Source organism: Kitasatospora sp. NPDC018619, assembly GCF_044391605.1.
In the GTDB taxonomy this organism is placed as follows: domain Bacteria; phylum Actinomycetota; class Actinomycetes; order Streptomycetales; family Streptomycetaceae; genus Kitasatospora.
The window spans coordinates 1-51,928 of sequence record NZ_JBISAI010000035.1 but is presented as its reverse complement, the minus strand read 5'-3'; the positions used below and the strand labels follow the sequence as shown (position 1 = coordinate 51,928).

Here is a 51,928-nt window from a genome sequence, read left to right as displayed (position 1 = left end):
AGCCCGAGACCGAGGCCATCGAGGATGTCGAGCCCGCGCGCACGGGCGTCGACCGGGTGAGGATGCTGGCACCCGAGGACGTGCCGACACCCACCCCCGCGCTGCCCGCGACGGCACCCACCGAGCAGCACGAGCAGGACGAGTCCGAGGAGCAGGACGGTCAGGGCCGCGAGCGGCTGCGCCAGGCCCCGGCCGGCGGAACCGGCGGCACGACGTACAGCACGACGACCGGGACGACGACCGGCACGACGACCGGGACGACGACCGGCGACGCCTGGGCGCACAACGGCTGGCAGCTGTTCCTGGACGCCAACGGGGCGCCGGGCACGCCGCTCCGCCCCGACCGTACGCCCCGCCCCGGGCCGGGCCCGCAGACCGACCACAACGGGGTCGTGCGGGACCACGACGGCTGGCGGCTGAAGCCGACGGCGATCCCGGGGGCGCCGATCACGGCGTTCCCGGGGGCCTGGCAGCGGCCGGTGGAGGCACCGGAGCGGGTGTACTACCCGGAGCGCTGGAGCGCCGCGACGATCGAGCGGCACGTCCGGACGGCGATGCGGAACAACCCGACCGTCGTGCCGGGGCAGGACGGTCCGGACCGGGCGATCGGCTGGTCCGGGGGCGTGTGGATCGAGGCGGTCCTGGACCCGCAGGGCCAACTGCTGTACCACCGCCCGCTGCCCGACGTTCCCGCCCCTTACACGGCGTGGCAGGAGACGGCCGTGGTCGGCGGGGGGGACCAAGTCGACCTGTTCGGGTACCCCGGCGTACTGCTCCAGCGGGTGCGGTTCGACAGCGGGCAGGACGGCTTCGAGTTCACCGTCCCCTTGCACCTGGAGCCGTCCGCGGGGATGACGCCCGCGGAGCTGGAGGCGGTGCGGCAGCGGGTGCGGGACCTCATGGTCCGGTTCACGGTCGGGCAGCAGGCCGGCGCCGACGACCAACTGGTGAACGTGCGCGTGGAGTTCACCGACGAGGCGGGGGACGCCTGGAGCACGCTCCCGGTCACGCCGGGCATGGCGCCGACCCTGCAGCAGGTGTTGCCGCAGGAGTTCAGGGAGGCGGTGCGGGACCGCGACCTCGAATTCGTGATGGGGACGTACATGCGCCGGGCCCCGGCCGTGCGCGAGGTCCACGTCGGCGGGGACTGGACGGCCGGGCTCAGGTGGGCGTTCACGGCTCGGGCCTGGGACGCCCCCCCGCGCGGTCTGCCCCCGGAGTGGGGCACGGCCGAGGCCCGGTACGCCGCCTACCACGTGTTGCTGACCGGGACGGCCGACGTCGTGGGGGAGGCGACCTCGGACCGTGCGGCTCCCAGGGTCTACCGCGGCGAGTTCGCCGGAGTGCGGCTCAACGTCCGGTACGAGGACGGTGCCATCACCGACGTCTGGGGCGAGCCGCAGCAGAAGCTGCGGCCGCAGCTGACCGCCCCGGTGCCCGAACCCGAGGTGGTCCTGGTCCCCACGAAGGAGATCAGGCCTCCCGAGGACGCGTTCACCCGGTCCGTCACCGCCCGGGACCTGGAATCCTTCGACGCCCGCCGCGTCCGGCTGTCGGACGGGGACACCGAGACGGTGCTGACCGTCCGGGTGTACCTGGCCCTCGAAGCGAATCTGGATCCCGCGGATCCGGCGACCGCCGAGGCCCTGGAAGCCCTCCGGCAGCGGGCCGCGATGGGTATCGACAAGGTCTACAACACCGGGCAGCGGCTGCCCAGCGGCGATCTGCTGCGGGTCGAGGTCGAGTTCGTCTCCACCGCGGCCGCGGCCCACCACTCGGTCACCGTCAGGCAGGTGCAGGACCGGGCGAACCACCGGAACTGGGGCCTGGACGTCGACGCGCGGACGATCGCCCACGAGGTCGGCCACCTGCTCGGCCTGGACGACGAGTACCGGGAGACGGGCTCCTCGCCCCGGCCACTCCACCCGGACGACAACGGGATCATGGGCGGCCTCCAGTTCGACCGGTTCGGGCGCCCCTGGCTGGACATGGACCACCGCCACGGAGGCCCGCTGGCAGTCCCCAGCTCCTACCGGCCGCCGGCCGCCCGCAACCTGCGGCAGCTCGGCGCGGTGGTGGACGAGGCCTTCGGCGAGGAGCGTGGCCCGACGCCCACCGGCGACGAGCCGGCCCGGGCCCGGTTCCGCGAGGAGGTGCGGCGCCGGGCCCTGTACGGCGGTCCGGGCGGGCGCGGGGCCCACCTGGTGCCGCCGCTGGGCGCGGACCGTCCCCGGCCGGAGCGGGTGCCGGGTTCGGAACAGCGCAACGGGACGTTCAAGGTGGTCGGTGGGCCCGCCGACGCGGTGGCCACCCACGTCGGCGACCGGGCCGGCGAACTGCACCGGCCGGTGCGGAGCCGGACGGTGTTCCCCGAGTACTGGACGGCGGACGACGCGGTGTACGCCGCCGAGCAGGCGTACCAGCACGCCCGGCGCACCGGCAAGGTCACCCCGACCGGCCTGTACTCCTACCACTGGGTCGGTGAGTACGGCGGCGTCCGGATCGAGGGCGAGATCCGGGCGGGGGAGTTCATTTCCTTCCGTCCCTCCGACGACCAGAGCGGGCTGGACACCCCGGCGTCCATGCCGTGGCGCCCGACCCGAGGGGCCTTCGGCACCGGGGTCGAGAACCTGGCCCGGTACGGCGACCGGCAGACCCTCACCGGCGTCCACCACGCGCCGACCGAGGCGGCCGCCAAGGCGCACGGCGTCAAGGTGGGCACGGTGCTCGCGGAGAACGACAACGGCACCTACCGGGCCGACGTCTGGTTCCTCGACGCGGCCGTGACCCCCGGCGCCCTGATGGAGAGGTTCCCGTCGCGGTGGTACCAGCACGCGGACGGGGAAACCCACACCTTCTACCCGAGGACGTGGACGCCGAGCGACGTCCTGGCGGCAGTGGCGAAGGCGTACGCGGCGCGGCACACCTCCGAACCGCTGGAGTCCGGCGCCGTGCGCTGGGTGGGCGAGGCGGACGGCGTGCGGATCGAGGGGATCACCCGGGACGGCCGGCACCTGGTGCACCGCCCGACCGCCCAGCAGCCGCTCACCGACTGGTACCGGCCGCCGGCGGCCGTGCCTGCCGGGCCCGCCCTGCGCGGGCGCCGCATCCGGTTCGCGGACGGGCAGGTGGGCATCGAGGTCACGGCGCCGGTACAGCTCCGGGCCGAGGCCGGGGCCACGCCCGAGCAGATCGCGGATCTCCGGTCGAAGGTCCAGCGGGCCGCCGACGCGTTCGTACGGCAGCACCGTTCCGCCGGTGACCCACCGGTCCTGCTGACCCTCGAGTTCGTCGACACGGCGGCGGACGCCCTTCCGGGCGCGGTGGTCCAGGCGGCCTCCGTCACCGACGGCGCCGGGCTGGACGTGCTCCTGCCCGGCGTGGCGGGGGCGCTGACGCCGGGGTTCTCCCAGGCGGTCGCCGCCGCCGCGGGCCCCGCCACGGTCAAGGCCCGACCGCAGCGCCCGTACGGCGGGCGGGCGCTGGTGGAACCGGGGCTGACGGAGCCCGGGGGCCCCGGCACGGGGACCCGCCCGGCCGCCGTCACGGAGCTGACGGGGCAGCAGTGGATGATCGACGCGGCCTTCGCCCCGACGCTCGCGGCGAACGCCGGGCGGGGGCTGCCGTCCGGATGGACGGCGAGCGAGGCCCAGTACGCGGCGGTCCAAGTGGTCACGCGCTGGCGCGGCCCGAAGCGGGAGTACCGCAGGGGCCGGTTCAACGGCGTCCGGATCGAGGTCCGGGTCGTGAACGGGGTGATCGTGGACTTCCGGGGCCTGCCGGCCCGGAACGTTCCGGCACAGTTCAACCGGCCCGTCCCCGAGCCGGACGGCCCGGTCCAGGGCTTCCCGGCCGGGCTGTACCACTCCGCCGAGTCCTTCTCCGAGTCGTCCTCGTCCTCGTCCGCCGTTCAGCCCGGGGTGGTGCCGGACCCGGTGCAGGACCCGGCGACGGGGCTGCTGCCGGGCCACGAATCGGCCGAGGTCACTCTGCGGGACCCGGCACCGCGACGGTTCGAGATCCGGCGCGGCACCGTCGAGGAGGACGGCGAGGAGATCACCGTCCTGGTCCTGCGCGTCCACCTGGACGGCTCCGGCCTGATCGGGCAGTACGCCCCGGCCGGGGTCGCCGCGCTGCGGTCGCGGATCAGGGCCGCCGCCGCGTTGTTCGGCAACGGCAGCAGGCTCCCGGACGGCAGCCTGCTGCGGGTGCGGGTGGAGTTCGTGGACGGCGCGGGCGCCCCGCACCAGACGGTGCGTCTGCACACGGGCAGTGTCGCCCAGGACGACGAGAACTGGCACCTGGAGATCTCCCAGGACGCGCTGGTCCACCAGCTCGGCCGGGCCTTCGGGATCTCCGCCACTGAGTACGCCGACGGCAGCACGACCAGGGTCGTCCCGGCGCCGTCGGTGGACGCCCTACGGGCCCTCGCCGACCTCGCCGACGACGCGCTGGGCCCCCTCGGCTACGACCCCGGAGAGGGCCCGCGGCCCCTGCCCGAGTTCGCCGCCGGCGTCCTGGAAGCCGAACTCGGCCCCGTCGCCGGATCGCGGGGCGGTCACCTGCTGCAGGCCTTCGACGAGGAGGAGGCCGAGCAGTTCGTCCTGGTGCATCGCCATGCCAACGGCACCCTGGTGGTGGACACGCGCGAGGGCCGACGGCGGACCCTCTTCCCCGGCCACTGGACGGTGCACGACGCGCAGTACGCCGTCGAGCAGGCGCTCCACGACGCTTTGGGCAGCAGGACGTTCGAGGAGACCGGGGACGGCTTCCACTGGGTGGGCGAGTACGAGGGCGTCCGGATCGAGGGCAGGGCGAACGCGGACGGGCAGATCACGTCCTTCCGGCCGGCCGGCAACCAGCACGGCCTGGTGGCGCCCGTCCACGCACCCGGGGCCGGCGCGGGCCGGGTTCCGTCGCTCGACGGGGCCGCTCAGCTCCCCGGTGGCCTGCTGAACGCGTTCGAAGAGGAGGCCAGGAGGGACGGCGGCACCGGGATGCCCCGGGAATGGACCCGGGACCAGACCCGCTTCGCCGCCCGGCAGGTCTACGACGCGCTGAACGGGAACACCAGGGGCCGTGTCCGGCACGAGATCGTCACCGGCGAGTACGCCGGTGTCCGGATCAGGCTGCTGATCCGCAACGGCAGGATCGTGGACTACTGGGCCGAGCCCGGGCAGCGCTTCGACGGGATCGGACCGGCCGGCGCGGTGCAGGTGCTGGCCACGGCGGAGGTGCGTCCGCCCTCCCACCGGTTCCTGCGGGGCCTGCAGGCCCAGTTCATCCAGTCGTACGAGGCCCGGCGGGTGGTGTATTCCGACGGGGACACCAGGACCGTCCTGACGGTGCGCCTCCACCTGGAGGCCGACGGGCTGACGGGCAGTCGAGCCGAGGTCGAGCGGGACCTCGACCGCGTGCGGCTCAACGCGGAGGCGGGCGTCCGCGACGTCTTCGGCCGGGGGCTGCGGCTGCCCAACGGCGATCTGCTGGAGGTCGAGGTCCGGTTCGTCGACTGGGAGAGCGCCCACCACGTCATCGACGTACGGTCCTACACCTCCCAGGAGCACGCCCAACACTGGGGCGTGGACACCCACCCGAGGGTGATCGGCCACGAGGTCGGCCACCTGCTGGGCCTGGCCGACGAGTACCGGCGTGGGGGCGAGCCGCGGCCCGTCTACCCGGAGTTCGGTCTGATGACCGCTCCCGGGCGCGACCTCCACGGCCGGGTCTGGTACGACGCCCAACACCCCGTGGACCTGGAGGCCCACAACCCGGACGTGTCGCTCAGGCCGCACAACCTGAACGAGCTCGGTGCGGTCCTCGACCGGGTGTTCGGAACGGTTCCCCGGCCGGTTCCGGCGGGTGAGTTCCCGCTGCGGGCGTCCTTCGGCGAGGACGTGCTGCGGACCGCGCTCTTCGACGGGCCGGACGGCTCAGGCGGACGGCTGACCCCGCCGGTGGAGTCGGGGAGGCGCCGCCTGCCGCGGGTGGGCGGGCAGCACGACAACGGCACCTACCGGGTCGACGCCGGCGAGGCGGCATTGCACCGGTACCGGACGATGTTCCCTGCGCACTGGACGGTCGAGGACGCGGTGTACGCGGCACAGCAGGCCTACCTGCACGCCCGCCGGAACGGCCGGATCAGCGGACGCGGAGCGCTTTCGCAGCACTGGGTCGGCGAGTACGCCGGCGTGCGCATCGAGGGCTCGATCCGGTCCGGGGAGTTCGTCTCCTTCCGCCCTTCCGACAACCAGTCCGAACTCACCGCGACGGTCCCGGAGCCCCCACACCCGACGTCCTTCGGCCACCGGGTCGAGGACCTCAACCGGTACGGGGACCGGCACACCCTCACCGGTTTCCACCAGCGCACCCGGCTCGGCGGGGTGCGCTCCGTGGACCCGGCGGACCACGGTCTGCACCTCGAGCCGGGGCGGCGGGAGCACCCCAACGGCACCTACCGGGCAGCCGTGTACTTCCTGGACCCGACGATCGCGCCGAACTCGCCGCTGAGCGAGTTCCCCTCCCGGTGGCACCGCCCCGCGGACCAGGAGGACCGGACCTTCTACCCCGAGTCCTGGGCGTCCGAGGACATCCTGGAGAGGGTCGACCAGGCCTACCAGGACAGGGTGTTCGAGGAGGTGCTGCCGGACGGCAGCGTGCGGTGGATCGGGACGGCCCGCGGGGTGCGGATCGAGGGCGTCACCCGGGACGACCGGCACCTCGTCCACCGGCCCACCGACTGGCAGCCCTCCCGTCAGGGGGACGGGGCCGCAGGCGCGCTCCCGCTGTGGGAGCGGCCCCTGGCGCAGGGCGACATCGACTACTCCATCGGCTACCGCCGCGTGCGGCCGAGCGGTGACGGCCAACCGGACACCGAGCTGATCGTCCAGGTGCGGAACCACGACGACCTGACCGAAGACGAGCGGAACGACCTCCGGCAACGCGCCGACACCCTGGCCGGGGAGCTGTTCCCGCCCGCGGCGCAGCCCGGGGGCCGGCGTGTCCGGATCAGGCTCCTCTTCGTCCCCCGAGCGATCGATCCGGAGGCGATGCCGCCGGTGGCGTCCTCGTCCCCGGACGGGTTCGAACGGCAGCTGCGGTCGCGACTGCAAGACACCGCGGCGCTGATCGCGGGGCTGCACGGCGCGCCCGTGCCGGAGCCGCCCCTGGTCGCCCCGGTGACCCCGGGCACCGGCGACCGCCCGCGGACGCGCACCCGTCAGGAGGACCTGGAAGCGGCGGGCATCGACGCGCCGGCCCTCGCTCCCGGTCTTGCCGGCCGCCGGGGCGCGGGACTGCCCCCCGAGTGGACGGTCGCCGAGGGCGGGTACGCGGCGCGCATGGTCGCGCGGCAGCACCTGACCGAGCTGGGGACCACCGGAACGGGGACGGTCACCGGGCGGTTCGCCGGTGTCGAACTCCAGGTGAGGCTGGTGAACGGGCAGATCACCGGTTTCGAGGGCACTCCGGGCCAGACCTTCGCGGACCAGCGCCGACGGCGCCCCGCCGGTCAGCCGCGGCCGACCCTCATGGCGCTGCACCCGGCCACGGGGCAGCAGCCCGTGGAGACCGGGGACGGAGAGCCGTACACGCCCGTCGACCAGTCGCAGTCGCAGTCGCAGTCGCAGTCGCAGCCGCCTGCCGCGCGTCCCGTCGCCGAGCCGGTTCGGACCGCCCCCGCCCCCGCGACCGTCCCTGCGGCCCGGCCGGCCACCGAGGCCGACCAGGCGCCGGCGGTCGACGTGCGGTCGGCGCTGCCCCCGGCGGCGTTCGGCGCGGTGCCGCCCACCCCGGTCGCACCGACCGGCGGCACCACCGACGGCGACCCGGCCCGCACCTCCGCCTCGGCGGCGGCGCCCGCCGTGCCGGTGGTTCCCGGCGGGCCGTCTCCGTGGCCCGCGCTGGGAGGCCTCCAGTTCGACGGGACCAGCCTCGTCGGCCGCCCCTCGTACGCGGCTTCGGTCGTCCGGGCCGAGGTGTCGCGGGACGCGCCGGTGCCCAGGATCCCCTGGGACACCGTCCGCGAACTGCTCAACCGTGCCTACCGTCAGAAGCGCGGTCAACTGCTGCCGATGCTGCGGGACTGGCTGGCCTCCGAGCATGTGGCGGAGGATCTGCTGGCCGAGGCGGACGCGTTGCTGGCGGCCGTGCCGCAGGAGCGGTTCGCCGACCTCCCGCACGAGGAGGACGCCCGTCTGCTGCTCCGGGCCGGGTACCTCCTCTACAACTCCTCGCTGAACCCGCCGGAGGACGCCACCGCGGAGGAGCTGGCTTCGGCCGACCTGGCCGCCGCCCTGGTCGACCTGCTGGCCCCGCTCCGCTCGCCCGCGCCGGACCTGGCCGCGATCGAGCAGGCTCTGGACGGTCTGCGGGACTCCGTGTCCGCCCTGCCGAACCCGACCGGGGCCACCGCGGAGGCGGTGCGGGACATCCTGGTCAGGATCACGGACACGCGGACGCGGATCACCGCGGCCACCCCGCTGCCCGAGGCCAACTCCCTGGTGAACGAGATGGTCGACCGGCTGATCGGTCAGGACGTTCGCCGTCTGCTGGGCGTGCCCACGGGCGAGGGTGACCGCGAGTTCCTGGCCGGCCAGATCTTCCACGCCGCCCATGTCGCCCGCGACGAGTGCTTCGAGGTGGGGACCGTGCGAAATGCCCTGCGCGGCCTGTAGGAAGGCCCGCACCGCGGACGGTGCGGGCCCGGTCGGGACGGGCGGGTGCCACGCGGGCGCCCGCCCCCGAGCGGGGCCGCCCGACGGTGGCCCGAGGGCCGGCGCCGTCAGCCGGCGGCGGCCGTCCGGAGGTCCTCCAGGAAGCCTGCGGCCGCGCGGGCGTTGGGCACCGGGAAGGTGAGCGGGAGGCCGGCCGAGTGCGTCCGGATCTCCAGCTCACCGAGGCCGGACGCCCGGGCCGAGTGCAGCTCCGTCCAGCGGTAGGCCTCCGTCGCGGCGAGCGGGTGCGGCGGCCGGTGCACCAGCCCGCCGGACGTCACCGTCAGCCGGCCCCGCCCGAACCGAACGCTCCCCTCGGTGCGCAGCGTCTCGTGCAGGGCGGCCCGGAGCCCGGGGGAGAGGCGCTCCTCCAGCTCCCGGAAGAGGGCGCCCAGCCCGCGCAGGTGTGCCAGCACCAGCGGCTCGTCGGCGCCCGCCGGCCATATTCGCCCGTGCTCGTGCGGCCCGCGCGGCCCGCCCGGGGCGTACTCGGTGGCCTCCATCGCGTGCCAGGGCAGCGGCTCCTCACCGCCCTCCGCCGAGACCAGCACGAGGCCGCCCCGGTGGACCCGCACCGAGCGCGGCCCGGGCGCGGGCCGGAGCCGCTCGTACCCGCTCACCGCCACCACTGCCGCGGCGGCCAGCACCGGCGCGGGCCACCACTCGCCGAGGACCAGGCAGACCGTCAGGGAGACGGCCACCCCGCAGGAGTGCAGCCACACCCTGGCCGGCCGGGACAGCTGCCGGAACCGCCGGTGCACCCGCACCACCGGGCCCAGCGGCCCGGGAGGACCGGCCGGGCCGGTCTGACCGGCGGACCGCACCCGCGTCGGAGACCACGTCACCGCCATGTCGGCCCCCCTTTCACTCGGCGGACTCCCCGATCGGAACCGCTCCTGTCGAATCCCCAGCATCGACTGCTCGCCGCCTGTGGCAACAGTGCCAATCGGCACCTTTTGGCCTGAATCGACCCCACCATCATCGCGCCCCGGCCGAGGCCCGCCGCCGCGGGGGTGGGTACGAAGCAGGCAGCCGCCTGCCGGGCCGGGCGCCGGCGCGACCGCCCCACCGAACTCCTTCCGCTCCACCGGCCCCGGCGAGGACCGCACACCCGGGATCGACCACGCCTCACGCCCGACGACAGTGCCGATCGGCAGAGCGGCCGGCCCTCACCCCGCGGCCGCCGCGCACCCGTTCTGCAGCCCGCGCAGCAGCGCCGTGCCCGCCGGATCCACCGACCGCCGCGTGTTGCCCAGCACCACCGCGCCCACCTGTTTCTCCGGGTCGAAGGCCACGAACGAACGGAAGCCGCCCGTCCCCCCGTTGTGCCAGATCTGGAGGTGCCCGCCCTGCTGGGCGTGCAGCCGGTGCCCGAGCCAGCCCAGGTGCGCCCAGGCGGAGGGGTTGACCCGGTGGCGGGTCTCCCGGGTGAGGGCGATCGCGGGTGACAGCGGCGCCCGGGGCTCCCGCTCGGCGGCCAGTTGGGCCCGCAGGAACGCCACCAGGTCGGCGGCGGTCGACCGCAGCCCGCCCATGCCGGGCAGGTCCCCGAACGTCCAGTGCGGGACCGGCCGGCCGCCCGCCGTGTGGCCGTGCGCCAGCCGTGCGGACCTCTCCCCGCCCGGCCGCACGCAGGTGTCCACCAGGCCCAGCGGCGCGCACACCTCGCGGGCCACCAGCTCCTCGTACCCGGTGCCGGACCGCTGTGCGAGGGCCAGGCCGAGCAGCCCGGCGCCGAGGTTGGAGTAGCGGAAGCCGTGCCCGGGCGCCGCCCGCAGCCGGGTCCGCGCGAGCCCGTCGAGCACCCGCTCGGCGGTGCAGTCCGCGTACGGGTCCGGCGGGTTGGGCGACAGCAGCGACTTCGCCGCCATCCCCCGCGGCAGCCGCGGGAGCCCCGAGGTGTGGGTGGCGAGGTGTCGCAGGGTGATCGGCTGCGGGCCCCTGGCCGGCACGGCGGCACGGGCGCCGGAGGCCCGGGTGAGCACGGCGGCGAGCGGTTCGTCCAGCCGGACGGTGCCGTCGAGCGCCAGCCGCGCGAGCACGAGCGAGGTGAACACCTTGGTGACGGAGCCCACGTCGAACAGCGTGTGCGGCCCCGGTGTCCCGCCGCCCGGGCCGGTCCGCCCGACGCCGCGGATCTCCGCGTCGCCGCCGGCCAGTCCGGCGACCACCGCCCCGACGTGCCGGCCCGCGAGCCGGTCGGCGGTCTGCTGCACGAGCCTGGCGAGTTCGTTCATGTCCGTGAGCCTAGGGCGTGTCTGACAATTCTCGCCGGGTGCGCGGCGAATTGTCAGACACGCCCTCGGCGCCCCCCAGAAGCCGGATCGTCCACCCGGAAAAGGATTTCGCCCCCCGCCGGTGCTCCTCCGGGTGTACGGCCCCCTCAGCCCTCCGGCGGTTCCAGCGCCGCCCGCAGCCGGGCCGCGACCTCCGCCGCCCCCGCCTCGTCCGGGTACCGCCGGCGCGGCCAGAAGAACCCGCGCAGCCCGTCCTTCGGGTTGCGCGGCACCACGTGGACGTGCAGGTGCGGCACCGACTGGCTGATCCGGTTGTTCGCGGCCACGAAGCTGCCCGCCGCGCCCAACCCGCGCTCGACGGCCGCCGCCACCCGCTGCACCCGCAGGAAGAACGGGCCGACCTCGGCCGGCGGCAGGTCGGCGAGCGTCGGGTGGTGGGCGCGCGGCACGACCAGCACGTGCCCGGGGAACAGCGGCCGGCGGTCCAGGAAGGCCACGGCCGCTTCGTCGTCCAGCACCCGGTGCGCCGGTTCCGCGCCCGACACCACCGCGCAGAAGACGCAGTCCATCCCTCCATTCAAGCGACCGGCCGTCGTCCCGGCACCTTCGCGACCCCCCTGCGGGCCCGGCTTCACCCGTCCGGCCGTCGCCCGGATACACGGCGGGCCGGGCACCGGGCGCACGGCCCGCCCGTCGGCCGCCGGGCCCCGCACCGGAGCCCCGTACCCGGGCCGACGCCGCCCGCCCGCCTCACTCGTACCGGTACAGCAGCGCCTCCCGCTCGTACTGCTCGATCATCTCGACGGTCAGCGACTCGTCCCGCAGGTGCGACAGCGTGATCTCCGCCGAGCTCGGCTGGGCGTCCTTCGCGAGCCAGTTCTCCGGCTTCCAGGCCGAGGCGCGCAGGAGGGACTTCGGGCAGTGCCCGTACACCTCCTCGACGGCGACGACGATCGCGCTGCGCGGCGGCTTGCCGACGGCGGTGAGCCGGCGCAGCAGCTCCGGGTCGGTGGAGACGCAGGCCCGCCCGTTGACCCGCAGGGTGGTGTCCCGGCCGGGGACGACGAAGAGCAGCCCGACCCGGCCGGTCTCCAGGATGTTGTGCAGGGTGTCCAGGCGCTTGTTGCCGGTGGCGTCCGGTATGGCCAGGGTGTGCTCGTCGAGCACCGAGGCCAGGCCGGCCGGTCCGCCGCGCGGGGAGACGTCGCAGCGCCCGGCGGCGTCCGCGCTGGCCACGAAGACCAGCGGGGAGCAGGCGATCAGGCGGCGGGCGACCTCGTGCAGGTGGTCGACCTGCTTGCGGCGCGCCTGGTCGCCGGGCTGCTCGTAGACCTCGCGCAGCTGGGCGGGGTCGCTGAGCGCGCCCGCGCGGAGGGCGTCGAACAGGCTGCCCGGCCGGGCCCGTCCGGTGGTTGACGGGACAACAGATTCCGGTGTGGTCGTCATACCGGGAATGTAGCCCAGGCCGCTCGGCGGGCCCGTGGCCCGCGCCCCTCCCGGCTCGCCGGGAAATCCTCGCTGCACCCCTCCCCACCAGCACTCTTCCGCTCATAATGGGGCCAGGGAGCAGTGCGGGGGCGCGGGCCAGCCAGAGCCGGAGGTGGTGGTCGTGATCGTCAGAATCTGGGCCGGACAGGTCCTGGCAGGTCGCGTCGAGGAGTTCTGCGCCCATCTGGTCGCCCAGGTGATCCCGCAGCTCGGGCGGACCGAGGGCTGCCTCGGCGGTGAGCTGCTGCGCTCGGTGTCCGAGGACGGGCACCGGGTGCTGGTGCTGAGCCGCTGGCGCGACGAGGAGGCCCTGCGCGGGTACGCGGGGCCGATGTGGCGGATCCGGCCGGTGTGGTCGGAGGGCGAGCTGAGGTACCTCGCCCACCCGCCGGAGGTCACCCACTTCACGTCGGTCAGCGCCCCGGCGGCCCGCTGAGGGGCGCGCGGCCCCGGGAACGCGCGGGTAGCACCCGGCCGCGCATTCCCCGCAAGGCCGTGAAACAGGCCACAGCCGGAGGCACTCCCTGGCCTTGCGCCGACCGTGGCACAATGACGGCATCAAGCAGTGACGTTCAGCGCACTCCGGGGTCGGTGAAAATCCGAACCGGCGGTTACAGTCCGCGACCCGTCCGCAGCCAGCGGGCGGTTGACCAGGTGAAATTCCTGGACCGACGGTTAAAGTCCGGATGGGAGGCGTGCGCGGGCGGACGAAGAGCAGTACCCGTGGGTCCCGTGGCAGGGCAGACGCCTCCCGGGCCCCGGTCAGGTGAACGACGGGAGCGGTGTCTCCCGTGCCGGGCGGGCGACCTCCCGGCGGCCCCGGCATCCCCGGCGACGGGTGTGCTCCCGGTCCGTGCACCGGTGCCCGTCCGTGTCATCTCCCATGCCGCCCCGGAGTCCGCGCCCCAAGCGCGAGGAGAACCCGGGTGTTCACCGGCATCATCGAAGAGCTCGGCGAGGTCGTGTCGATCGAGGAGATCGGCGACTCCTCGCGGATCCGCCTGCGCGGCCCGGTGGTCTGTACGGGTGCCCGGCACGGCGACTCCATCGCGGTCAACGGCGTGTGCCTGACCGTCGTCGACAGTACGGCGGAACTGGCCGCCGGCACCGGTGAGTTCAGTGCCGACGTGATGGCCGAGACGCTGCACCGCTCCAGCCTCGGCGAGCTGGTGCCCGGCTCCCGGGTCAACCTGGAACGCGCCATGGCGCTCGGTGCCCGGCTGGGCGGCCACCTCGTCCAGGGCCACGTCGACGCCACCGGGCGGCTGTTGGGCCGGGAGCCCGGCGAGCGCGACGCGGCGGGCGACCTGCGCTGGGAGGTGCTGCGGTTCTCGCTGCCCGACACCATCTCCCGCTACCTGGTGGAGAAGGGCTCGATCACGGTCGACGGCGTCAGCCTCACCGTGGTGGAGGCCGCCCGGGACAGCTTCACCGTCAGCCTCATCCCGGCCACCCTGGCGCTGACCACGCTCGGTGCCAAGGCCGTCGGGGAGAGCGTCAACCTGGAGGTGGACGTGCTCGCGAAGTACGTCGAGCGCCTCCTGGAGTCCCGCACCCTGCCGAACCTCCCGAACCTCCCGACCCCGGCCGACCCGTCCACCCCGACCGCCGTGCCGGTCGACGGCACCCCGGGGGAGTCCGCATGAGCTGGCTCAGCGGCGAGGCGTTCACCGTCCTCGGCGAACACGTGAAGTGGGCCGACATGATCGGCAACGTCCTCGGCCTCGGCGGCCTCGCCCTCGGCTGGCGCCGCTCGGTGTGGAGCTGGCCGGTCCAGCTGCTGTCCGGCGCGGTGCTGATCGCCGCCTACCTCGGCGGCCACGTCCCCGGCCTGATCGGCAAGCAGCTGATCGTCATCGCCACCGCCTCCTGGGGCTGGGCGCAGTGGCGGCGGGGCCGCCGGGACGGCGGCACGATCGCCGTGCGGTTCGCGCGTCTGCGCGAGCGGGCCGCGCTGGTCGCGGGCACCGCGGTCGGCACGGTCGGCCTGGCGCTGCTCTTCACGTCCTTCCCCAGCCTGTCCTGGAGCCCCTGGTCGGACGCCTACATCTTCGTCGGCACGCTCGCCGCGATGGTCGCCCAGGCCCGCGGCTGGGTGGAGTTCTGGTTCGCCTGGATCGCGGTGGACGCGGTCGGCGTGCCGTTCGCCTTCAACAGCGGCTACACCTTCTCCGGCCTCACCTACTCCGTCTACTTCGTCCTGGTGCTGCTCGGGCTGCGTTCCTGGTGGCTGAGCACCCGTGAGTCGCGCGCCAAGTCCGCCACCGTCCCGCAGGGAGCCACGGTATGACCGAGAACCAGACCCGCCTCGGCGCGAGCGAGGACCCGGAGCCCGTCCTCGACCCGGTCGAGCGGGCGATCGCCGACATCGCCCAGGGCCGTGCCGTGGTCGTCGTCGACGACGAGGACCGCGAGAACGAGGGCGACATCGTCTTCGCCGCGTCCGCCGCGACCCCCGAGCTGATGGCCTTCACCATCCGCTACAGCTCCGGCGTGATCTGCGCCCCGATGACCGGCGAGGAGCTCGACCGCCTCAAGCTCCCGCCGATGACCCAGGTCAACGAGGACCGCAAGGGCACCGCGTACACCGTCTCGGTGGACGCCCGGGAGGGGGTCGACACCGGCATCTCCGCCGCCGACCGCGCCCGCACCGTACGGCTGCTCTCCTCGCCCGGCACCGAGCCGGGCGACCTCACCCGCCCCGGGCACGTCTTCCCGCTGCGCGCCGTCGAGGGCGGCGTGCTGGTCCGCCCCGGCCACACCGAGGCCGCCGTCGACCTGGCCCGGCTCGCCGGGCTGCCGCCGGCCGGCGCGATCGCCGAGGTGGTCAACGACGACGGCACCATGGCCCGGCTGCCCGAGCTGCTGGCCTTCGCCCGCGAGCACGGCCTGGCGATCATCTCCATTGAGGACCTGATCGCCTACCGCCGCCGCACCGAGCTGCACGTCGACCGCGCGGCCGTCACCGCCCTGCCCACGGCGCACGGGGAGTTCACCGCCGTCGGCTACCGGGGCACCATCGACGGCGTCGAGCACCTCGCGCTGGTGGCCGGCGGCCTGGACGCGCAGGGCCGGCTGCCGGAGGGCGAGGACGTCCTGGTGCGGGTCCACTCCGAGTGCCTGACCGGTGACGTCTTCGGCTCGCTGCGCTGCGACTGCGGCCCGCAGCTGGAGGCCTCGCTGCGGAGGGTCGTCGAGGCCGGGCGCGGCGTGGTGCTGTACCTGCGCGGCCACGAGGGGCGCGGCATCGGCCTGGCCCACAAGCTGCGCGCGTACGAGCTCCAGGAGCGGGGACGGGACACCGTCGACGCCAACCTGGACCTCGGCCTGCCCGCCGACGCCCGCGACTACAGCATCGCGGCCCAGATGCTGGCGGACCTCGGCGTCCGCTCGCTCACCCTGCTCACCAACAACCCGCGCAAGCTGACCGCGCTCACCGAGTACGGGCTCAAGGTCAAGGGGCGCGAAGCGGTCGAGGTCGCGCCGAGTGAGCACAACCTGCGCTACCTGCGCACCAAGCGCGACCGGATGGGCCACGACCTGCCCGGTCTCGGCTCCTGAACCCCGTGCGCCCCACCCCGGGAACGCACCCCCGACACCAGCGGAGGAAGACGACATGAGCGGCCACGGAGCCCCCGAGCTGACCATCGACGGCGCCGCCGACCTCAGGGTCGCCGTCGTCGCCGCCCAGTGGCACGACACGGTGATGAACGGCCTGCTGGACGGCGCCGACCGCGCCCTCAAGGAGCTGGGCGTCGCCGAACCGACGGTGCTGCGGGTGCCCGGCACCTTCGAACTGCCGGTCGCCGCCAAGCGGCTCGCCGAGCGCGGCTACGACGCCGTGGTGGCCCTCGGCGTGGTGATCCGGGGCGGCACCCCGCACTTCGACTACGTCTGCCAGGCGGCCGCCGCCGGCCTGACCCAGGTCAGCGTGGACACCGGAGTCCCGGTCGGCTTCGGCGTCCTGACCTGCGACAACGAGGAGCAGGCGATCGACCGGGCGGGCCTGCCGGGCTCCGCCGAGGACAAGGGCCACGAGGCCGTCACCGCCGCCGTCGCCACCGCCGCGGTGCTGCGCGCCGCACTCTGACGGCGCCCGCCCGCCCCGGAGCGTGGCGGTCCACCGCACTGTCCACGCTCCGGGACCGTTTACCGTCCGTGCGCCCGCACGCCGTAAGGTGGCCCCATCATGGCTTCGAAGACATTCGAGGAGCTCTTCGCCGAGCTCCAGCAGAAGGCCGCCACCGGCGACCCCTCGTCCTCCCGTACCGCGCAGCTCGTCCAGCAGGGCGTCCATGCGATCGGCAAGAAGGTCGTCGAGGAGGCCGCCGAGGTCTGGATGGCCGCCGAGTTCCAGTCGGACGAGCAGACGGCGGAGGAGGTCTCCCAGCTCCTCTACCACCTCCAGGTGATGATGATCGCCCGGGGGCTGACCCTCGACGACGTCTACAAGTACCTCTAGACACCCCGCCGAGTACGTCCGGATCTGCCCGGCCGAGTACCGCCGGGCACCCCGCTCCACCGAGCACCCCGTCCTCCCAACAGGTAAGGAAGCAACCTCCCATGCTGCGCATCGCCGTCCCCAACAAGGGTTCGCTCTCGGGTCCCGCGGCGGAGATGCTCCATGAGGCCGGCTACCGCCAGCGGAAGGACCCCAAGGAGCTCGTCCTCGTCGACCCGAACAACGAGGTGGAGTTCTTCTTCCTCCGCCCGCGCGACATCGCGGTGTACGTCGGCTCCGGGCGCCTGGACGTCGGCATCACCGGCCGCGACCTGCTGCTGGACTCGCACTCCAACGCCGAGGAGGTGCTCGCCCTCGGCTTCGCCGGGTCGACCTTCCGCTTCGCGCGCCCCGAGGGCGTGCAGGTCGAGGACGTCAAGGGCCTGGAGGGCCTGCGGATCGCCACCTCGTACACCGGCCTGGTCGAGCAGCACCTGGCCGACCACGGTGTGAAGGCGACGGTCACCAAGCTGGACGGCGCGGTCGAGACCGCGGTGCAGCTGGGCGTCGCCGACGTGATCGCCGACGTGGTGGAGACCGGCACCAGCCTGCGCAACGCCGGCCTGGAGGTGTTCGGCGAGCCGATCCTGGTCTCCGACGCCGTGGTGATCCGGCCCAAGGGCGCCGGCGAGGACGCACGGGTGGAGCAGTTCCTGCGCCGCCTCCAGGGCGTCCTGGTGGCCCGCCGCTACGTGCTGATGGACTACGACATCCGGGCCGAGAAGGTCGGCGCGGCCGTCGCGCTCACCCCGGGCCTGGAGTCGCCGACCGTCTCGCCGCTGCACACCGAGGGATGGGTCGCGGTGCGGTCGATGGTGCTCCGCAAGGAGGCCCAGCAGATCATGGACGACCTCTGGGGCATCGGCGCCCGGGCGATCCTGGTCACCAACATCCACGCCTGCCGCCTCTGACCCGCCCGGCCGCCCGGAGGTTCGCCCGCCCGGGTGACCTGCCGCTCCGCGCGCGAGTAAAGAACGGTTCAATGGGGCGGGGACGACCGTGTCCCCGCCCCTCGTGCTGCCGCAACAGAGCCACCCCCGGAGACCCCACGTGTCCACGCCACCCGTCCAGTTCCCCGTCACCTGGGCGCCGCGCCGCACCCGCGCCGTGCTGCTGCCGGTCTGCGTGCTGCTGGTGGTGCTGTTCTCCACGATGGCCGTGCTGCTCCCGGAGAACTGGCAGCTCAACGACCGGATCATGATGACGGCCAGCGGCGTCCTGTTCGCCGGTGTCGGGCTGATGCTGGCCCGCCCCAAGGTGAGCGCCGACGAGCAGGGCGTGACGGTGGTCAACTTCGTCCGCCGCCGCCGGCTGGCCTGGGCCGAGATCGTCCGGGTCAACTTCCGCCAGGGCGATCCGTGGGCCACCCTCGACCTCGCCGACGGCACTTCGCTCGCCGCGGTCGGCATCCAGTCCGGCGTCGGCAGGGACCAGGCGATCGCGGACGCCCGCGCGCTGCGCGACCTCGTCGAGCAGCACGCCGCGGCCTGAGCCCGGACCGGCTCCCGCCTGCGGGTTCCCGGCCCCGGGGGGTCGACGGGACCACTCACCTCCGGCCGGGTATGGTCTACGCTGGTAAAAGCAGGGCAAAGTTCGCCCTGCCCGAAATCGAGTGCCCGTACCCCGACCTGAGGAGTGACACTCCCCCTCGATGGACGATCCGTCCGGTAGTACCTGCGCCGCCTCGCTTCCCGTCCCCGGAAGGCAGGCGGCACTGTGATCACCGCCTGGCTGCTGCTGCTCGCGGCCGTTCTCCTGATCCTCGCCAACGGCCTCTTCGTGGCCGCGGAGTTCGCCTTCGTGACCGTCGAGCGCGGTGAGGTGGAACGCTCCGCCGGGGCGGGCGACGCCAAGTCCCGCCGCGTCGCCGGGGCGTTGCGGCACCTCTCCTTCGAGCTCTCCGGCGCCCAGCTCGGCATCACCGTCACCTCGCTGGTGGTCGGCATGCTCGCCGAGCCGGCCCTGTCCACCCTGCTCTCGCCCGTGATGTCGGGCGTCGGCGTGCCCGACTCGGCCGCCCGCGGCGTCGCCGTGGTCGTCGGCATGGTGCTGGCCACCGTCGTCCAGATGGTGATCGGCGAGCTGGTGCCGAAGAACTGGGCGATCTCCCGCCCGCTCCAGGTGGCCCGCGCGGTGGCCGCCCCGCACATGGCCTTCTCCCTGGTCTGCCGCCCGCTGATCAGCTTCCTCAACGGCTCCGCCGACCGGACCGTCCGGGCCTTCGGCATCGAGCCGCAGGAGGAGCTCGGGCACGCCCGCACCCCGGACGAGCTGGTCTCGCTGGCCCGCCACTCGGCCAAGGCCGGGGCGATAGACGAGGAGTCGGCGACGCTGTTCGTCCGCACCCTGGCCCTGAGCGAGCTGACCGCCGAGTCCGTGATGACCCCGCGGGTCGACGTCGCCGCGCTCCAGCGCGACGCCACCGCCTCCGACGTCATCAACCTCACCCGGGCCACCGGCCTGTCCCGTTTCCCGGTCTACACCGACAGCCTGGACGAGGTCACCGGCATCGTCACGCTCAAGGACGCCCTGGCCGTCCCGGCCGACCGGCGCGGCCGGGTGCGGGTCGGCGAGCTGTCCTCGGCGCCGCTGCTGGTGCCCGAGACGCTGCCCGCCGAGCGGCTGCTCGACCGGCTGCGCCGCCTCCAGCCGATGGCCATCGTGGTCGACGAGTACGGCGGCACCGCCGGCGTCGTCACCGTCGAGGACATCGTCGAGGAGATCGTCGGCGAGGTGCAGGACGAGCACGACCCCGAGGACCACCCGGAACTGCTCCCGCTGCCCCCGGTGGACGGCCTGCCGGTCTGGGAGGCCGACGGCCGCACCCGGATCGACCAGCTGGAGCGGATCGGCCTGAACGCCCCGGACGGCCCGTACGAGACCCTGGCCGGGCTGGTCGCCGACCTGCTCGGCAAGCTCCCCGAGGTGGGCGAGCAGACCGGGCTGCCCGGCTGGCGGTTCACCGTGACGGGTGTCGACCGCCACCGCACCACCGAGGTCAGGCTGGAGCGCACCAGCGCGCCCGCGCACTTCGACGAGGACCGGGAGGAAGGCCGATGACCGCCCTGCAACTGGCCGTCGCGCTGCTGCTCCTGCTCGGCAACGCCTTCTTCGTCGGCGCCGAGTTCGCCGTGGTGTCGGTGCGGCGCAGCCAGATCGAGCCGCTCGCCGAGGCCGGGCACAAGCGCGCCCGCACCGTGCTGCACGCGCTGTCCAACGTCTCCGCGATGCTGGCCGCCGCCCAGCTCGGCATCACCGTCTGCTCGCTGGGCCTCGGTGCCCTCGCCGAGCCCACCATCGCCTCCCTGCTGGAGGGCCCGTTCCACGCGGTCGGCGTCCCGTCCGGCCTGATGCACCCGCTCTCGTACGGCATCTCGCTCGCCGTCGTGGTCTTCCTGCACATGGTGATGGGCGAGATGGTGCCGAAGAACATGGCCATGGCCGGCCCGGAGCGGGCCGCGCTCTGGCTCGGCCCGCCGCTGGACCGGCTGGCCCGCTGGCTCGCCCCGGTGATCCGGGTGCTGAACGCCTTCGCCAACGGCGTCCTGCGGCTGTTCCGGGTGGAGGCCAAGGACGAGGTCGAGTCGGTGTTCACCACCGAGCAGCTGATGTACCTGCTGGCGGACTCCCGGGACGCCGGGCTGCTCGACGAGAGCCGCCAGGAGCGCCTGGAGGACGCCCTGGAGCTGGGCCGCCGCCCGGTCACCGAGGTGCTGCTCAAGCCCGAGCAGCTGGTCACCGTGGACACCAAGGCGACCGCCGCCGAGGTCGAGGCGCTCGCGCTGCGCACCGGCTTCTCGCGCTTCCCGGTCACCGACGGCGACCCGGCCGGCCACGGCTACCTCGGCTACGTCCACCTCAAGGACATCCTCGACGTGGAGGACGCCTCGGCGCCCGTCCCGGCCCGCCTGTGGCGGCCGATCACGGTGCTGCGCGGCAGCCTCCCGCTGGACGACGCGCTCGGCGCGATGCGCAGGGCGGCGTGCCACCTGGCCGCGGTGCTGGACCAGAACGGGCGCACGCTCGGCGTGGTCATGCTGGAGGACGTGCTGGAGGAGCTGGTCGGCGAGATGCACGACCCGGACCACCGCGCCGCCGCCTGAGCGCCCCGATGGGCCCGGCCGTCCTGACGGCCCGGATCCGCCCACGGCGGTTCTGCTGAGAGCAGCGGGCCGTTCCCATCCGACCGCCCCCGGGGGAGGGTGGTCGGCATGAGACTTCTGCTGCTGGGTGGAACCGGGTTCGTCGGACGGGTGGTCGCCGAGGAGGCGCTGGCCAGGGGCTGGGAGGTGACGGCCCTCAACCGCGGCACCCGGCCCGGGCCCCCGGGCGTCCGGGTGCTGCGGGGCGACCGCACGGCCGGGGGCGGCCTCGCGGCGCTGGCCACGGGGGAGTGGGACTCGGTGGTGGACACCTGGTCCTGGGCCCCGGCGGCGGTGCGCGACAGCGCCCGGCTGCTCGACGGCCGGGTCGGCCACTACGCCTACGTCTCCAGCGCCTCGGTGTACGCGTGGCCGAAGGCACCCGGCGCCGACGAGTCCGCCGAGGTCGTCGACGGCGATCCGGACGAGGCCGGCGAGGTCGGCTACGCCGAGACCAAGCGCGGCGCCGAGCTGGCCCTGGAGGCGGTGTTCGGCGGCAGCGCGCTCCTCGCCCGCGCCGGGCTGGTCCTCGGCCCGCACGAGAACATCGGCCGGCTGCCCTGGTGGCTGAACCGGATCGCCCGGGGCGGCCCGGTGCTCGCCCCGGGCCCGGAGGGCACGCCGCTGCAGTACATCGACGCCCGCGACCTCGCGAGCTGGATGCTGGACGCCACCGCCGCCCGGCTCTCCGGCGCGTACAACGTGGTCAGCCCGGTCGGCCACGCCACCACCGGGAGCCTGCTGCGGGCCTGCGTACGGGCCACCGGCTCGGACGCCGAGCTCCGCTGGACGGATCCGGAGCGGATCGCCGCGGCCGGGATCGCGTCGTGGACCGAGCTGCCGGTCTGGGCCGCGCCCGGCGAACTGTACGACTACCTGCACACCGCCTCGGTCGCCCGCGCGGTGGCCGACGGGCTGCGCTGCCGCCCGGTCGAGGAGACGGTGGCGGACACCTGGGCCTGGCTGCGGGGGATCGGCGGCCGGGCCCCGCGGCGCGAGGACCGGCCGGCCCCGGGGCTCGACCCCGAGCGCGAGGCCGAGGTGCTGCGGGGCTGAGGCGCTGCGGGGCGGGCGGCCGCGGCGGCTCAGCCGCGGCCGTCGATCAGCTCCCCGTACGCCTGGACCAGGTCCGGCAGCCGCAGGGTGGCCAGGTCCTCCCGGCCCGGCGGCTCGCGCAGCAGCGACAGCCGCAGGTCCCGGTAGGCGCAGGACTTCTCGTACAGGGTGCGGATGAACCGGCCGTTGCCCAGCTCGTCGATCCAGCCCTCGCGGACGACGTGGGTGCAGATGCTCGCCAGCTCCTCGGCGGCGTCCTCGTCCCAGCCGTCGCCGTCCCGGCCGGCCAGCGCGGCGCCGATCGCGGTCAGCTCGCCGGGGCGGTAGCTGGGGAAGTCGACCCGGGTGGTGAAGCGGGAGTTGAGGCCGGGGTTGGTGGCGAGCAGCCGGTTCATCCCCTCGGGGTAGCCGGCCAGGATCACCACCAGGCGGTCCCGGTTGTCCTCGGCGCGCTTGAGCAGCACCTGGAGCGCCTCGTCGCCGTACGCGTCGCCCTTGGTGTAGCCGGAGTTGGAGAGGCTGTACGCCTCGTCGATGAACAGCACGCCGTCCAGCGCGGAGTCGATCAGCTCGTTCGCCTTCACGGCGGTCTGGCCGAGGAACTCGCCGACCAGGTCCGCCCGTTGGGCCTCCACCAGGTGGTCGCCGGAGAGCAGGCCGAGGGCGTGGAAGACCCGGCCGAGGATCCGGGCCACGGTGGTCTTGCCGGTGCCCGAGGGGCCGGAGAAGACGAAGTGGCGCTTCGGCGGCTGGACGGGCAGGCCCTGCTCGGCCCGCAGCCGCGACATTCTCAACTGGGCGGACAGCGCCCGCACCTGGCGCTTGACCGGCTCCAGGCCGACCATCAGCGAGAGCTCGGCCAGGGCCGCGTCCAGCTCCCGCTCGTCGCCGTCGCAGCGGGGCCCCGGCGCGGTGGCCGCCCGGGGCTTCGCCCGGCCGGCGGCGGCCGGCGGGGGTACGGCGGGGCCGGTCGGCGCGCCGGAGCCGGAGCGCTCCCCGGCGGCCTGCGGCGCGCCGTCCAGCAGCGCGCCGCCGACCGGGGGGCCGTCCGCCAGCCCGGCGTCCACCAGGTCGGCGTCCACCAGGTCGGCGTCCACGAGCCCGGCGTCCGCCGGGGCCCCGCCGGTCGAGGGCAGCCCGCCGTCCGCGCCGGTCCCCACCGCACTGTTGGCCATTCCGTCACCGGAGACGGTCGCGCCGCTCGGCCCGCCCGCGTCGCCGAACTCCCCGCCGTACCCGGGCAGTCCGGCGAACCCGGCCTCGTCCGGGTAGCCCGGGTCCAGGCCGGGCCCGCCCGGTGCGGCGGGATCGGCCGCCCCGGGGCGCCCGCCGGCCGACAGCCCGTCCGGGAGGCCGTCGGTGAGCCCGTCCGCGAGGCCGTCCTCGGCCGAGATCGCCGCCAGCCGCGCCGCGGTGTCCATGAAGGCCGGGTCCGCCCGGTGCACCGCCCGGTAGAGCGGCAGCGCCGCGGCACTGCGCCCGGCCCCCTCGTAGGCCCGGGCCAGCCAGTACCGCAGCTCCTTGCGCTGCGGCTGCTCGGAGCGGCAGCGGGCCAGCGCGGCGGCCAGCGGGGCCTGGGCCTGGGCGCACATGTCGAGGCGCACCCGGGCCATGCCGGCGAACAGGCCGGCCTCGATGCCGAGCAGCGGGTCGTCCAGCAGCCGGTCGGTGTCCCGGATCAGCTGCTCCCAGTCCTTGAGCAGGTAGGACCGGCAGGCGTACAGGAAGCGGGCGGACGGGTCCTCGCCGGGGGCCGGGCACTGCTCCAACGCCCGGTCCAGCTCGGCCAGGTGGCGGCCGTCCAGCCAGTGCGAGGCGTGCGCCAGTGCGAGGTCGCGGGCGTCCTCCAGCACCGGCTGCACCCACCAGCCCAGCCAGTACCAGGAACTGAGCGGGCGTCGGTGCAGCCGCCGCTGCTCGCCGAACCGCTTCTGGTGGCGGTACATGGCCAGCAGTGCGGCCGAGGTGTCGCTGCGCAGCGCGTGCAGTCCGAGCCAGGCGTCGGCCATGCCCGGGTCCAGCCGGACGGCGGCCCGGAACTCCTCCTCGGCGCGGGTGTACGCACCGGCCGTGTAGGCGTCCATGGCACGCTGCCAGGCGCGGTCGGCGAGCCGGTCCGGCCCGCCCGCCGTGCTGTCGGAACTGTCCACCGTCGTCACTCACGCCCCCCGCGGTGCGGCCCGGGGCTCGGCCGGCGAGTAGCCGGCGCCCAGCCTGGCCGGTGGTCGTCGACCCCCTGCGGCGCATGTGCGCCTGCCAGGAATCGTACCGGCGCGGGGCTGATCCGGAAGGGTGCCGTACAGGGTCAAATGTCACTGCGCGAGCGGCCGTTGAGCGGCCGGGCGGGGAAACGGACGCCGGAGGAGCGAGTTTCGGAAACGGACCGGACGGCGTCCCCGGCTCACGGGGGAACAAGCCGGGGGCGCCGGGTCCGATGCGGCCGGAAGGAGTGGTTCCGGCGGCTGAGGAGAACCTAGGTCCTGGCGATGTCGCAGGTCAAGGCGGTGGTTGAAGATTCACCGACGGTGGTCGGGAGGATCCGGCCGGTCACTCCGTCGACCCGCGTCGCGGCGTGGGGGCGGCTCGGATCGGCGGCGAAATGCGCCGATTCGGCCCGGGCCCAGCCCTCCCAGAACTCGGCCAGTTCCGGCCCGTCCCGCTCCTGTCCGCGCCGCCGGGCCGAGACGGCGTCCAGCTCCATCCAGACCACCCGGGCCAGCCACGGCCGCACCGCCCGCCGCCCGGCGCCGACCCCCTCCACCAGCACCACCGGCGCGCTCGGCACCCGGGCGGTGCCCGCGAAGCGGCGCAGCGTCCAGTCGTACACCCGGTACTCGGCATCCCGCCCGGCCGCCAGCGGCTCCAGCACCTGCTCGCGCAGCCGTTCCGTCCACCCGAAGGGCTCCCGGTGGGTGGCCAGGTCGTCGAGGTGGACCACCGGGGCGCCGCCGAGCGCCGCCGCCAGCCGCCCGGCGAAGGTGGTCTTGCCGGAGCCGGCGTGCCCGTCCACCGCGACCAGCCGCACCGGCCCGCAGGAGGGTGCCAGGGTGCGCAACTCCGCGGCGAGCGCGGTCAGCCGGCCGTCCGCGGCGGGCCGGGAACGGGGCGGAGAAGGTTCGGATGCAGCCACAACGTCAACCCTACGGTGCCGTAGCCCGCCACTGCGTCCAGTTCATCTGTGCAGGTCGTGACGGCAGCGCGGGATTGGGGCATACTCGCCTTCGCCACGACTGTGAACGGCCGTTCACCGCAACCCGGTGCCGGTCGGTCCGACCAGCCGCACCACGCCGGACCGCCCGACACCTCGGCCCGGCGTCCGATCGAGGAGGCGACCGCCGCCATGACCCCCTCCCCCGCGAAAGCCGTGGAGCGCCAGCTGCCCAGCGAGGAGGCCCGCGAGCTGCTGAGCCTCACCAGGGACCTGGTCCAGCGCGAGCTCCGGCCGCGCGCGGCGGAGGACGAGGCCGCCGGCCGCTTCCCGCGGGAGGTCTTCCGCACCCTCGGCGAGGCCGGCCTGCTCTCCCTCCCGTACGACGAGGAGTACGGCGGCGGCGCACAGCCCTACGAGGTGTACCTCCAGGTGCTGGAGGAGCTCGCGGCCGGCTGGCTGGCGGTCGGCCTCGGTGTCAGCGTGCACACCCTGTCCTGCCACGCCCTGGCCACCTTCGGCACCGACGAGCAGCGCGGCACGTGGCTGCCCGCGATGCTCTCCGGCGAGCAGCTCGGCGCCTACTGCCTCTCCGAGCCGCAGTCCGGCTCCGACGCGGCCGCGCTGCGCACCCGCGCCGACCTCGACGGCGAGGCGTACGTGGTGAACGGCACCAAGGCCTGGATCACCCACGGCGGCCAGGCCGACTTCTACAGCGCCCTGGTGCGCACCGGCGTCGACGGCCCCAAGGGCATCAGCTGCCTGCTGGTACCCGGCACCCAGCAGGGCCTGTCCGCCGCCCCGCCGGAGCACAAGATGGGCATGTGGTCCTCGCCGACCGCGCAGCTGCACTTCGACGGCGCCCGGGTGCCCCGCGAGCGGTTGATCGGCGAGGAGGGGCAGGGGTTCCAGATCGCGCTCGCCGCGCTGGACTCCGGCCGCCTCGGCATCGCCGCCTGCGCCGTCGGCGTCGCCCAGGCCGCGCTCGACCTCGCGGTCGACTACGCCCGCACCCGGCGCCAGTTCGGCCGCCCGATCGCCGACTTCCAGGGCCTGTCCTTCATGCTCGCCGACATGGCCACCCAGATCGAGGCCGGCCGCTCGCTCTACCTGGCGGCGGCCCGGCTGCGGGACGCCGGCCGGCCGTTCTCCAAGGAGGCGGCGATGGCCAAGCTGTTCTGCACCGACACGGTGATGCGGGTGACCACCGACGCCGTCCAGGTGCTCGGCGGCTACGGCTACACCCAGGACTTCCCGGCCGAGCGCTACATGCGCGAGGCCAAGGTGCTGCAGATCGTCGAGGGCACCAACCAGATCCAGCGCCTGGTGATCGGCCGCCACCTCACGAAGGCCTGACGACCGGCCCCGCCCGGGCAGGGTCCGCCGGACGGACCCGGCCCCCCACACGGCCTCCGGCCGTCACTCCAGGGTGCGGAGTGACGGCCGGAGGCGTTCCGTTCGGTCCGTCAACTGGCCTTGGCGGTACGGGAGGTGAGCCCCGAGCGGCGGCGCAGCTGCTCCGGGATGGCGGACCGCAGCCGGGCGACGGCCGGCACGGCGGGCACGACCGGCTCGGCCGGGGCGACGGCGGCCAGCCGCACCGGGCGGTGCGCGACGGCGTGTGAGAACGGCTGGGTGCGCCAGTCCAGCCCGGTGGGAAGCTTGAACAGCGCGTCGATCCCGGCCGGCTCGGCGTGCTCCGGGGCCTCGACCTCGGCCAGGTCCTCCGTCGGCGTGCCCGAGCCCGGGCAGATCGCGGGGGAGAAGGGGTTCCAGGCGGTCGGCAGCAGTGCGTGCTGCGGCAGCCGCTCCTCGTCCGCCACCAGGGCGATCGGGCGGCGGCACTCGGGGCAGTCGACCCGGAAGGCGTCCCAGTTCTCCGCCTCGCCGGGGTCGGCGCCCGGCAGGCCTTCGACCGCGAGGTCCTCGCGGCCGGTCGTATCGTCGGTCTCGTCGGCGCCCAGCACGCGCTGGTCAGTAGCAGGCATGAGGATCCCCCTAGGATCGGGCCCGGCGTGGTCGTCCAGGGCCACAACCAGCACTTCCCTGTGATCCGGACTCATAACCCTGCGGTCCCGCGCACCGTGATGCACCGGGTGTGTCCTTGGCCACACCGGATGCCACATTCATCCGGCATGTGCCCGCCCGACACCTGGGATCCCTCGCCGTGCCACCGCGTGCGCCCCCCGTGCTCCCGACCGGGTAGGTTTGCGCACTGTGGAGGATCTCGACCAACGCATCGTCCAGCTGCTCCTCGAGGACGGGCGGATGAGCTACACGGACCTGGGCAAGGCCACCGGCCTGTCCACCTCGGCGGTGCACCAGCGGGTGCGCCGCCTCGAACAGCGCGGGGTGATCCGCGGCTACACCGCGATCATCGACCCCGACGCGGTCGACCTGGCGCTGACCGCCTTCATCTCGGTCAAACCCTTCGACCCGAGCGCCCCGGACGACACCCCCGAGCGGCTGGCCGGCCTGCCCGAGATCGAGGCCTGCCACAGCGTCGCGGGCGACGAGAACTACATCCTCAAGGTCCGCGTCGGCGCGCCCGGCGACCTGGAGGACCTGCTGGCCCGCATCCGCAGCGCCGCCGGCGTCTCCACCCGCACCACCGTCGTCCTGTCCACCCCCTACGAGGCACGACCCCCGAAGCTCTGACCGGTGCCGGGCGGGGTGCAGACTTGGTCGCATGACCGAAAGCACCCTCCCTCCTGGCCCGTCCGCGGGCAGGAGGGGCCCACGAACCGTCCTGCTGCGCGGCGGCGCCGTCTACAGCCCCGCCGACCCCTTCGCCACCGCGATGCTCGTGGAGGGCGGGCACGTTGCCTGGGTCGGCAGCGACGGCGCCGCCGAGGCCTACGCCGCGACCGCCGACGAGGTCGTCGAGCTGGACGGCGCCCTGGTCACCCCCGCCTTCGTGGACGCCCACGTGCACGCCACCGCCACCGGCCTGGCGCTCACCGGCCTCGACCTCACCGGCTGCCCCTCACTGGCCGCGGCGCTGGCCGCCGTCACCGCCTTCGCACAGGCCCGGACCGAGCCCGGCGGGGTGCTGATCGGCCACGGCTGGGACGAGACCGGCTGGCCCGAGGGCCGCCCGCCGACGCTCGCCGAGCTGGACGCCGCCGCCGGCGGCGCCGCGCTCTACCTCTCCCGCACCGACGTGCACTCCGCGCTCGCCACCACCGCGCTGCGCGAGCTCACCGAGGGCCTGGCCGACAGGCCCGGCTTCGACCCGCAGGGCCCGCTCACCAGGGACGCCCACCACGCCGTGCGGCGGACCGCGCTGGCCCGGCTCACCCCCGAGCAGCGCCGCCGCGCCCAGCGCGCCACCCTGGCCCGGGCCGCCGAGCTCGGCATCGGCGCCCTGCACGAGTGCGCCGGCCCGGAGATCTCCTCGGAGGCCGACCTGGCCGCCCTGCTGGCCCTGGCCGCCGACGGCGAGGGCCCGGAAGTCTTCGGCTACTGGGGCGAGTTGGGCGGGATCGAGACCGCCCGCCGGCTGGCGGCGACGGGCGTCGGCGGCGACCTCTTCGTGGACGGCGCGCTCGGCTCGCGCACCGCCTGCCTGCACGCCCCGTACGCCGACGCCGCGCACACCGGCACCGCCTACCTGAGCGCCGAGCAGGTCGCCGACCACGTCGCCGCCTGCACCGAGGCCGGGCTCCAGGCCGGCTTCCACGCCATCGGCGACGCGGCCGTCAGCGCCGTGGTCGAGGGCGTCCGGGCGGCCGGCGCCCGGGTCGGCGCCGACCGGGTCAAGGCCCTGCGCCACCGCGTCGAGCACGCCGAGGCCCTCGACGACAAGGCCATCGCCGCCTTCGCCGAGCTCGGGCTGACCGCCTCCGTCCAGCCCGCCTTCGACGCCGCCTGGGGCGGCCCCGAGGGCATGTACGTCCAGCGCCTGGGCGCCGAGCGGGCCGCCGGGCTCAACCCGTACGCCGCGCTGCTGCGGGCCGGCGTCCCGCTGGCCTTCGGCTCCGACGCGCCCGTCACCCCGCTCGACCCCTGGGGGACCGTCCGCGCGGCGGCCTTCCACCGGACCCTGGAGCACCGGATCTCGGTGCGGGCCGCCTTCACCGCCCACACCCGGGGCGGCTGGCGCGCCGTCGGCCGGGACCAGGACGGCGTGCTCGTCCCCGGCGCGGTCGCCAGCTTCGCGATCTGGGCGGCGGGCGACCTGGTCGTCCAGGCCCCGGACTCCCGGGTGGCCGGCTGGTCCACCGACCCGCGCTCCGGCACCCCCGGCCTGCCCGACCTCACCCCCGGCCACCCGCTGCCGACCTGCCTGCGCACCGTGGTCCGCGGCCGTACGGTGTACCAGCGGTAAACCCCGTGCGACGGCCGGCGGGCCGGCCCTAGATTGATCACCATGGCCGACCTGGTACCCGCCGACTTCACCGTCCCGCGCGAGCTGCTCGCCCCGGAGTTCCGCCTGGAACCCCTGGGCGAGCAGCACAACGCCTCCGACCACGCCGCCTGGACGGGCTCCGTCGCCCACATCCGCGCCACCCCCGGCTGGGCCGGCCGCGGCTGGCCGCCCGCCGACGGGATGCCCCTGGAGCGGAACCTCGACGACCTGCGCCGGCACGCCGCCGACTTCCAGGCCCGCACCGGCTTCACCTACACCGTCCTGGAACCGGACGGCGACGAGGTCATCGGCTGCGTCTACATCCACCCGGACCGCGAGGACCCGTCGGTGGTCTCGGTCAGCTCCTGGGTCCGGGCCGACCGCGCCCACCTGGACGCCCCGCTGTACCGCGCCGTCTCCGCGTGGCTCACCGGGCACTGGCCGCTGCGGGAGTTCCGCTACGCCCCGCGGTGATCCCGCCCGGGCGGGCTCAACCACCCTGACCTCACGGGCCGCCGACGTTCCGGGGTACCTTCTTCGCACAGCGTCCGAACAGCAAGCCCCAGGAAGATGGTGCGCCGGTGGCCACTCCCGTCACCCAGGAACGGTCCGAGGCCTCACCCGGGCCGCAGGACCGGGCGCCCCGTCCGAGCCGCGCGGCCCGCGCGCTCGCCAAGGTCCGCGCCGGGCTCCCGCGCACCGGCCTCGCCGCCCTGGCCGGCCTGCTGCTGGCGTTCGCCTTCCCGCCGTACGACCTGTGGCCGCTGTCGCTGCTCGGTGTCGCCGCGCTGTCGCTGCTCACCCGCGGCCGCACCTTCCGCCAGGGCCTGTGGACCGGCTTCGCCTTCGGCCTGCCGTTCTTCCTGATGCTGCTCAGCTGGCTGCGGGTGGTCGGCTGGGACGCCACGGTCGGCCTGTCGGTCGTGGAGGCGCTGTTCCTGGCCCTGCTCGGCGGCGCCCTGGCCGTCACCTCCCGGCTGCCCGGGTGGCCGCTCTGGGCGGCCTGCCTGTGGATCACCCAGGAGTGGGCCCGCGACCGGCTGCCGCTGGGCGGCTTCCCCTGGGGCCGGCTCGCCTTCGCCAACACCGCGACCCCGTACACCCCGCTGGCCGCGCTCGGCGGCGCGCCGCTGGTGACCTTCGCGGTCGCGCTGTCCGGCGCGCTGCTGGCCGGCGCCGTGCTGCGGCTGCGCGGGCCCGCGAGGGCGCCGAGGGCGGCCGCCCTGGCGGCGCTCGGCGCGGTGGCCGCGCTGCTGGCCGGCTACCTCGTCCCGGTGCCCACGGCCGCCGCCGACACCGTCAGGGTCGCCATCGTCCAGGGCAACGTGCCCAACCCGGGCATGGACTTCCTGGGCCGCCCGATGATGGTCCTCAACAACCACGCCTCGGCCACCGAGCGGCTCGCCGCCGACGTCCGGGCCGGCCGGGTGGAGCGCCCCGACCTCGTGATCTGGCCGGAGAACTCCTCCGACCTCGACCCCTTCAGCGATCCGCTGGCCCGCCTGCGGATCGACGAGGCCGTCCGGGCGATCGGCGTGCCCACCCTGGTCGGCACCCTGGTGGACGGCCCGGACGCCCAGCACGTCCAGAACGAGGGCATCGTCTGGGACCCGGTTACCGGGCCCGGCGCCTCCTACACCAAGCAGCACCCCGTCCCGTTCGGCGAGTACGTGCCCTTCCGGGCCCAGCTGATGAAGGTGATCACCCGCCTCCAGCGGGTCGCCCGGGACTTCTACCCCGGCGACCACAACGGCGTGATGCAGCTCGGCCCGGCCCGGATCGGCGACGTGATCTGCTTCGAGGTCGCCTACGACGAGATCGTCCGCGACACCGTGGACAGCGGCGCCCGGGTGCTGGTCGTCCAGACCAACAACGCGACGTACGCCAGGACCGGCCAGCCCGAGCAGCAGCTGGCGATGAGCCGGCTGCGGGCCGTCGAGCACGGCCGGGCGGTGCTGATCGCCGCCACCAGCGGCATCAGCGCGGTGATCGGCCCGGACGGCAGTGTCCGGCAGCGCACCGAGGAGCTGACGGCGGCCGAGCTGTCCGCCACCGTCCCGCTGCGCGACGGCACCACCGTGGCCGACCGGGTCGGCGCGGCCCCGGAGTGGACGCTGGCCGTCGGCGGCCTGCTGGCCTGCGGCGCGGCGGTGCTGATCGGCCGCCGCGGGAGGGGGGCCGCCGGAACACCCGCCGGAAGGGAATCGTTGGACCAGGTGGTGCCGTAGCCGGCCCGGACCTCCCGAGCGGCGCGCAGAGCACCGCTTGGAGTGGATTCGTACCGTGACCCAGCAAGCTACCCCCACCCGTCCGGCCCCGCGCAGCAGGCTCCGCCGGGTGCTGCCGCTGCTGATCACCGCCTGGCTGGTGCTGGAGATCTGGCTGCTGGTCCAGGTCGGCTCGTGGCTGGGCGGCTTCACCGTCGTGCTGCTGCTGCTCGCGGGCGCCCTGATCGGCGGCTCGCTGATCAAGCGCGCCGGGCTGAAGGCGCTGTCGGCGGCGATCGACCAGAGCCGGAACCCGCAGTCCCAGCAGCCGCAGACTGGCACCAGCATGACCGTGCTGGCCGGGCTGCTGCTGATCGTCCCCGGCTTCCTGTCGGACCTGCTGGCCCTGACGCTGCTGCTGCCGCCCACCCGGGCGCTGTGGCGGGCGGTGGGGCGCCGGGCCGCGGACAAGGCGCTGCGCAGCGCCTCCGCCGTGGGCACCGACCCGTTCGCGGACGCGGTGCGCCTCCAAGAGCAGCTGCGCATCCACCGCCCGGACGGCAAGGTGATCCAGGGCGAGGTCGTGGACCCGGAGCCCGGCCCGCGCGGTCCGCAGGGCCCGGACACCGGCTACCGGCCGCCGATCGCCGGCTGACCGGCACCGTCCCCCCGGACGCTCCCGGGTGCGCGGCCGTGCCGCCCCCGGGCCTCCGGCTGCCCGGACGGGCGGGCGGGCGGGCGGCGGACGGCGAGAACGGCGGCGGCCGGGGCGGGACGCGCAGGCCGCGCGGCAGGCGGCGCCGCACCGGCAACGCGAAAGGGACCCTGGTGACCAGGGTCCCTTTTCGCGTCCTCCCGCCCGCGGCGGGAGCGAGGTGTGTCAGGCGCTCTTGCGGGTGTCCCGCGGGTGCACCGCGAGGTTCATCCCACCGGAGCGGAGCACGGCCAGCCGCTCGGCCAGCACCTCCTCCAGCTCCTCGCGCGTACGGCGCTCCATCAGCATGTCCCAATGGGTGCGCGTCGGCTTGATCTTCTTCTCCTCCGGCTCGTCGCCGTCGAGAAGCGCCGCCTCCTGGCCACAGAAGCGGCATTCCCAGGTCGCGGGGATCTCCGCCTCGACCGAGAAAGGAACCTCGAAACGGTGTCCGTTCTGACATGCGTACTCGACGGTCTGGCGGGGAGCCAGATCGATACCACGGTCGGTCTCGTAGCTAGTGGCCCCGAGTCGCGTGCCGCGGAGAGCTCGCTCGCTCATGAATCGTGCCTCCCGGGCTTATGGCCCACAGGACTAGTGGTCGCTGTTCTTCGTCGTTCGGTCAACGCTCGGCTTCCGACGAAGATTCCCGTCCCGGGACATGCGTCGTCTGTAGTGCCGCCCCTGTTTGTACCCACCAGCGCCCGATTTGTCACATCTGACTGGTGATATCGCCCCAGGTGTCACCTATTTCACATCCGGTGATGGTGCGGACTTTCCGTGACGAGCGTACCGGGACGGGATCCGGTGGCGGGCGGCGCCCCCGGCGGACGCCGCCGGCGCCGGGCCCGGCCGGCGCTCAGGAGATCGGGCGTGAACGGACCATCGGCTCGCCCTTGACCAGGTCGACCGGACGGGCCGGCGCGGCAGGATCGGCCGCGGGGACCGCCGGCGGTCGCTCCGGGCGGGGCGGTACGGCGGCGGGCGGCTCGGTGCGGCCGTCCCGGTGCGGCAGCAGGGCGATCACCGCGTCCCGCAGCGCGGCCGGGGCCTCCTCGTCCAGCGGGTCGACGGTGGCGGGCACCTGGAGCCGCACCGGGGCGCCGCTGCCGATCCGGGCGTAGCCGCGGCCGACCGGCGCGTGCGAGGCCGGGGCGATGTCCAGCGGGGCGCCGAGCGCCTCGCGCCCCGCGTCGGGGCCGGCCGGGCCGAGCACCACGCGGGCCCGGGTGGTGGCGCGCACGGTGGGGGTGAGCCGGTCCCGGGCGTCGAGGTCGTCGGCGACGACCACGGTGACCCGGGCGGCCCGGCCGTGCCGCAGCGGGAGCTCCAGCAGGTCCTGCGGGTCGGGGCGGCCCTCGGCCTGGGCGAGCTCGCTCAGCTCGGTCGGGTGGTCCAGCAGCAGCCACAGCGGCCGGGTGACGTCCTCGGGCGGGGCGCTGCCGGCGTGCCGGGCGGCGTTCAGCGCGGCGAGCCGCCGCTCGGTCTCGCCGACGGCCCAGTCCAGGGCGGCCAGCGCGCCGTGCAGGCTGGTCTCCACGGTGTGCACGCCGGGCCGGTTCACCAGGCAGGCGTGCTCGCCGGTGCCCGCGCCGTCGACCACCACCAGGTCCGCGTACGGGAGGGCCTGGAGGGCGACCGAGCGCAGCAGGCTGGAGGTGCCGTAGCCGGTGACGCCGAGCACCAGCAGGTGGGGCTCGGAGGAGCGCGGGCCGGTGCGCCAGACCACCGGCGGCTGCTGGACGGTCGTACCGCCCCGGGAGACCGGGATGGTGCGGGCGGTGCCGTCCTCGTCGGTGAAGCCGAGCACGATCTCGCCGGGGGCGGCCACGAAGCGCTGGGCGGTGATGTCGGCGGGCAGCGGGGCGAGCGCGGTGACCCGCAGCCGGTTGGACTCCTCCTCCCAGTCGAAGCGGTACTCGCGGGCCCGGCCGGCCTTGCCCTGGACCACCTGCTCGATCCGGGCCCGGGCGGCCGGCTCGGTGTCGGTGAAGTAGGCGGGGTAGGTCATCTCCAGCCGGGTGAGCCGGCCCTCGGCGTCGAACTCCCAGGCGCTGAAGGCGCTGCGGTAGCTGCCCTCGAAGCGGTACAGCGGGTTGGCGTCCTCGGGGCCGCACAGGTACGGGGTGAGGGCCGAGTAGAGGGCGGAGAGCTTGACGTCGGCGACGTCGGGGGCGGGCGGCGCGGGCGCGGCCCTGGGCGCCCGGCCGGCCCAGGCGGCGCTGGCCATCAGGGCGATCAGGGCGAACAGCAGGCCGTGCGGCAGCAGGTAGACGCCGATCGCCAGGGCGGCGGTCAGGAACAGCGTGGGGCCGCGGCGCTCCTTCGGGGTCTCCTGCCAGCGGGACCTGGCCCACTCGGCGTGGTGGCGCAGCCCGCGGCCGATGACGGAGAGCGGGGCGAACATGTCGGAGGCGTGGTCCCCGGCGGTCCGGGCGATCGCGCGGCCCTTGCTGAGGTGGCGGTGGAGCGGCATTCCTTGACTCCCCGGGCGGTGGGACGGGTGGGGTGGGGGCGCGGTGGGGAACGACGGGGCCCGGGGCGGTGGGATCCGCGCCCGGGCCGGTCGGGGAGGGTGGGGCGGTCAGAACCTGATGCCGCTGAGCAGGCTGGCGAGGCTCGCGCCGCCCGCGGTGATGCTGGGCGCGATCGAGGATCCGGCGATGTAGAAGCCCAGGAGGGCGCAGACGATGGCGTGGGAGACCTTCAGTCCGTCGCGGCGGAAGAAGAGAAAGGCGATGGTGCCGAACAGGACGATGCCGGAAATCGAGAGGATCACGTTCCGCTCCTCAGGAAGGGGGGACAAGCGGGGGTGCTACGGAAAGTTCACTAATCGTGACAAAAAGTAATAGATGATGGAACGGTGCAAATGGGTGGTTCTGCCGTCCGATGCCGTTCCGGTGGCCGGGAATCGGTCGGGAGGCGGTCGGGCAGCCGGCCGGGGTGGGGCCGGGGCTCGGGGGATTCGGTGCCCCAGGCATTCCCGGGCGGCGGCCGGGAAGCTTCCGGGGGGTCCGGGAAGTTCGCTCGAATGGCTGCGCGACGCGCGTGGCCGGGCGTCGTGGCGGACACGGGCCGTCATCCGGTTCCGGGCGCCCGCTGGTCCGTCGCGGCTCCGGCCGCTACCGTGCCCTGGGCGCAGCCCCGCCACCGTCCGACGATCCGAGGAAAGGCCGCCCGCCATGACCGACGCCACCAGCCCGCAGCCCGCCGACACCCCCGACGCCGAGGTGATCGCGCTGGCCGGGAAGCTCTTCGACGCCGCCCGCGCGGGGGAGACCGACACCCTGTCCGCCTACCTGGACGCCGGCGCCCCGGCCGACCTCACCAACGACCGCGGCGACACCCTGGTGATGCTCGCCGCGTACCACGGCCACGCCGCCACCGTGGCGGAGCTGCTGCGGCACGGCGCCGACCCGAACCGCGCCAACGACCGCGGCCAGACCCCGCTGGCCGGCGCCGTCTTCAAGGGCGCCGCGGACGTGCTCGACGTGCTGCTGGCCGGCGGCGCCGACCCGAAGGCCGGCGTCCCGAACGCGGTGGACACCGCCCGGATGTTCGGCAAGGAGGACCTGGTCGCCCGGTTCGAGGCCCGCTGAGCGGGGGTCGTAGGCTCTTCCGACATGAGCACCAGCACCGCCCCGGACACCGGCACCGTCGAGTTCCGCGTCACCGGCTACGCCCACCCCGACGCCCAGGCCCTGTCGGCGGAGGTGCAGCAGGAGTACGTGCGCCGCTACGGGGACCCGGACGAGACCGTCATGCGCCCCGAGGACTTCGAGGCGCCGGCCGGCCTGTTCCTGATCGCCTACCTGGACGGCCGCCCGGTCGGCTGCGGCGGGTGGCGGGCCAAGCAGGCCGGCCCGGACGGCCTGCGCGAGGGCGACGCCGAGCTGAAGCGGATGTTCGTGGTCCCGCAGGCCCGCGGCCGCGGTCTGGCCCGCGCGGTGCTCCGCCGGCTGGAGCGCACCGCCGTCGAGGCCGGGCGCACCCGCTTCGTCCTGGAGACCGGCACCGAGCAGCCGGAGGCCGTCGCGCTGTACCGCTCCGAGGGCTACGACGCGATCCGCAAGTTCGGGATCTACAAGGACCACCCGCAGAGCATCTGCCTCGGCAAGCAGCTGGTGCCATAACCCGGGGCGGGGCGGGGAAGCCTCCTGTCGGCCCGAGGAGGGGCGGATGAGCCATCCGGCAGCTGGACCCGACGCACCCGGAGCCGACCGGCTCCCCGCCCTGGCCGCGCCCGGTGGGCACCTGGACCGGCTGGTCGCGGCCGGCGCGCGCACCGTCGGGGCGGGCGCCGTCTGGGCCGTCGGCGACGCCCGGGGCACGCTCGGCGGCGGTGCCCACGGCGCGCTCGGGCAGGGGCCGTACGCGCGGCTGCGGCCCGGCCCGGACACCCTGTACGACCTCGCCAGCCTCACCAAGGTCGTCGCGCTCTGGCCCTGCGCCGGGGCGCTGCGGCAGGCGGGCCGGCTCCCGCTGGACGAACCGCTCGGCCGCTGGTGGCGGCCGGCCGCCGGGCACCCCGCCGGGACGGTGACGGCCCGTCAGCTCCTCACCCACACCGCCGGGATGCTCCCGTACACCCGGTTCGAGCAGCTCTACGGGCGGGGCCGCGCCGCGGTCCGGGCCGGCGTCCTGGCCGCACCGCTGCACCGGCCACCGGGCACCGCCGTCGAGTACACCGACCGGGCCGCCGTACTGCTCACCCACCTCGTGGAGGACCTCGGCGGCGCCCCGCTCGACCGGCTCGCCGCGCGCTGGGCCTGGGGCCCGCTGGGCATGGCCGACACCCGCTACGGACCGCTCGGCGCCGCGCTCACCGCCCGGACTGCGCCCACCGAGTACGAGGCGGGCACCGGCGCCCACCTGCGCGGCGTCGTCCACGACCCCTCGGCCCGGCTGCTCGGCGGGGTCTCCGGCAACGCCGGGGCCTTCTCCACCGCCCGCGACCTCGCCCGCTTCCTCACCGCGCTGCTCGCCCCGCCGCCCGGGCTGCCCTGGGGCGGGGCCTGGATCGAGGAGTCGCTGCGCGAGCAGACCGGCGGCCTCGAACCCGCCCGCGGACTGTCCTGGCTGTGCGCCCCCGGCACCGCCCCGGCCGAGGGCACCTTCGTCCACTACGGCTTCACCGGCACCGGCTTCTGGGTGTCCCGGCGGCTCGGCCGCTGGGCCCTGCTGCTCACCAACAAGGTGCACTACGACCGGGGGATCCGGGAGCTCACCGACCTGCGCAACGCCTTCCGGCGGGCCGTGTTCGGCTGAGGCCCGCCCCTCGGCACTCCTTCGGGTGGATTCGGTGCGAACCGCCCCTCCCGGCGCCGCGGGCGCGGCAGAGTGGCCCTGACGACAGGGGTGCGGCTGAGGAGGCGCGATGACGGACACCTGGGCACTCTCGGAGGAGGAGTGGCTCGCCGGGCTGGTGCGCGCCTACGTCGGGTGCAGCGTGCTGCTCACCGACGAGGAGGGCAAAGTCCTGCTGCTGAAGGCCAGTTACCGCGACCAGTGGCAGTTCCCCGGCGGCGGGATGGATCCGGGCGAGGGGCCCGCCGAGTGCGCGGCCCGCGAACTGTACGAGGAGACGGGGCTGTCGGCCGGGCCGCTGCGGCTGCTCGTGGTGGAGTGGCGCGACGCGATCCCCGACCAGGGCGAACACGCCCACCCCGCCGTGCAGTTCATGTTCGACGGCGGGACGGTCCCGGCCGGGGCGGTGGTGCGGGCCCAGGCCGAGGAGATCGCCGACCACGGCTACTTCACCCCGGCCCGGGCGGCCGCCCTGCTGCAGCCCGGTGCGGCGCGCCGGCTCACCGGGGCCCTGGAGGCCCGGCGGACGGGCGCCGCGGCGCTGCTGCACTCCGACGGGTACGTGGGCTGACGCCCGGTCAGAGCAGGGTGCTCCAGTAGTACCAGAACCGGTTGAGGACCAGCAGCGCGATCACCGCCGCCCACAGCACCGGCAGCGCCCAGTGGTAGCGCGCCGCCTCCCGGGCGGCCACCGCCATCCGCGGGCCGACCGGGATCACGCCCGAGCGCAGGTTGTGCAGCGTGGTGTACCAGAACAGCACCACCACCGTCGCCCACACCACCATGCAGTACGGGCAGAGCGCGCCGATGTCGTACAGCGCCTGGTAGACCAGCCAGTGCGCGAACACCACGCCCGCCGCGGTGCCCGCGTTCAGCCCCAGCCAGAACCACCGCCGGTACCCGGCGCCGGCCAGCAGCCCCGCGCCGATCGCCGCCAGCGCGCCGAAGGCGGCCAGCCCGAGCAGCGGGTTCGGGAAGCCGAAGACCTCCGCCTGCTCGGTGCGCATCACCGAGCCGCAGCTGATGATCGGGTTGAGGTTGCAGTTGGGGACGTAGGACGGGTCCTCCAGGATGCGGAGCTTGTCGAAGGTCAGGACGGCCGAGGCGGCCAACCCGACCAGCCCGCCGAGGAACAGCAGGACGGCGTAGGCCCGGCTCGCGCCGAGCGGGGCCCGGGCGGCGACGGGAACGGAGCGGGACGGGTGCACGGTGGTAGCGGCGGACATGGCAGCACACTCCGGAGGCTGGCTGGGAGGAGCCGGCCCGGCCGGGAGTTCGGCCGGGCCGGGTGGTGCCGTACGTGCGGTGCGGGCGGTGCGGGCCTACTGGAGGCCGGCGGCCTGCTTCACCTGAGCGGTGAACTGCTCCGGCGGGACGACGGAGTTGCCGGCGAACAGGGTGATCTGCTTGCCGTCCACCTTCACGGTCGGCGTGCCGGTCACCCCGCTGTCGTTGAAGGCGTCGGCGACCTTGGCCGCCCACGGCGCGTAGGTCCGGTCGGTGACGGCCTTCACGAAGGCGTCCGTCTTCAGGCCCGGCACCTGGCCGGCCAGGTCCAGGAGGTGGTTGACGTCGCCGAAGCCGTCCTCGCGCTCGTCCGGCTGGTTGGCGTACAGCACGTCGTGGAACGCCTTGAACTGGTCCACGCCCTCGTTCAGCGCGGCGCCGACGGCGGCCAGCGCGGTGCGCGAGCCCTTGCCGCCGAGGTTCTTGTCCAGGAAGGCCGCCAGGTGGAACTCCACCTTGATCTGGCCGTCCTCGGTGAGCTTCCTGACGGTCTCGCCGTTCGCCGCCTCGAAGTGCTTGCACACCGGGCAGCGGAAGTCCTCGTAGATCGCCATGGTGTGCGGAGCGTCGGCCTTGCCGTAGGTGACCACCGTGCCGTCCGGGCCGGAGGCGTTGGCCGGCACGACCAGCGGCGCCGAGGCGGCGGCGGAGGAGGAGTCCTTCTTGTCCGAGGCCGAGCCGATCGCGACGGCGACACCGCCGGCGAGGGCGAGCACGACGACGGCGGAGACCGCCACCACGATCCGCTGGCGGCGCTTGGCGGCCTGCTGCTCGCGGCGCTGCGCCTCCTGGATCCGCTCACGGGCACTGATGCGCTTGGCCTGCTGCTTGCTGGGGGCCTGAGCCATGGGGAGTCAACTCCTGTACGCGGCGCGCGGGTGCGCGCGGGAAGCCGCAGCTGCTGCGGCGGGGTCGGTGAACGCGGGAGTCGTGCGCACTGCCTGCGGGCGTACCGGGGCCGTCCGGCCGGGTACGGGGGCCCGGAAGGGGCCGGTGATCAGCAGGCAGGCGCGAAGGCGGGCGGGCCGCGGCGGGGCGCCGGGCTCAGCACCACGTCCTCGCGGCGCGGCCGCGCACGGTCCGACACCGGCAGCGGCACCCGCAGCACCGGACGGACCGGAGCCGGGAGCAGCAGGGCGACCAGGGCGCGCAGCGGACCGGTCAGCGACCGGCGCAGCGCGCGCAGCGCCCGGGCCAGGCCGGACAGGGCGGCATCGCCCATCCGCAGCCAGGCGGACGCGGCCAGCGCGACCACCAGGTGTACCAGCAGGAGCAGCAGCTGGGTCGCGGCGGGGGCCAACTGCCCGGTGTGGCCCAGCGGGCCGCTCAGCAGCGAGCCGTCCACCGAACCGCCGCCGCAGACCAGCAGGTTCACCCCGCGGGCGGGCACCTGGCCGGTCAGCACCGGCGAACAGCCGGCCTGGCCCAGGTTGAACGTCGTGTTGAGCAGCAGCTCGACCGGCACCATCACGCCGGAGATGTGCAGCAACCGCCGCTCCCCGCCGGCCAGGACGGCGGCGACCAGGAAGACGACGGCACCGGCCGTGGCCACCAGCGACAGCGGCAGCGGACGGCCCGTGATGACCACCTGGCCCAGCGCGGCCATCGGCACGGCGAGCGCGGTGAACACCGCGGCCCGCAGGGCCCTGGTCGCGTGGGAGGAGGTCGTCACGCTCCGGAGTATGCCATGGCCCTCGCATCCCGCACGAGGGCCCGTAGGTCCCTGTCCCGCCCGGCGCGCTCCCGGCGGCCCGCGGGCTAGCCTGGAAGGACCCGACAAGGGGGCGAGCGCGCATGGCGAAACCCGGGACCACGGTGGGTCAGGTGCTGCTGGCCCGCGTCGAGGAGCAGGCGGCGGCACTGGCCGGCCTGGACGACGCCGTCCGGGCGGACGAGCCGGACGCCGTGCACCGGATGCGGGTCGCCTGCCGCCGGCTGCGCAGCGCCCTGCGGACCTTCCGGCGGCTGTTCGCCCCCGGCGCCACCGACGGGCTGGTCGCCGAGTTGCGCTGGCTGGCCGGCGAGCTCGGCGCGGCGCGCGACCACGAGGTGCTGGCCGCGCGGCTGGCCGCCGAGGCCCGCGAACTGCCCGCCGCGTGCGGGCCGGAGCGGGTCGCGGCCGCGCTGGAACGGTGGGGCGAGGCGGAGTACCGGCGGATCCGGCCCGCGGTGCTCGCCGCCCTGGACAGCCCCCGCCGCCGGGCCCTCGGCGAAGCCCTCGCCGCCCTCCTCGCCGACCCTCCGCTGCGCCGGCGGGCGGGCCGCGCCGCCGTCCCGGAGCTCTCCCGGATCGCCGCCCGCGAGCAGGACCGCACCGCCGAGCGGGTCCGCACCGCCCTCGCCGCCGACCCGGCCGACCGGGACGCCGCCCTCCACGCCGCCCGCAAGGCGGCCAAGCGCGCCCGCTACGCCGGCGAGACCGCCGCCCCGGTGGTCGGCGCCCGGGCCGAGCGCTACGCGAAGCGGATGAAGGCCGTCCAGGACGTGCTGGGCGAGCACCAGGACGCCGTCGTCGCGGCGGGCACCCTGGCCGCCCACGCGGCGGGCAGCGGCGAGCCCTTCGGCTACGGCGTGCTGTACGGCCGCCAGCTGGCCGCCCGGGAGGCCGCCCGCAGCCGGCTGCCGGACGCCTGGCGCCGGGCGGGCAAGCGGAAGCGGGCCCGGTTCGGGTAGCGGGTGTCAGCGGGGGTGGAGGCCCGCGGAGCGGGCGGCCTCGCGCAGCAGGTCCCGGAGCATCGCGGGGGTGAGGCGGCCGGTGTTGGTGTTGCGCGGACTGACGTGGTAGCAGCCGTACATCCGCAGCTCGGGGCCGCCGTCCCGGGCCGGGAAGGCGGCCACGGCGGCGTGGCCGAAGGCGGGCCGCGGGCGGGGGAGGAGCCACCCGGCGTCCGCGATCACCGGCAGCATCGCCTGCCAGGCGAAGCCGCCGAGGGCGACGACGGTGCGCACGGTGGGGCGCATCAGCTCCAGCTCCCGGGCGATCCACGGCCGGCAGGTGTCGCGCTCCGCGGTGCTGGGCCGGTTGTCCGGCGGGGCGCAGCGGACCGGGTCGGTGATCCGGACGCCGGACAGCTCCAGGCCGTCGCCGTACCGGACGGACTCGGGGCGGTTGGCCAGCCCGAGGTCGTACAGGGTGGCGTAGAGCAGGTCGCCGGAGGGGTCGCCGGTGAAGATCCGGCCGGTGCGGTTGGCGCCGTGGGCGGCGGGGGCGAGGCCGACCAGGACGAGCGGGGCGTCCGGCGGGCCGAAGCCGGGGATGGGGCGGGCCCAGTAGTCCCAGTCCAGGTAGGCGCGGCGCTTGGTCCGGGCCGACTCCTCGCGCCAGGCGACCAGGCGCGGGCAGGCGCGGCAGCCGGTGACGACGCGGTCCAGGGCGGCGAGGCCGCCGGAGCGCGCGGCCGCCTCGGCGGGGTGGCGGGGGTCTTCGGGGTCGCGGGCGGGGTCGTGGGCGGACTTGTCGTCGGGTTCGTCGGCGGGGGAGGGGTGCACGGCCACGGTCGAGATCCTAGCGAGCCGGTGCGCACCGGACGTTCGTTCCGGTGCCGTGCGGGCAGGCGTAGCGTGGAATCAGTTGCTCCGGTGGCCCCCGGCCGGTCCGGGCCGGCGGCGGCCGGAGGCGCCGGTGCGCGCGCAGGCCGCGAGGAGGCCGCGATGATCGTCGATGCGGTGCTGGGTGCCCTGGGAGGGCTCGCCGGGCTGGGGGCGGTCTGGGCGGGCCTGAGCATCAGGGTCGTCCAGCAGTTCCAGAAGGGCGTGGTGTTCCGCTTCGGGCGGGTGCGCGAAGCCGTGCGCGGTCCGGGGCTGGTGGTGCTGGTGCCGGTCGCGGACCGGCTGCGCCGGGTGAACGTGCAGATCGTGACGATGCCGATCCCGGCGCAGGAGGGCATCACCCGGGACAACGTGACCGTGCGGGTGGACGCGGTGGTCTACTTCCGGGTGGTGGACCCGGTGAAGGCGACCGTCAACGTGCAGGACTACAACTTCGCCATCTCGCAGGTCGCGCAGACCTCGCTGCGCTCGATCATCGGCAAGAGCGAGCTGGACGACCTGCTGGCCAACCGGGAGCCGATCAACCAGGGGCTGGAGCTGATGATCGACAGCCCGGCGCTCGGCTGGGGCATCGAGATCGACCGGGTGGAGATCAAGGACGTGGCGCTGCCGGAGTCGATGAAGCGCTCGATCGCCCGGCAGGCGGAGGCCGAGCGGGAGCGGCGGGCCCGGATCATCACGGCGGACGGCGAGTACCAGGCCTCGGAGCGGCTGTCGGAGGCCGCGGCGGTGATGAGCGCGACCCCGGCCGCGCTCCAGCTGCGGCTGTTGCAGACCGTGGTGGAGGTGGCCGCGGAGAAGAACTCGACCCTGGTGCTGCCCTTCCCGGTGGAGCTGCTGCGCTTCCTGGACAGCGCGACGGAGGTGCAGCAGCGCAACCTCCTGGCGGCCGCGGCGACGGCGGCCGGGGCGAAGGCCGCGGAGGAGGCGGTGGAGAGCGGCGAGGTCGACGAGGCGGAGCCCGAACCGGACCGGGCCAGGCACGACCTTCCGCCGCTGGAAGAGGTGCTGGAGCAGCCGCCGCCGGCCCTCGGGCAGTCGCCGGACGGGCGCCCCGAGCGCGCCGGCGGCGAGCGGCCGGAGGGCGGCGGCCAGGGCCCGGACGGGCAGGGGTGACGGGCAGGGGTGAGCGGAGCGGGCCCCGGTGGCGTCGGGGATCCGCGCGGACCACGATGGACGGGGGACGGGAAGCCAGGTCAGGAGGCGGACCATGACCAGAGCCAGCGACATCATGCACCCGGGCGCGGAGTGCATCCGCGAGCACGAGACGCTCGCGGCCGCCGCCCGGACCATGCGGGAGCGCCATGTGGGCGCCCTGCCCATCTGCGGGCCGGGCGACAGGCTGCTGGGGATCGTGACCGACCGCGACATCGTGCTGCGCTGCGTCGCCGAGGGCCGTGACCCGGCGTCGGTGACGGCGGGCGAGCTGGCGCAGGGGCGGCCGATGACGGTGGAGGCGGACGAGGACTGCGAGCAGGTGCTGCGGGTGATGGAGCAGTACCAGGTGCGCCGGCTGCCGGTCATCAACCACCCCGAGCACAAGCTGGTCGGCATGATCAGCGAGGCGGACATCGCGCGCGGCCTGCCGCAGGCGAGGGTCGCCGAGTTCGTCTCGGCGGTCTGCGCGGAGGAGGCGCCCGCGGGGGCGGCCCAGGGCTGAACCTGCGCCGTCCGACGGCCCCCGCCCCCCCGGGCGGGGGCCGCGGGCCGTCACCCCAGGGCGTAGACGGCGGTGGCGTGGGCGGCGGGTTCCTCGGCGCCCTCCGGGGCGAGGGCGACGTCGAGGAAGGCGATCCGGCGGCCGAGCCTGGTGATCCGGGCCCGCACCATGACGTCCTGGTCGAGCACCGCCCGCTGGAAGCTGGTGGACTGCTGGACGGTGGTCATCGGGCCGAAGCCGCCGCGGGCGGCCGACAGGGCGATCACGCAGGCCGTGTCGGCGGCGGCCATCAGCGCCTGGCCGGACAGTGCGCCGCCGTCCCGGGCGAGCCGGTCGGACCAGGGCAGCCGCAGGACGGCGTGCCGCTCGCCGGTTTCGACGGTCGACAGCCCCAGGGCCTGCACCCAGGGGGCGAAGCGGTCAGCCAGCAGTGCGTCGGCCTCGGCGGGGGTGAGGGTCATCGCGCCATTGTGCCGGGGTGCCGGCGGGCTGTCAGGAGGGCCGCGCGGCCGGGGTGTCGAGGTGGTGGCGCGGTACCGCGCGCAGCTCGTCCGGGCCGATCGGGTCGGGGTGCTGGACGGCCCGGAGGGTGAGGCCGTCGGAGGGCGGAGAGCCGGCGGGCCTCCGGGCCGAGGCCGGGGCCGGCGGCCGGGCCGGTGGAGCGCTCGGTTCCGGTGAGGACGCTTCCCACCAGCGGCGACGCGCAGGACGGCGACGGCGACGGCCTGGCGGCGTTCGGCGGGCGTGGGATCGCCCCCGGTGCCCCGTTCGCGCCCCAGGCGGCCGGGAGCGGGTGCGCCCCGGACCGGCTCCGCCGGTAACTTCGGTTGTCAAAGGGGGAACGGGTAACTGACGTTGTCGCCATGACGCTCGCGGAGATCACCCCTGAGGAACAGGCCGAGCCGGCCAAGGCCCTGCTCGCCGCCCTCCAGCCCGTCGCCGCCGCCGTGCGCGCCCGCGCGACCGGTGGGGCGGGCGGCGGCCACCCGAGCCGGGAGGAGGCCGCGGCGCACGCCGGGGCCTTCCTCGCGGCGCACGCTCAGGGCTGAGGCCCGCGCAGCTCCCGGGCGATCAGCTCCGCCAGGTGCAGGGCCTGCCGCCCGTCGGCGAGCTGGCTGATCTGGGTGCGGCAGCTGAAGCCGTCCGCGAGGACCACCGTCCGCGGCCCCGCGGCCCGGACGGCGGGCAGCAGCACCCGCTCGGCGACGGCCCGGGAGACCTCGAAGCGGCCCCGGGTGAAGCCGAAGTCGCCCGCCAGGCCGCAGCAGGCGGGCTCCAGCACCCGGTTGTCCAGGCCCAGCCGGGCCTCCACCCGGCGGTCGGCGGCGCTGCCGAGCACCGCGTGCTGGTGGCAGTGGGTCTGGGTGAGGGCCTCGCGCCGGATCCGCGGCAGCGGGGCGTGCGGCGCGTGCTCGTCGAGGAACTCGGCGAAGGTGCGGGTGCGCCGGGCGAGCGGGCGGCCCGGCGCGCCGAGCAGCCGGGGCAGGTCCTCGCGCAGGGCCGCGGTGCAGCTCGGCTCCAGGCCGACCACCGGGGTGTCGGCCCGGAGCCCGGCCTCGGCCACGGACCGCAGGCTGCGCCGCAGGACCCGCCGTGCGGTGCCGAGCTGGCCCGTGGAGTACCAGGTGAGGCCGCAGCAGACCGGGCCCGCGGGCAGCCGGACGTCGAAGCCCAGGTGCTCCAGCACCTCGACGGCCGAGCGCAGCACGTTCGGCTGGAGGCGGTCGGAGAAGGTGTCCGGCCACAGCAGCACCGGCGGGGCGCCGGCCGGGGCCGGGCGGTCGGCGCGGTGCCGCCGGTACCAGGCGGTGAAGGTCTCCGGCGGGAGGACCGGCAGCACCCGGCGCCGGTCGATCCCGCCGAGCCGCTTGAGCAGCCCGCCGGCCCGGGAGCGGGCGAGCGCGTTGGCGGCGCCGGGGGCGAGCGCGCCGGCCCGCAGCCACAGCGGCAGCCAGCCCGTCGAGTAGTGGGCGAGCGGGCGCGGCCGGTGCCGGTAGTGCTGGTACAGGAACTCGGAGCGGTACGTCGCCATGTCGACGTGCACCGGGCAGTCGCTCGCGCAGCCCTTGCAGCCCAGGCAGAGGTCCAGCGCCTCCCGGACCTCCTCGGAGCGCCAGCCGTCCGGGACGGCGTCGCCGCGCAGCATCTCGGCCAGCAGCCGGGCCCGGCCCCGGGTGGAGTGCCGCTCCTCGCCGGTGGCCAGGTAGCTCGGGCACATCACCCCGCTGCCCGGGGCCACGCACTTGGCGACGCCCACGCAGCGGTGCACCGCCTTCACCAGGCTGCCGCCGTCCTGCTCGTACGGGAGCGCCAGCGGCAGCGCGCGGCGCGGTGCGGTGACGAAGCGCAGGTCGGCGTCGAGCGGCCTGGGGTCGACCAGGGCGCCCGGGTTGAGCAGGTCCTCCGGATCCCACAGCCGCTTGAACTCGGCGAACAGGCCGATGACTTCGGGTGGGTACATGCGCGGCAGCAGCTGCGCGCGGGCCTGGCCGTCGCCGTGCTCGCCGGAGAGCGAACCGCCGTACGAGACCGCCAGATCGGCCGCCTGCTCCAGGAACTCCCGGAAGACCGGCACCCCTTGGGGCTCCTCCAGCGGGAAGTCGATCCGCAGGTGCACGCAGCCGTCGCCGAAGTGCCCGTACGGGACGCCGTGCAGGCCGTGCCGGCGCAGCAGGGCGCGCAGGGCCCGCAGGTAGTCGCCGAGCCGCTCGGGCGGGACGGCGGAGTCCTCCCAGCCCGGCCAGGCCTCGCCGCCGCCCGGCAGCCGGGTGACGATCCCCGCCCCCGCCTCCCGGACGGCCCACAGCTGGCGCTGCTCGGCCGGGTCGGTGACCAGGGAGACGGCGGCCGAGCGCTCCCGGCGCACCGCGTCGGCGAGTCGGCGGGCGGCCTGGTAGGCGGCCACCGGCGTGTCCCCGCCGACCTCCAGGAACAGCCAGCACTCGCCGGCGGGCAGCCGGTCCAGCGCGGGCGGGCGGGGCCCGGCGGCCAGCAGCGCGGCGACCAGGTCGGCGGCCATCCCCTCGGCGGTCAGCGGACCGTACGGCAGCAGCGCCGGGACGGCGTCGGCGGCGGCTCCCTCGTCCGGGTAGCCGGCCACCACCAGGGCCCGGGCCGGCGGGTCCTCGACCAGCCGGACGGTCGCGCCGAGCAGCAGCGCGCAGGTGCCCTCGGTGCCGGTCAGCGCCCGGGCCAGGTGGTGGCCGTGCTCGGGCAGCAGCGCGTCCAGCGGGTAGCCGGAGGTGCGGCGGGGCAGCCGCGGCATGCCCTGCCGGATGACGGCCAGGTTGCGGTCGGTGAACTCCTGCAGCCCGGTGTGGAGTTCGCCGACCCGCCCGGGCCGGGCGGCCCGCGCGGCGCGCTCCTCGGCGGTGAGCCGCCCGCCGACGGTCAGCTCGGTGCCGTCCGCGAGCAGCAGCTCCAGCCGCTCGACGTTGTCGGCGGTGCGCCCCCAGGCGAGCGAGTGCGAGCCGCAGGAGTCGTTGCCGATCATGCCGCCGAGGGTGCAGCGGCTGTGGGTGGACGGGTCGGGGCCGAAGCGCAGCCCGTACGGGCGCACGGCGCGCTGGAGGTCGTCCAGCACGGTGCCGGGCAGGACGCGCGCGGTGCGGGCCTGCGGGTCGACCTCCAGCACGCCGCCGAGGTGGCGGCGGAAGTCCAGCACCACCGCGCCCGGGCCGATCGCCTGCCCGCCGACGCTCGTCCCGGCCCCGCGCGCCACCACCGGCACCCGGTGGGCGCGGCAGAGCGCCAGCGCGGTGCGCACGTCGTCGAGGTCGGCGGGTTTGACCACGCCGAGCGGCAGCTGCCGGTAGTTGGAGGCGTCCTGGCTGTAGACGGTGCGCTCGGCGGCGTCGAAGCGCACCTCGCCGCGCAGCACGGCGGCCAGCTCACGGGCCAGGGCGGCCCCGGGGACGGCGGACGGACGGCTCACCAGGGACCTCCCGGGCGGGTGCGGCGACGGCTCCGCCGATGATCGCAGCCGCGCGGCCTCCCGGGTACCGGGCGCGGCGCCCGCCTCACCCGGGTGGGGGCCGCTTCGGCCTACTTCCGCCCGGTGAGCGTGCCGCGCGCGATGTGGGAGAGCTTGGCCACCTCGAAGGCCGGGTAGGCGCCGCCGGCCAGCAGGGAGAACTTGATCCCCTCGCGGCCGCCCGGCCGGCGGTGGCCGGGCGGCTGGAAGCGGCGGTGGTGCTCGGCGGCGCGGTGGAAGAACTGCGGCCGCTCGGCGCGGGGGACGCAGCCGGCCAGGTCGAAGACGAACAGGTAGTGCCGGATCATCCGGACGAACAGCGCCTCGCGCACCGCGTACAGGTGCGGCTGGTCCTCCAGCAGCGCGAAGCTGCGCTCGTACTGGTCGAACAGGTCGAAGACGCTGCTGCCCGGGCCGCCCGCCGGGTGGACGGTCTCCCGGCGGCGCAGCTGGACGCACTCGCGCGCCAGCACGGCGGCCCGGCGGGCGCCGAGCAGCGCCGCGTGCGCCACCGGGACCTCCTCGTAGCGGCCGGGCGGGAAGGCCAGGCCCAGCTCGGCCCAGTGGCCGCGGCGCACCAGCCGGTCCCAGACCAGCGGCGGCGCCCCGAACAGCGCGGGGCGGTCGAAGGGCGCGAAGGGCTCGGGGCCGGCCTCGGCGAGCAGCGCCTCGGCGCCGCCCGGCCAGTCCCGGCCCTGGTGCCGGCGGGAGTGGCCGAAGAGCAGCACGTCCACCGGGCCGGTCTGGCGCAGCCGGTCGGCGAGCGCCCGCAGCGCGTCCCGGGGCAGCAGGTGGTCGGCGTCCAGGAACAGCAGGTACTCGCCGGTCGCCCGGGCCGCCCCGGCGTTGCGGCTCGCTCCGACCCCGACCGCGGCGTTCAGGTGCAGCACCGAGACGTCGGGGTGCCGGGCGGCGTACGCGTCGGCGAGCGCGCCCGCGGTCTCGGGGGAGCGGTCGGCGACCACGATCACCTCGGTGCCGGGCAGGGACTGCGCGAGCAGCGAGTCCAGGCAGTCGGCGAGCTGTCCGTGCTGGTCGTAGGCGGGGACCACGACGCTGATCAGGGGTGAGGGCATGACGCCGGAGCGTAAGAGGGCCTGCGAACGGTGGCAAAGCCCTGACGGTCCGTGATTCCGGGCAATCGGTGGCAAACCGTACGGGCGTGCGCCATATCTTCACGCCGCCTTCCGGGCGTGTCCACGCCGAACGACCGCCCGCCACCTGCGGCGATGCGCGCCGGGGCCCGCGTCGCGGGTGCGTCGCGGGCCCCGCGGCGGCGGGCCGGTCCGGATCAGTACCAGTGGTGGTTCTGCCAGAAGGACCAGGCGGCGCAGGGGCTGCCGTAGCGGGTGTTCATGTAGTTGAGGCCCCACTTGATCTGGGTGGCCGGGTTGGTGCGCCAGTCGGCGCCCGCGGAGGCCATCTTGGAGCCGGGCAGGGCCTGGACCAGGCCGTAGGCGCCGGAGGAGGCGTTGACGGCGAGCGGGTTCCAGCTGCTCTCGCGGAACACGATGTTGCTGAAGCACTGGAGCTGGCCGGCCGGGACGATCTGCGCGGCGATCTGCTGCGGGGTGCCGGAGTAGGCGCTCGGGGCGGCGGCGAGCTGCTGGCGCTCCTGGGAGCGGGAGGCGGCGGCCTCCGCGTCGGCCTTGGCCTTGGCGTCCGCCTGGGCCTGCGCCTCGGCCTGGGCCTGGGCGGCCGCGTCGGCCTCGGCCTTCGCCCGGGCCTCCTGGTCGGCCTGCTCGGCGGCAGCGGCAGCGGTAGCGGCGTCGGTCTGGCCCTGGCCCTGGCCCTGGCCCTGGTCGGCGACGGCCGCGCCGTCCACCGCGACGGCGGCCACGGGGGCCGCCTCGGTGCCGGCCCCGGCCTGCGGGATGGCCAGGGCGGCGGTGGCGGCGCTCGCGACCACCAGGGTGGCGACGCCGGTGATCAGGGAGTTGCGGCGGGCATGGCTGAGCTGCATGGGGCGGACGATCCTTCTCCGTCGGGGGCCGTGCCGGTGGCACCGGCGGCGGGGCATCGCGGGGGCTCCCGGTGGGCGGGGCCCGTGCGGCCGCCCTGGACGGCCGTGGCGCCCCGGCGGTAGCGGCTGGGGCGGGCGGGCTGCGCGGCGGGGGTGGTCGGCTGCGCTGCCCGGCGACTGGCCATTCTTGGCAGGGCCGGGAGCGGCTGGCAAAGGCGTCCGCTACTACGCGGGATCGTGGCCGCAGGGTGGTCGCGGTGGGATGCGGCGCCGACGGTGCGGCGTCCGGTCCGGCTTGCCCGCCTGGGGCGGGGGCGGCGCGCGGTCCGGGATCGACGGGCGCAGGCCCTGGTGGCCTGTGTTCTTGAGGCGCGGCGAGGTGGCGCGCGCTCCGCCCGGGGCCTTCCGGCGGCCGCTTCCAGGGGGCTGCGGGCGGCCGTCCACTATCGGGGATCGTGGACGGGGATCCCGCTGTGGGCGGGTTCACAGGCGTGCGGGGCCGAGGTCGGCGCAGTGTGACCGGCCGGTGACGGCTCAGCTCGCGTACGGGTTGCCCGGGACGGGTCGCGCGGGGGTGCCGGAGAAGGCCGAGGGGTCGGGGCCGGCGGAGCGCCCGGCGGCCGGGCCGTGCTCCTGCCCGCCCTCCTCCGGCTCCTCCGCTGCGGTCGGGACGAGGTCGCGGGCCAGCAGGGTGGCACCGGCGACGGCCCCCGGCATGGCGAGCACCGTGACCAGCGGCACCAGGAAGGCCAGCACCAGCGGTGTGCCGAAACCGAGCGCCAGCCCGAGCCGGGCACGCAGCAGTCGGATCCGCTCCGGCTGGGGCACCCGGCGCCGCTGCAGGGCGACGGCCGTCAGCTCGACGGTCAGGAAGAAGCCGGACACCAGGAAGCCGAGCGCCGGGACCACCGTCTGCCCGACCACCGGGATGAAGCCGCAGGCGAACAGCAGCACGCCGAACGCGGCCACCCGCACCAGGACGTACGCGCTGTCGCGCACCGCGACCAGCAGCTCCCGCCAGAGCGCGGTGTCCGGCGGGGTGGGCGCACCGCCCTCGGTCTCGTCGACCTCGGCGCAGAGCGCCTCGTAGAAGGGCTGGCCGACCAGCAGGGTGACGGCGGTGAAGGTGAGCAGGGAGAACAGCAGGCCGCCGCCGAAGACGACGGCCGCGAGCGTGTCGCGCAGCAGGCCCCGCCAGGGGGAGGCCCAGTGGTCGGCGAACGGGGTCGCCCAGTCCGCGAGGTCCAGCGACCAGGCGCCGAGGAAGGCGAGCGCCACGACGTATCCGGCCAGGGTGAGCAGGGCCGGCAGCATCCCGAAGCCCCACCAGCGGCCGTGTCGGCCCACCCACTTCTGGCCCTCGACCAGGTACTTCGCCCCCGCCACAAGATCTCGCATGGGTGGCACCCTACGGCGTGTCTGACAATTCTCGCCGGGTGCGCGGCGCCAATTGTCAGACACGCCCTAGGGGTCGTCTTCAAAGCTGATCAAGTGATGGGCGATCATGTCGGTCATGGTGCGTCGTCATGAGTTGTCGGATGCCGAGTGGGCTGTGTTGTCGCGGTTCCTGCCCGCTTCGGGGGTGGCCGGTCGTCCGCGTTCGGACGACCGGCTGGTGCTGAACGGGATCGTGTGGAAGCTGCGGACCGGT

The 51,928-nt window shown here is 75.3% G+C and carries 46 protein-coding genes and 1 riboswitch; of the genes, 27 read left to right on the top strand and 19 right to left on the bottom strand.

The window, feature by feature from the left end:
- The first annotated feature begins 62 nt into the window (after positions 1 to 62).
- The gene (locus ACH5AR_RS33000) at positions 63 to 8,675 is read left to right on the top strand and encodes an EndoU domain-containing protein (protein WP_396305207.1); all 8,613 of its coding nucleotides are present in this window, start codon (positions 63 to 65) and stop codon (positions 8,673 to 8,675) included.
- 107 nt (positions 8,676 to 8,782) lie between these two features.
- Here the strand turns inward: ACH5AR_RS33000 and ACH5AR_RS32995 are convergent, their stop codons facing one another.
- The 4 genes from ACH5AR_RS32995 to ACH5AR_RS32980 form a co-directional block, all read right to left on the bottom strand.
- Positions 8,783 to 9,565, bottom strand: a complete 783-nt coding sequence (locus ACH5AR_RS32995) for a hypothetical protein (RefSeq protein ID WP_396305206.1) — start codon at positions 9,563 to 9,565, stop codon at positions 8,783 to 8,785.
- A gap of 318 nt (positions 9,566 to 9,883) precedes the next feature.
- Positions 9,884 to 10,951, bottom strand: coding sequence for a serine hydrolase domain-containing protein (locus ACH5AR_RS32990; protein WP_396305205.1), 1,068 nt, complete (start codon positions 10,949 to 10,951; stop codon positions 9,884 to 9,886).
- Between the two features lie 146 nt (positions 10,952 to 11,097).
- Positions 11,098 to 11,520 carry an HIT family protein gene (locus tag ACH5AR_RS32985; protein ID WP_396305204.1) on the bottom strand — a complete coding sequence of 141 codons (423 nt, stop codon included), beginning with the start codon at positions 11,518 to 11,520 and terminating at the stop codon, positions 11,098 to 11,100.
- A 181-nt stretch (positions 11,521 to 11,701) separates the two neighbouring features.
- Entirely contained in the window at positions 11,702 to 12,397 is a 696-nt protein-coding gene (locus ACH5AR_RS32980) for an MSMEG_1061 family FMN-dependent PPOX-type flavoprotein (RefSeq protein WP_396305203.1), read from the bottom strand.
- A 163-nt stretch (positions 12,398 to 12,560) separates the two neighbouring features.
- Between ACH5AR_RS32980 and ACH5AR_RS32975 the strand changes: the two genes are divergently transcribed.
- From ACH5AR_RS32975 to ACH5AR_RS32925, 11 genes are all read left to right on the top strand, one after another.
- On the top strand, positions 12,561 to 12,875 hold the full coding sequence (locus ACH5AR_RS32975) for an antibiotic biosynthesis monooxygenase family protein (RefSeq protein WP_396305202.1): 315 nt from the start codon (positions 12,561 to 12,563) through the stop codon (positions 12,873 to 12,875).
- A 138-nt stretch (positions 12,876 to 13,013) separates the two neighbouring features.
- Positions 13,014 to 13,141, top strand: a riboswitch (FMN riboswitch).
- A 224-nt stretch (positions 13,142 to 13,365) separates the two neighbouring features.
- Positions 13,366 to 14,085: a riboflavin synthase gene (locus ACH5AR_RS32970; protein ID WP_396305201.1), complete on the top strand. Its 720-nt coding sequence runs from the start codon at positions 13,366 to 13,368 to the stop codon at positions 14,083 to 14,085.
- Positions 14,082 to 14,729, top strand: coding sequence for a nicotinamide riboside transporter PnuC (locus ACH5AR_RS32965; protein WP_396305200.1), 648 nt, complete (start codon positions 14,082 to 14,084; stop codon positions 14,727 to 14,729). Before ACH5AR_RS32970 ends, ACH5AR_RS32965 begins: the two co-directional genes overlap by 4 nt.
- The gene (locus ACH5AR_RS32960; protein ID WP_396305199.1) at positions 14,726 to 16,000 is read left to right on the top strand and encodes a bifunctional 3,4-dihydroxy-2-butanone-4-phosphate synthase/GTP cyclohydrolase II; all 1,275 of its coding nucleotides are present in this window, start codon (positions 14,726 to 14,728) and stop codon (positions 15,998 to 16,000) included. The genes ACH5AR_RS32965 and ACH5AR_RS32960 overlap by 4 nt, the downstream gene beginning before the upstream one ends.
- A 55-nt stretch (positions 16,001 to 16,055) precedes the next feature.
- A complete protein-coding gene (gene ribH, locus ACH5AR_RS32955) occupies positions 16,056 to 16,529 on the top strand; it encodes a 6,7-dimethyl-8-ribityllumazine synthase (RefSeq protein WP_396305198.1) in 474 nt (157 codons plus the stop codon).
- 99 nt (positions 16,530 to 16,628) lie between these two features.
- Complete coding sequence (locus ACH5AR_RS32950) at positions 16,629 to 16,901, top strand: phosphoribosyl-ATP diphosphatase (RefSeq protein WP_030242547.1); 273 nt, start codon at positions 16,629 to 16,631, stop codon at positions 16,899 to 16,901.
- Positions 16,902 to 17,002: 101 nt separating this feature from the next.
- Positions 17,003 to 17,851: an ATP phosphoribosyltransferase gene (hisG, locus tag ACH5AR_RS32945; RefSeq protein ID WP_396305197.1), complete on the top strand. Its 849-nt coding sequence runs from the start codon at positions 17,003 to 17,005 to the stop codon at positions 17,849 to 17,851.
- A gap of 139 nt (positions 17,852 to 17,990) precedes the next feature.
- Positions 17,991 to 18,431: a PH domain-containing protein gene (locus ACH5AR_RS32940; protein WP_396305196.1), complete on the top strand. Its 441-nt coding sequence runs from the start codon at positions 17,991 to 17,993 to the stop codon at positions 18,429 to 18,431.
- 225 nt (positions 18,432 to 18,656) lie between these two features.
- Entirely contained in the window at positions 18,657 to 20,000 is a 1,344-nt protein-coding gene (locus ACH5AR_RS32935) for a hemolysin family protein (RefSeq protein ID WP_396305195.1), read from the top strand.
- Positions 19,997 to 21,043, top strand: coding sequence for a hemolysin family protein (locus ACH5AR_RS32930; RefSeq protein WP_396305194.1), 1,047 nt, complete (start codon positions 19,997 to 19,999; stop codon positions 21,041 to 21,043). The genes ACH5AR_RS32935 and ACH5AR_RS32930 overlap by 4 nt, the downstream gene beginning before the upstream one ends.
- A gap of 108 nt (positions 21,044 to 21,151) precedes the next feature.
- A complete protein-coding gene (locus ACH5AR_RS32925) occupies positions 21,152 to 22,138 on the top strand; it encodes an NAD-dependent epimerase/dehydratase family protein (protein WP_396305193.1) in 987 nt (328 codons plus the stop codon).
- Positions 22,139 to 22,167: 29 nt separating this feature from the next.
- On the opposite strand, the gene ACH5AR_RS32920 is transcribed toward ACH5AR_RS32925, so the two are convergent.
- Entirely contained in the window at positions 22,168 to 24,222 is a 2,055-nt protein-coding gene (locus ACH5AR_RS32920; RefSeq protein WP_396305210.1) for an AAA family ATPase, read from the bottom strand.
- A gap of 389 nt (positions 24,223 to 24,611) precedes the next feature.
- Complete coding sequence (locus ACH5AR_RS32915; RefSeq protein ID WP_396305192.1) at positions 24,612 to 25,268, bottom strand: uridine kinase; 657 nt, start codon at positions 25,266 to 25,268, stop codon at positions 24,612 to 24,614.
- A 210-nt stretch (positions 25,269 to 25,478) separates the two neighbouring features.
- Between ACH5AR_RS32915 and ACH5AR_RS32910 the strand changes: the two genes are divergently transcribed.
- Positions 25,479 to 26,642, top strand: a complete 1,164-nt coding sequence (locus tag ACH5AR_RS32910; protein ID WP_396305191.1) for an acyl-CoA dehydrogenase family protein — start codon at positions 25,479 to 25,481, stop codon at positions 26,640 to 26,642.
- A 110-nt stretch (positions 26,643 to 26,752) separates the two neighbouring features.
- Here the strand turns inward: ACH5AR_RS32910 and ACH5AR_RS32905 are convergent, their stop codons facing one another.
- The gene (locus ACH5AR_RS32905) at positions 26,753 to 27,274 is read right to left on the bottom strand and encodes a hypothetical protein (RefSeq protein ID WP_396305190.1); all 522 of its coding nucleotides are present in this window, start codon (positions 27,272 to 27,274) and stop codon (positions 26,753 to 26,755) included.
- Between the two features lie 229 nt (positions 27,275 to 27,503).
- Here ACH5AR_RS32905 and ACH5AR_RS32900 point away from each other — a divergent pair, with 229 nt between their 5' ends.
- The 5 genes from ACH5AR_RS32900 to fxsA all read left to right on the top strand — a co-directional run bounded on the left by ACH5AR_RS32900 (position 27,504) and on the right by fxsA (position 32,499).
- Entirely contained in the window at positions 27,504 to 27,944 is a 441-nt protein-coding gene (locus ACH5AR_RS32900; RefSeq protein WP_045694655.1) for an Lrp/AsnC family transcriptional regulator, read from the top strand.
- A 31-nt stretch (positions 27,945 to 27,975) separates the two neighbouring features.
- Positions 27,976 to 29,616: an amidohydrolase gene (locus tag ACH5AR_RS32895; RefSeq protein WP_396305189.1), complete on the top strand. Its 1,641-nt coding sequence runs from the start codon at positions 27,976 to 27,978 to the stop codon at positions 29,614 to 29,616.
- Between the two features lie 42 nt (positions 29,617 to 29,658).
- Positions 29,659 to 30,111: an N-acetyltransferase gene (locus ACH5AR_RS32890; protein WP_396305188.1), complete on the top strand. Its 453-nt coding sequence runs from the start codon at positions 29,659 to 29,661 to the stop codon at positions 30,109 to 30,111.
- A 107-nt stretch (positions 30,112 to 30,218) separates the two neighbouring features.
- Positions 30,219 to 31,865: an apolipoprotein N-acyltransferase gene (gene lnt / locus ACH5AR_RS32885; protein WP_396305187.1), complete on the top strand. Its 1,647-nt coding sequence runs from the start codon at positions 30,219 to 30,221 to the stop codon at positions 31,863 to 31,865.
- 55 nt (positions 31,866 to 31,920) lie between these two features.
- A complete protein-coding gene (fxsA, locus tag ACH5AR_RS32880) occupies positions 31,921 to 32,499 on the top strand; it encodes an FxsA family membrane protein (protein ID WP_396305186.1) in 579 nt (192 codons plus the stop codon).
- Positions 32,500 to 32,724: 225 nt separating this feature from the next.
- On the opposite strand, the gene ACH5AR_RS32875 is transcribed toward fxsA, so the two are convergent.
- The 3 genes from ACH5AR_RS32875 to ACH5AR_RS32865 all read right to left on the bottom strand — a co-directional run bounded on the left by ACH5AR_RS32875 (position 32,725) and on the right by ACH5AR_RS32865 (position 35,317).
- Entirely contained in the window at positions 32,725 to 33,099 is a 375-nt protein-coding gene (locus ACH5AR_RS32875; protein WP_049655293.1) for an RNA polymerase-binding protein RbpA, read from the bottom strand.
- A gap of 298 nt (positions 33,100 to 33,397) precedes the next feature.
- Positions 33,398 to 35,014, bottom strand: a complete 1,617-nt coding sequence (locus ACH5AR_RS32870) for a hypothetical protein (RefSeq protein ID WP_396305185.1) — start codon at positions 35,012 to 35,014, stop codon at positions 33,398 to 33,400.
- A gap of 108 nt (positions 35,015 to 35,122) precedes the next feature.
- On the bottom strand, positions 35,123 to 35,317 hold the full coding sequence (locus ACH5AR_RS32865; RefSeq protein WP_188300502.1) for a hypothetical protein: 195 nt from the start codon (positions 35,315 to 35,317) through the stop codon (positions 35,123 to 35,125).
- 403 nt (positions 35,318 to 35,720) lie between these two features.
- Between ACH5AR_RS32865 and ACH5AR_RS32860 the strand changes: the two genes are divergently transcribed.
- The 4 genes from ACH5AR_RS32860 to ACH5AR_RS32845 all read left to right on the top strand — a co-directional run bounded on the left by ACH5AR_RS32860 (position 35,721) and on the right by ACH5AR_RS32845 (position 38,416).
- Positions 35,721 to 36,137: an ankyrin repeat domain-containing protein gene (locus tag ACH5AR_RS32860; RefSeq protein ID WP_396305184.1), complete on the top strand. Its 417-nt coding sequence runs from the start codon at positions 35,721 to 35,723 to the stop codon at positions 36,135 to 36,137.
- Positions 36,138 to 36,161: 24 nt separating this feature from the next.
- A complete protein-coding gene (locus ACH5AR_RS32855) occupies positions 36,162 to 36,671 on the top strand; it encodes a GNAT family N-acetyltransferase (protein WP_396305183.1) in 510 nt (169 codons plus the stop codon).
- A gap of 46 nt (positions 36,672 to 36,717) precedes the next feature.
- Positions 36,718 to 37,806, top strand: coding sequence for a serine hydrolase domain-containing protein (locus tag ACH5AR_RS32850; RefSeq protein WP_396305182.1), 1,089 nt, complete (start codon positions 36,718 to 36,720; stop codon positions 37,804 to 37,806).
- A 109-nt stretch (positions 37,807 to 37,915) separates the two neighbouring features.
- On the top strand, positions 37,916 to 38,416 hold the full coding sequence (locus ACH5AR_RS32845; protein WP_396305181.1) for an NUDIX domain-containing protein: 501 nt from the start codon (positions 37,916 to 37,918) through the stop codon (positions 38,414 to 38,416).
- Positions 38,417 to 38,423: 7 nt separating this feature from the next.
- On the opposite strand, the gene ACH5AR_RS32840 is transcribed toward ACH5AR_RS32845, so the two are convergent.
- From ACH5AR_RS32840 to ACH5AR_RS32830, 3 genes are all read right to left on the bottom strand, one after another.
- Positions 38,424 to 39,071 (bottom strand): vitamin K epoxide reductase family protein, encoded by a 648-nt coding sequence (locus tag ACH5AR_RS32840; RefSeq protein WP_396305180.1) that lies wholly within the window; start codon positions 39,069 to 39,071, stop codon positions 38,424 to 38,426.
- Positions 39,072 to 39,167: 96 nt separating this feature from the next.
- Entirely contained in the window at positions 39,168 to 39,980 is an 813-nt protein-coding gene (locus ACH5AR_RS32835) for a DsbA family protein (RefSeq protein ID WP_396305179.1), read from the bottom strand.
- Positions 39,981 to 40,129: 149 nt separating this feature from the next.
- The gene (locus ACH5AR_RS32830) at positions 40,130 to 40,804 is read right to left on the bottom strand and encodes a hypothetical protein (protein WP_396305178.1); all 675 of its coding nucleotides are present in this window, start codon (positions 40,802 to 40,804) and stop codon (positions 40,130 to 40,132) included.
- 122 nt (positions 40,805 to 40,926) lie between these two features.
- Here ACH5AR_RS32830 and ACH5AR_RS32825 point away from each other — a divergent pair, with 122 nt between their 5' ends.
- Positions 40,927 to 41,805, top strand: coding sequence for a CHAD domain-containing protein (locus ACH5AR_RS32825; protein WP_396305177.1), 879 nt, complete (start codon positions 40,927 to 40,929; stop codon positions 41,803 to 41,805).
- 6 nt (positions 41,806 to 41,811) lie between these two features.
- On the opposite strand, the gene ACH5AR_RS32820 is transcribed toward ACH5AR_RS32825, so the two are convergent.
- Positions 41,812 to 42,621: a uracil-DNA glycosylase gene (locus tag ACH5AR_RS32820; RefSeq protein ID WP_396305209.1), complete on the bottom strand. Its 810-nt coding sequence runs from the start codon at positions 42,619 to 42,621 to the stop codon at positions 41,812 to 41,814.
- A gap of 162 nt (positions 42,622 to 42,783) precedes the next feature.
- Between ACH5AR_RS32820 and ACH5AR_RS32815 the strand changes: the two genes are divergently transcribed.
- Positions 42,784 to 43,797 (top strand): slipin family protein, encoded by a 1,014-nt coding sequence (locus tag ACH5AR_RS32815; protein WP_396305176.1) that lies wholly within the window; start codon positions 42,784 to 42,786, stop codon positions 43,795 to 43,797.
- A gap of 94 nt (positions 43,798 to 43,891) precedes the next feature.
- Positions 43,892 to 44,341 carry a CBS domain-containing protein gene (locus ACH5AR_RS32810; protein WP_396305175.1) on the top strand — a complete coding sequence of 150 codons (450 nt, stop codon included), beginning with the start codon at positions 43,892 to 43,894 and terminating at the stop codon, positions 44,339 to 44,341.
- Between the two features lie 50 nt (positions 44,342 to 44,391).
- Here the strand turns inward: ACH5AR_RS32810 and ACH5AR_RS32805 are convergent, their stop codons facing one another.
- Positions 44,392 to 44,802, bottom strand: a complete 411-nt coding sequence (locus tag ACH5AR_RS32805; RefSeq protein ID WP_396305174.1) for a PaaI family thioesterase — start codon at positions 44,800 to 44,802, stop codon at positions 44,392 to 44,394.
- Between the two features lie 402 nt (positions 44,803 to 45,204).
- Between ACH5AR_RS32805 and ACH5AR_RS32800 the strand changes: the two genes are divergently transcribed.
- Positions 45,205 to 45,390, top strand: a complete 186-nt coding sequence (locus ACH5AR_RS32800; protein ID WP_396305173.1) for a hypothetical protein — start codon at positions 45,205 to 45,207, stop codon at positions 45,388 to 45,390.
- Here the strand turns inward: ACH5AR_RS32800 and ACH5AR_RS32795 are convergent.
- The 4 genes from ACH5AR_RS32795 to ACH5AR_RS32780 form a co-directional block, all read right to left on the bottom strand.
- Entirely contained in the window at positions 45,381 to 48,275 is a 2,895-nt protein-coding gene (locus ACH5AR_RS32795; RefSeq protein WP_396305172.1) for an FAD-binding and (Fe-S)-binding domain-containing protein, read from the bottom strand. The two genes, ACH5AR_RS32800 and ACH5AR_RS32795, sit on opposite strands and share 10 nt — an antisense overlap.
- Positions 48,276 to 48,385: 110 nt before the next feature.
- Entirely contained in the window at positions 48,386 to 49,390 is a 1,005-nt protein-coding gene (locus ACH5AR_RS32790) for a glycosyltransferase family 2 protein (protein ID WP_396305171.1), read from the bottom strand.
- Positions 49,391 to 49,605: 215 nt separating this feature from the next.
- Entirely contained in the window at positions 49,606 to 50,277 is a 672-nt protein-coding gene (locus tag ACH5AR_RS32785; protein ID WP_396305170.1) for a transglycosylase SLT domain-containing protein, read from the bottom strand.
- A gap of 534 nt (positions 50,278 to 50,811) precedes the next feature.
- A complete protein-coding gene (locus ACH5AR_RS32780; RefSeq protein WP_396305169.1) occupies positions 50,812 to 51,675 on the bottom strand; it encodes an EI24 domain-containing protein in 864 nt (287 codons plus the stop codon).
- A 106-nt stretch (positions 51,676 to 51,781) separates the two neighbouring features.
- Here ACH5AR_RS32780 and ACH5AR_RS32775 point away from each other — a divergent pair.
- On the top strand, positions 51,782 to 51,928 hold a 147-nt coding region (locus ACH5AR_RS32775; protein ID WP_396305208.1), incomplete at its 3' end, for a transposase.

Coding starts and splice junctions, on each gene's coding strand:
- ACH5AR_RS33000 (WP_396305207.1), top strand. CDS start 63: ATGCTGGCACCCGAGGACGTGCCGACACCCACCCCCGCGCTGCCCGCG.
- ACH5AR_RS32995 (WP_396305206.1), bottom strand. CDS start 9,565: ATGGCGGTGACGTGGTCTCCGACGCGGGTGCGGTCCGCCGGTCAGACC.
- ACH5AR_RS32990 (WP_396305205.1), bottom strand. CDS start 10,951: ATGAACGAACTCGCCAGGCTCGTGCAGCAGACCGCCGACCGGCTCGCG.
- ACH5AR_RS32985 (WP_396305204.1), bottom strand. CDS start 11,520: ATGGACTGCGTCTTCTGCGCGGTGGTGTCGGGCGCGGAACCGGCGCAC.
- ACH5AR_RS32980 (WP_396305203.1), bottom strand. CDS start 12,397: ATGACGACCACACCGGAATCTGTTGTCCCGTCAACCACCGGACGGGCC.
- ACH5AR_RS32965 (WP_396305200.1), top strand. CDS start 14,082: ATGAGCTGGCTCAGCGGCGAGGCGTTCACCGTCCTCGGCGAACACGTG.
- ACH5AR_RS32960 (WP_396305199.1), top strand. CDS start 14,726: ATGACCGAGAACCAGACCCGCCTCGGCGCGAGCGAGGACCCGGAGCCC.
- ribH (WP_396305198.1), top strand. CDS start 16,056: ATGAGCGGCCACGGAGCCCCCGAGCTGACCATCGACGGCGCCGCCGAC.
- ACH5AR_RS32950 (WP_030242547.1), top strand. CDS start 16,629: ATGGCTTCGAAGACATTCGAGGAGCTCTTCGCCGAGCTCCAGCAGAAG.
- hisG (WP_396305197.1), top strand. CDS start 17,003: ATGCTGCGCATCGCCGTCCCCAACAAGGGTTCGCTCTCGGGTCCCGCG.
- ACH5AR_RS32930 (WP_396305194.1), top strand. CDS start 19,997: ATGACCGCCCTGCAACTGGCCGTCGCGCTGCTGCTCCTGCTCGGCAAC.
- ACH5AR_RS32925 (WP_396305193.1), top strand. CDS start 21,152: ATGAGACTTCTGCTGCTGGGTGGAACCGGGTTCGTCGGACGGGTGGTC.
- ACH5AR_RS32920 (WP_396305210.1), bottom strand. CDS start 24,222: ATGGACGCCTACACGGCCGGTGCGTACACCCGCGCCGAGGAGGAGTTC.
- ACH5AR_RS32910 (WP_396305191.1), top strand. CDS start 25,479: ATGACCCCCTCCCCCGCGAAAGCCGTGGAGCGCCAGCTGCCCAGCGAG.
- ACH5AR_RS32905 (WP_396305190.1), bottom strand. CDS start 27,274: ATGCCTGCTACTGACCAGCGCGTGCTGGGCGCCGACGAGACCGACGAT.
- ACH5AR_RS32895 (WP_396305189.1), top strand. CDS start 27,976: ATGACCGAAAGCACCCTCCCTCCTGGCCCGTCCGCGGGCAGGAGGGGC.
- ACH5AR_RS32890 (WP_396305188.1), top strand. CDS start 29,659: ATGGCCGACCTGGTACCCGCCGACTTCACCGTCCCGCGCGAGCTGCTC.
- ACH5AR_RS32875 (WP_049655293.1), bottom strand. CDS start 33,099: ATGAGCGAGCGAGCTCTCCGCGGCACGCGACTCGGGGCCACTAGCTAC.
- ACH5AR_RS32870 (WP_396305185.1), bottom strand. CDS start 35,014: ATGCCGCTCCACCGCCACCTCAGCAAGGGCCGCGCGATCGCCCGGACC.
- ACH5AR_RS32860 (WP_396305184.1), top strand. CDS start 35,721: ATGACCGACGCCACCAGCCCGCAGCCCGCCGACACCCCCGACGCCGAG.
- ACH5AR_RS32855 (WP_396305183.1), top strand. CDS start 36,162: ATGAGCACCAGCACCGCCCCGGACACCGGCACCGTCGAGTTCCGCGTC.
- ACH5AR_RS32850 (WP_396305182.1), top strand. CDS start 36,718: ATGAGCCATCCGGCAGCTGGACCCGACGCACCCGGAGCCGACCGGCTC.
- ACH5AR_RS32845 (WP_396305181.1), top strand. CDS start 37,916: ATGACGGACACCTGGGCACTCTCGGAGGAGGAGTGGCTCGCCGGGCTG.
- ACH5AR_RS32840 (WP_396305180.1), bottom strand. CDS start 39,071: ATGTCCGCCGCTACCACCGTGCACCCGTCCCGCTCCGTTCCCGTCGCC.
- ACH5AR_RS32835 (WP_396305179.1), bottom strand. CDS start 39,980: ATGGCTCAGGCCCCCAGCAAGCAGCAGGCCAAGCGCATCAGTGCCCGT.
- ACH5AR_RS32825 (WP_396305177.1), top strand. CDS start 40,927: ATGGCGAAACCCGGGACCACGGTGGGTCAGGTGCTGCTGGCCCGCGTC.
- ACH5AR_RS32815 (WP_396305176.1), top strand. CDS start 42,784: ATGATCGTCGATGCGGTGCTGGGTGCCCTGGGAGGGCTCGCCGGGCTG.
- ACH5AR_RS32810 (WP_396305175.1), top strand. CDS start 43,892: ATGACCAGAGCCAGCGACATCATGCACCCGGGCGCGGAGTGCATCCGC.
- ACH5AR_RS32805 (WP_396305174.1), bottom strand. CDS start 44,802: ATGACCCTCACCCCCGCCGAGGCCGACGCACTGCTGGCTGACCGCTTC.
- ACH5AR_RS32800 (WP_396305173.1), top strand. CDS start 45,205: ATGACGCTCGCGGAGATCACCCCTGAGGAACAGGCCGAGCCGGCCAAG.
- ACH5AR_RS32790 (WP_396305171.1), bottom strand. CDS start 49,390: ATGCCCTCACCCCTGATCAGCGTCGTGGTCCCCGCCTACGACCAGCAC.
- ACH5AR_RS32785 (WP_396305170.1), bottom strand. CDS start 50,277: ATGCAGCTCAGCCATGCCCGCCGCAACTCCCTGATCACCGGCGTCGCC.
- ACH5AR_RS32780 (WP_396305169.1), bottom strand. CDS start 51,675: ATGCGAGATCTTGTGGCGGGGGCGAAGTACCTGGTCGAGGGCCAGAAG.